General features: G+C 42.7%; 43 protein-coding genes and 1 other RNA gene (1 of these 44 only partly in view). 21 read left to right on the forward strand and 23 right to left on the reverse strand.

Annotated features, from left to right (window positions below; all coding sequences use genetic code 11):
* The 8 genes from J1N09_RS12700 to typA all read right to left on the reverse strand — a co-directional run.
* A protein-coding gene (locus tag J1N09_RS12700) for an O-antigen translocase (protein WP_265200608.1) crosses the window boundary here: on the reverse strand, nucleotides 1–1023 show its 5' portion. 294 nt of this gene lie to the left of the window's left edge; the window shows 1023 of its 1317 coding nt (coding positions 1–1023); its start codon is at nucleotides 1021–1023; its stop codon lies beyond the left edge, outside the window.
* Nucleotides 1024–2124, reverse strand: coding sequence for a DegT/DnrJ/EryC1/StrS family aminotransferase (locus tag J1N09_RS12705; protein WP_265200609.1), 1101 nt, complete (start codon nucleotides 2122–2124; stop codon nucleotides 1024–1026).
* A complete protein-coding gene (locus J1N09_RS12710) occupies nucleotides 2121–2996 on the reverse strand; it encodes a GNAT family N-acetyltransferase (protein ID WP_265200610.1) in 876 nt (291 codons plus the stop codon). Before J1N09_RS12710 ends, J1N09_RS12705 begins: the two co-directional genes overlap by 4 nt.
* 101 nt (nucleotides 2997–3097) lie before the next feature.
* The gene (locus J1N09_RS12715) at nucleotides 3098–4324 is read right to left on the reverse strand and encodes a hypothetical protein (protein WP_265200611.1); all 1227 of its coding nucleotides are present in this window, start codon (nucleotides 4322–4324) and stop codon (nucleotides 3098–3100) included.
* A gap of 264 nt (nucleotides 4325–4588) precedes the next feature.
* Entirely contained in the window at nucleotides 4589–6049 is a 1461-nt protein-coding gene (locus J1N09_RS12720; protein WP_265200612.1) for a hypothetical protein, read from the reverse strand.
* A gap of 125 nt (nucleotides 6050–6174) precedes the next feature.
* Nucleotides 6175–7554: a class I SAM-dependent methyltransferase gene (locus tag J1N09_RS12725; RefSeq protein ID WP_265200613.1), complete on the reverse strand. Its 1380-nt coding sequence runs from the start codon at nucleotides 7552–7554 to the stop codon at nucleotides 6175–6177.
* On the reverse strand, nucleotides 7544–7741 hold the full coding sequence (locus J1N09_RS12730) for a hypothetical protein (RefSeq protein ID WP_265200614.1): 198 nt from the start codon (nucleotides 7739–7741) through the stop codon (nucleotides 7544–7546). The genes J1N09_RS12725 and J1N09_RS12730 overlap by 11 nt, the downstream gene beginning before the upstream one ends.
* A 92-nt stretch (nucleotides 7742–7833) precedes the next feature.
* On the reverse strand, nucleotides 7834–9630 hold the full coding sequence (gene typA, locus J1N09_RS12735) for a translational GTPase TypA (protein WP_265200648.1): 1797 nt from the start codon (nucleotides 9628–9630) through the stop codon (nucleotides 7834–7836).
* Nucleotides 9631–9727: 97 nt separating this feature from the next.
* Between typA and kdsA the strand changes: the two genes are divergently transcribed.
* Nucleotides 9728–10546, forward strand: coding sequence for a 3-deoxy-8-phosphooctulonate synthase (kdsA, locus tag J1N09_RS12740; RefSeq protein WP_265200615.1), 819 nt, complete (start codon nucleotides 9728–9730; stop codon nucleotides 10544–10546).
* Here kdsA and J1N09_RS12745 read toward each other — a convergent pair.
* Nucleotides 10537–10899, reverse strand: coding sequence for a DUF1801 domain-containing protein (locus tag J1N09_RS12745; RefSeq protein WP_265200616.1), 363 nt, complete (start codon nucleotides 10897–10899; stop codon nucleotides 10537–10539). The two genes, kdsA and J1N09_RS12745, sit on opposite strands and share 10 nt — an antisense overlap.
* A 205-nt stretch (nucleotides 10900–11104) precedes the next feature.
* Nucleotides 11105–11524 (reverse strand): CBS domain-containing protein, encoded by a 420-nt coding sequence (locus J1N09_RS12750; protein ID WP_265200617.1) that lies wholly within the window; start codon nucleotides 11522–11524, stop codon nucleotides 11105–11107.
* 194 nt (nucleotides 11525–11718) lie between these two features.
* Between J1N09_RS12750 and J1N09_RS12755 the strand changes: the two genes are divergently transcribed.
* Genes J1N09_RS12755 through J1N09_RS12785 form a run of 7 tightly spaced genes read left to right on the forward strand, consistent with a single transcriptional unit; the run spans nucleotide 11719 to nucleotide 17599 of the window.
* Entirely contained in the window at nucleotides 11719–12327 is a 609-nt protein-coding gene (locus J1N09_RS12755) for a hypothetical protein (RefSeq protein ID WP_265200618.1), read from the forward strand.
* Nucleotides 12327–12617 (forward strand): winged helix-turn-helix domain-containing protein, encoded by a 291-nt coding sequence (locus J1N09_RS12760; protein WP_265200619.1) that lies wholly within the window; start codon nucleotides 12327–12329, stop codon nucleotides 12615–12617. Before J1N09_RS12755 ends, J1N09_RS12760 begins: the two co-directional genes overlap by 1 nt.
* 41 nt (nucleotides 12618–12658) lie before the next feature.
* Nucleotides 12659–13168 (forward strand): Coq4 family protein, encoded by a 510-nt coding sequence (locus J1N09_RS12765; protein ID WP_265200620.1) that lies wholly within the window; start codon nucleotides 12659–12661, stop codon nucleotides 13166–13168.
* A gap of 6 nt (nucleotides 13169–13174) precedes the next feature.
* On the forward strand, nucleotides 13175–14521 hold the full coding sequence (creD, locus tag J1N09_RS12770) for a cell envelope integrity protein CreD (protein WP_265200621.1): 1347 nt from the start codon (nucleotides 13175–13177) through the stop codon (nucleotides 14519–14521).
* Nucleotides 14522–14533: 12 nt separating this feature from the next.
* Nucleotides 14534–14902 carry a DUF2809 domain-containing protein gene (locus J1N09_RS12775; protein ID WP_265200622.1) on the forward strand — a complete coding sequence of 123 codons (369 nt, stop codon included), beginning with the start codon at nucleotides 14534–14536 and terminating at the stop codon, nucleotides 14900–14902.
* On the forward strand, nucleotides 14899–15567 hold the full coding sequence (locus tag J1N09_RS12780) for a DUF1361 domain-containing protein (protein ID WP_265200623.1): 669 nt from the start codon (nucleotides 14899–14901) through the stop codon (nucleotides 15565–15567). The genes J1N09_RS12775 and J1N09_RS12780 overlap by 4 nt, the downstream gene beginning before the upstream one ends.
* Before the next feature lie 55 nt (nucleotides 15568–15622).
* Nucleotides 15623–17599 (forward strand): hypothetical protein, encoded by a 1977-nt coding sequence (locus J1N09_RS12785; RefSeq protein ID WP_265200624.1) that lies wholly within the window; start codon nucleotides 15623–15625, stop codon nucleotides 17597–17599.
* Here the strand turns inward: J1N09_RS12785 and J1N09_RS12790 are convergent.
* The gene (locus J1N09_RS12790; RefSeq protein ID WP_265200649.1) at nucleotides 17596–18807 is read right to left on the reverse strand and encodes an NAD(P)-dependent oxidoreductase; all 1212 of its coding nucleotides are present in this window, start codon (nucleotides 18805–18807) and stop codon (nucleotides 17596–17598) included. The genes J1N09_RS12785 and J1N09_RS12790 overlap by 4 nt on opposite strands.
* 124 nt (nucleotides 18808–18931) lie before the next feature.
* Nucleotides 18932–19057, reverse strand: a complete 126-nt coding sequence (locus J1N09_RS12795) for a hypothetical protein (RefSeq protein ID WP_265200625.1) — start codon at nucleotides 19055–19057, stop codon at nucleotides 18932–18934.
* A 156-nt stretch (nucleotides 19058–19213) separates the two neighbouring features.
* Between J1N09_RS12795 and ssrA the strand changes: the two genes are divergently transcribed.
* Nucleotides 19214–19612: a transfer-messenger RNA gene (gene ssrA / locus J1N09_RS12800) on the forward strand.
* A gap of 410 nt (nucleotides 19613–20022) precedes the next feature.
* On the opposite strand, the gene J1N09_RS12805 is transcribed toward ssrA, so the two are convergent.
* A complete protein-coding gene (locus tag J1N09_RS12805) occupies nucleotides 20023–20706 on the reverse strand; it encodes a DUF4412 domain-containing protein (RefSeq protein WP_265200626.1) in 684 nt (227 codons plus the stop codon).
* Between the two features lie 114 nt (nucleotides 20707–20820).
* Nucleotides 20821–21585, reverse strand: coding sequence for an oxygenase MpaB family protein (locus tag J1N09_RS12810; RefSeq protein WP_265200627.1), 765 nt, complete (start codon nucleotides 21583–21585; stop codon nucleotides 20821–20823).
* Between the two features lie 130 nt (nucleotides 21586–21715).
* Between J1N09_RS12810 and J1N09_RS12815 the strand changes: the two genes are divergently transcribed.
* The gene (locus J1N09_RS12815; protein WP_265200628.1) at nucleotides 21716–21949 is read left to right on the forward strand and encodes a DUF2007 domain-containing protein; all 234 of its coding nucleotides are present in this window, start codon (nucleotides 21716–21718) and stop codon (nucleotides 21947–21949) included.
* 73 nt (nucleotides 21950–22022) lie between these two features.
* On the opposite strand, the gene J1N09_RS12820 is transcribed toward J1N09_RS12815, so the two are convergent.
* Nucleotides 22023–25541, reverse strand: coding sequence for a LysM peptidoglycan-binding domain-containing protein (locus tag J1N09_RS12820; RefSeq protein ID WP_265200629.1), 3519 nt, complete (start codon nucleotides 25539–25541; stop codon nucleotides 22023–22025).
* A gap of 507 nt (nucleotides 25542–26048) precedes the next feature.
* Here J1N09_RS12820 and asnA point away from each other — a divergent pair.
* Nucleotides 26049–27176: an aspartate--ammonia ligase gene (gene asnA, locus J1N09_RS12825; protein ID WP_265200630.1), complete on the forward strand. Its 1128-nt coding sequence runs from the start codon at nucleotides 26049–26051 to the stop codon at nucleotides 27174–27176.
* A 219-nt stretch (nucleotides 27177–27395) separates the two neighbouring features.
* Here the strand turns inward: asnA and J1N09_RS12830 are convergent, their stop codons facing one another.
* From J1N09_RS12830 to J1N09_RS12850, 5 genes are all read right to left on the reverse strand, one after another.
* Entirely contained in the window at nucleotides 27396–27782 is a 387-nt protein-coding gene (locus J1N09_RS12830) for a hypothetical protein (protein WP_265200631.1), read from the reverse strand.
* 123 nt (nucleotides 27783–27905) lie between these two features.
* Nucleotides 27906–28349: a rhodanese-like domain-containing protein gene (locus tag J1N09_RS12835; protein ID WP_265200632.1), complete on the reverse strand. Its 444-nt coding sequence runs from the start codon at nucleotides 28347–28349 to the stop codon at nucleotides 27906–27908.
* A gap of 1 nt (nucleotide 28350) precedes the next feature.
* Entirely contained in the window at nucleotides 28351–28662 is a 312-nt protein-coding gene (locus J1N09_RS12840; protein WP_265200633.1) for a rhodanese-like domain-containing protein, read from the reverse strand.
* Between the two features lie 93 nt (nucleotides 28663–28755).
* The gene (locus J1N09_RS12845; RefSeq protein WP_265200634.1) at nucleotides 28756–29385 is read right to left on the reverse strand and encodes a thioredoxin family protein; all 630 of its coding nucleotides are present in this window, start codon (nucleotides 29383–29385) and stop codon (nucleotides 28756–28758) included.
* A gap of 6 nt (nucleotides 29386–29391) precedes the next feature.
* Nucleotides 29392–29958: a TlpA disulfide reductase family protein gene (locus tag J1N09_RS12850; protein WP_265200635.1), complete on the reverse strand. Its 567-nt coding sequence runs from the start codon at nucleotides 29956–29958 to the stop codon at nucleotides 29392–29394.
* A gap of 164 nt (nucleotides 29959–30122) precedes the next feature.
* Here J1N09_RS12850 and J1N09_RS12855 point away from each other — a divergent pair, with 164 nt between their 5' ends.
* Nucleotides 30123–30575 carry a MarR family winged helix-turn-helix transcriptional regulator gene (locus J1N09_RS12855; protein ID WP_265200636.1) on the forward strand — a complete coding sequence of 151 codons (453 nt, stop codon included), beginning with the start codon at nucleotides 30123–30125 and terminating at the stop codon, nucleotides 30573–30575.
* Between the two features lie 28 nt (nucleotides 30576–30603).
* The gene (locus tag J1N09_RS12860) at nucleotides 30604–31173 is read left to right on the forward strand and encodes a YceI family protein (protein ID WP_265200637.1); all 570 of its coding nucleotides are present in this window, start codon (nucleotides 30604–30606) and stop codon (nucleotides 31171–31173) included.
* Between the two features lie 48 nt (nucleotides 31174–31221).
* Here J1N09_RS12860 and J1N09_RS12865 read toward each other — a convergent pair whose 3' ends face one another.
* A complete protein-coding gene (locus tag J1N09_RS12865; protein ID WP_265200638.1) occupies nucleotides 31222–32412 on the reverse strand; it encodes a DUF1501 domain-containing protein in 1191 nt (396 codons plus the stop codon).
* Between the two features lie 3 nt (nucleotides 32413–32415).
* A complete protein-coding gene (locus tag J1N09_RS12870) occupies nucleotides 32416–33765 on the reverse strand; it encodes a DUF1800 domain-containing protein (RefSeq protein ID WP_265200639.1) in 1350 nt (449 codons plus the stop codon).
* Between the two features lie 233 nt (nucleotides 33766–33998).
* On the opposite strand from J1N09_RS12870, the gene J1N09_RS12875 reads away from it, so the two are divergent.
* The 8 genes from J1N09_RS12875 to J1N09_RS12910 all read left to right on the forward strand — a co-directional run bounded on the left by J1N09_RS12875 (nucleotide 33999) and on the right by J1N09_RS12910 (nucleotide 40637).
* A complete protein-coding gene (locus J1N09_RS12875) occupies nucleotides 33999–35399 on the forward strand; it encodes an anthranilate synthase component I family protein (RefSeq protein ID WP_265200640.1) in 1401 nt (466 codons plus the stop codon).
* Between the two features lie 2 nt (nucleotides 35400–35401).
* The gene (locus J1N09_RS12880) at nucleotides 35402–35968 is read left to right on the forward strand and encodes an anthranilate synthase component II (RefSeq protein ID WP_265200641.1); all 567 of its coding nucleotides are present in this window, start codon (nucleotides 35402–35404) and stop codon (nucleotides 35966–35968) included.
* Complete coding sequence (gene trpD, locus J1N09_RS12885) at nucleotides 35969–36967, forward strand: anthranilate phosphoribosyltransferase (protein ID WP_265200642.1); 999 nt, start codon at nucleotides 35969–35971, stop codon at nucleotides 36965–36967.
* Nucleotides 36964–37746 (forward strand): indole-3-glycerol phosphate synthase TrpC, encoded by a 783-nt coding sequence (trpC, locus tag J1N09_RS12890; RefSeq protein WP_265200643.1) that lies wholly within the window; start codon nucleotides 36964–36966, stop codon nucleotides 37744–37746. Before trpD ends, trpC begins: the two co-directional genes overlap by 4 nt.
* Before the next feature lie 26 nt (nucleotides 37747–37772).
* Nucleotides 37773–38384, forward strand: a complete 612-nt coding sequence (locus J1N09_RS12895; protein WP_265200644.1) for a phosphoribosylanthranilate isomerase — start codon at nucleotides 37773–37775, stop codon at nucleotides 38382–38384.
* Nucleotides 38365–39546, forward strand: coding sequence for a tryptophan synthase subunit beta (gene trpB / locus J1N09_RS12900; RefSeq protein WP_265200645.1), 1182 nt, complete (start codon nucleotides 38365–38367; stop codon nucleotides 39544–39546). Before J1N09_RS12895 ends, trpB begins: the two co-directional genes overlap by 20 nt.
* A 2-nt stretch (nucleotides 39547–39548) precedes the next feature.
* The gene (gene trpA, locus J1N09_RS12905) at nucleotides 39549–40313 is read left to right on the forward strand and encodes a tryptophan synthase subunit alpha (RefSeq protein WP_265200646.1); all 765 of its coding nucleotides are present in this window, start codon (nucleotides 39549–39551) and stop codon (nucleotides 40311–40313) included.
* Nucleotides 40314–40508: 195 nt separating this feature from the next.
* The gene (locus J1N09_RS12910) at nucleotides 40509–40637 is read left to right on the forward strand and encodes a hypothetical protein (RefSeq protein ID WP_265200647.1); all 129 of its coding nucleotides are present in this window, start codon (nucleotides 40509–40511) and stop codon (nucleotides 40635–40637) included.
* Nucleotides 40638–40739: 102 nt separating this feature from the next.
* On the opposite strand, the gene J1N09_RS15545 is transcribed toward J1N09_RS12910, so the two are convergent.
* Nucleotides 40740–40847, reverse strand: coding sequence for a T9SS type A sorting domain-containing protein (locus J1N09_RS15545; RefSeq protein WP_414826851.1), 108 nt, complete (start codon nucleotides 40845–40847; stop codon nucleotides 40740–40742).
* Nucleotides 40848–40859 lie beyond the last annotated feature (12 nt).

Genomic DNA, 40859 nt, shown 5'->3' on the forward strand with positions numbered 1-40859 from the left:
CAAGGGCGCCATTCCATCGAAATCAATAAAAATGTATTCGATAAAAAGAAATCGCATGAAGTAAATGATGAACATCCCCACGGCAAATAAGGGAAGTAAGGTCTTGTAGATTACTCCAACTTCTTTCTTAAAATCATTCTGCGTTTTGATACCCACGAATTTTGGTATCACATACAGTGTGAACAAGGCTGAAGAGAAAACCATATAATTCTTAGACAGGGTTGTCATACCGGTCCAGATACCGGCATCCGACTCCGAAAGTCGGTTTGCAAGTACCGATCGAATATCAATCTCCACCAAATTCATTAGCACTGTGGATGCAACCGACATCACCGTAAATGCCAGTAGTCTTTTGGCAAACGGAGTGGCTAATTTCAATTTGCTGAATTGCACATACTCTCTAAGCACCTTTATGAAGATGAACAACATAACGATCACCTGTAATACTGGGATCACGGCAATCGCGATCAAGGCACCATCCAGGTCGTAATTATAGAGTAAGATGAGCGTTAGAGCCGCTCCCAGCAGGTAGGCTGTGAGTTCGATGGCAGCGAATTTCTTGTACCTGGACAAGCCGTTCACGATCCCATTGAATACCCTTTGAATTGAAATAAAGGGGACGATTACCGACACAAGCTTTATGATATATTCGTATTCCCGAGTGTAAAAGAAGTACTCACTGATCCAGCCCGAACCAAAAAACAAAACCGCAAAGCACAAGGCGCTACCCAGGATGGTAAAGACAAAGGTTGTGGAGAACAATCGTTGAAGTTGCTCCCTGTCTTCTTTGTATTCGGCAACGTATTTAACGACACCATTGAAGGTTCCGAAGGAGGTAAGCGACATCAGGATCTGACCCAAATTTCGCAGGGAGCCGATCTTCGCATATCCGGCTTTCCCGGTAAGCTCGGTAAGCTCACGCTGTAGAAAAAAGGCAACAATCAGACGCACCACAATAACTGTCGCATTCAACGACGTCATCTTCAGCAAAACATTGTTCCGTATAAATCTCGGGATCTTCAATTAGTAATTATTTAATACCTGGACCACCTTGTCGACCTCTCCATCACTCATTACAGGGGAAATAGGGATACTTACTGCTTCCTCATGAATGTGTTCACATACAGGGAATTTCAAGTGACTGTATTCCTTTAATGCGCCCTGTCTGTGTGGTGCAATTGGATAATGAATGAGACAACCGATGCTGTTGGATTTTAAATATTCCATAAATCCAACGCGATCGGACACACGTACCACAAACAGGTGAAAGATATGATCCTTTTTACCCGAATAGGAAGGCATAGTTATTTTCTCATTTTGAATTCCCTCGAGATATTTAAGAGCGATTTCTCTTCTCCGCTCATTATCCTGATCCAGCAATGGCAGTTTACACAACAGGAAAGCAGCCTGAAGTTCATCCAGTCTCGAATTGAAGCCTTTAAGGTCGTTCACGTACTTGGAGGAAGCCCCGTAGTTTCGCAATTTTCGAATTACTTCGGCTAGTTTAGCATCATTGGTTGTAACCGCTCCTCCATCTCCAAGGGCACCGAGATTCTTGGTAGGATAGAAACTAAATCCCGCTGCGTCCCCCAGGTTACCAGCCATTATTCCTTCGGAATTCATCGCACCATGACCTTGTGCCGCGTCTTCGATAACCAACAAGCCATGTTCCCTTGCAAATTCGTTGATCACCTCCATAGGCGCCAGTTCGCCGTAGAGGTGAACCGGCATAATAGCTACTGTCTTTTCCGACAGGTGATTTGTCAGGTCCTCCGTTTTGAAATTATAATTGGACGTATCTGCTTCCACCAGGACCGGAATCATACCCACCTGTTTTATTCCAAGAATAGTAGCGATATAGGTATTCGAAGCCACCAGTACCTCGTCTCCTGCTTTTACTTTTCCCATGAGCTTATAGCCTTCCAGGATTAGACGTAAAGCATCGAGTCCGTTGCCCACACCAACGCAGTGTTTGGTCCCGCAATAATCTGCAAATCGGCCCTCAAAAGCAGTCACCTGGTTTCCCAATATGTAATAACCAACATCGAGAAAATCCTCGAAAACCGACTTGAATTTATCTTCAAATCGTTGGTTGATCTTATGTAAATCCAGGAATTGGATCATCTCAGTTCGATGTTTAATTGCTTATAAGATGCAGTAGGCAGTAAATAGTTGTCTATAGTATGAGCTCTTGCCCCACAGGTTTCCTTCCAGAATATGAGACCGGCACTCAGCGCGGCTCCATTTTCCAGGCTGGACGTATTGAAGTTGAAATAACGCCTTCCTTCGGAAAACTCGTTTATGATGAAGTCGTAGCAAAGATCTAGACTACCGTATTTATTTTTGTCAGCATTGCCCGACACGTATTGAGGATGCACTGTTGTTTTTGTAAGAAATACAGTAGTTCCAGCCACAATGTTGCCATCCGAATTATAAACGTTCACTTGCTTGATATTATCGGGAAACCTTGAAGTGAGTAATTGAATCTCTTCCAGGGTGTGCACGGGCTCGGAGTCGTGTTTCTGCTGAAGATTGGGAATAAGGATCTCGTTCCAGAACCCTTCTATATTATCATCGATAGTAACTCGTAAACCATGACGAACCGCCTTATTGATACCTTCTCTTCGGTTTTTCTGAAAACGGATTTTATGATCGTAATCGAGGACCATTAATATATCTCGTTTAAGCAACTTCCCACCTGCCCTGTGCATCAGGTAATCGATCTCATCGGAAGGAACAAGATGGTACAATCTTGGGATCATTCGGATTTCAATATCCTGAACACCCTGTTCATTTAAATACTTCAATACCTCAGCAAATGCGTCGAATGTATCTTGAAGTTTAGCTTTTTCAGACAATACGAATCCGCCGTAGGTCAACCCCTGATGTGAGTGCACCCTACTACCTTTCTTATTTGCGGGAAGTACTGCGAATAACTTACCTTCCTTAAATACGAGCAGTGAGAAGTCTTCAAACCGATCGCTGTGATATTCCATGAAACCCCGTTGAAAAAGGAATGTTGCATTTTTAGCCTTGGAACAAAACTGGTCCCAGGCTTCTTGGTGAGAATCGTTGTATTGTACTACTTTGTAAATAGTTAGACCTTTTCGAAAGTTACTTTTCCGTCCTCGTCAATACACTTATAAACGCCTTTTGGGGCATTTTCTTCTATGATTATATAACTGCTGTTCTCTTCGAGCTTGTTCAAATATGACTCATTTTCGGCTAAATACGAAAAAAGAATCCTGAAAACATTAACGGGCGATTCAAGTTTGGAATCAAATTCCGGGGCTATTCCGTCCGGCCAGTGAATGGCAAGTTGAGCGCTGTATATGCTATAGATCCAGTCTCTTTCCAAGGATTTTTTCCTGGCCTGCAGGGTGTAATCCATCCCTACATCGCCACCGTGATCTGCCATTATGATAATCAGCGCATTCGGGTCATTGGCCTTAATTATGTCAATTGCTTTAGTAAGGGTGGTGTTGGCGATCTGTAGGCGCTCGATCCACAGTTCCTTTTCCTTTTCAGCACCTAAACTACTTTCTTTCCTCGAAGGAACATGACCTGGCTTGAAGATCTCAACAAAGTAAAATTTCGGTTGAAGGGAATCGAGTTTCATAGTCGTCTCTAGCGGTTCGAAGATCTCTTTTTCCTTGCTATATCCAGTTCCTATAAAGCCCACATCTTCTTTTGTGAAGTTGCTGTAGTCATATCCCATTTTCGGTTTGTTGGCCAGTAAATAAGGGACTTCCGCAATAAAATGCGTCTTATACCCATTGTTCTTTAGTATATCCAGCACAGGGTTACCAGAAACGATAACTTCCCTGCCATTAATGGTCTCTGCGAGATTAAACCCGTAATTGAGGTAGTGATGTTTCATTCCGAAAGTAGCCATATTTGAGGCGAGGGTTGCATTGTAATTGCTTCGGAAACCATCGTACAGCGTAAATCCGTTCTTCTCGAGATAGTTTTTGAAGTCACTATTGTCAATTTCATAGTAACCTCTATCCATCTCCGAAAAGTTCACATACCCATCAGGTTGCAGGTAGTAAATATTGGGTGTCTTTTTAAAAATTGCAGCTTCGATATCATCCGGCTGTTGCATCCAGGCGTCCGAATAGTTCAATTGCTGAAGTACCGTTGGGACTAGTGAAAACAATCCTATAAAGGCCAGAAGTAATTGAAATACAACCAGTTTCTTAAGATGCTTATACAGGAAATAGGCAAAAACTACAGAGACAATCACGATACCAAGCGTAAACCATAAACGGAATTGTGCATACAGAGACAGCTCAATAAAAACTAAGAAAAACAACAAACTCATGAAGGGGAATGTGTATTTTCTAAGTCTCGATAATGCATCAATTTTAAGGATGCGGCGAGTAATGAAGAAGGCAACAACCGGTACGATTAGAAAAAGACAAATGAAAAAACCCAGATGCTTCCACGAATTGATGAGGGAATAATTATTTGAGTAATAGAATATAACCGGGTACAAACCGCAGGCTAACCCCAGAAGGAGGGGTTGGGTTAGTTTGTCATTTTGAATCTTTTCTGTCATCTGAATATTAAAATTCGAAATTGCGTTCTATTGCTTAATGAATACTATTTCGCCTTCATCATTTATATATTGATATATTCCCTCAGGGGCGTCATTCTTTAGAACTACGTAACTCCCATTATCCTGTAAATTTTCTAGATAGGCAGTGTTTTCGGAAAGATAAGAAAACAATACGCGAAACAGGTTAACGGCAGTTCCAATGTACTGGTCCGTTTCAGGAGCATCTCCATTGGGCCAATGGATCGATAACTGACTGCTAAAAATAGAAAAGATCCTGTCCCTATCTTGTGTTTTAGAGTAGATCTGTCTACTGTATTCCATACCAACAAAGCCACCGTGATCTGCCAAAATGATGATCAGTGCGTTCGGGTCGTTCGCTTTGATCTGGGTAACATAATCTACCAGTTGCTCACAGGCATAATCCAGGCTTTCCAGCCACTTTTTCCTTTCCACTTCTATACCTCGTGAATTTGCAGATCGATTTTGAATATGGCCGGGATTGAAGATCTCCATGAAAAAGAACTTTGGTTCGTCCGGATCCTCTTCCATGAATTGCTTTAGATGGGGCATGAGATCTCTCTGAGGTCCGAGACCGGTGCCGATATAACCCACATCATCGAGTGATAGGTTGCTTTTATGATAGCCCATTTCTGGCCTGTTCAGCAATAAGTAGGGCTTTTGCGCAAGGAAATGCGTGATATAGCCATTCTTCTTGAATAGGTCCAATACTGCGTTGCCTGAAATAAGAAGGTTCCGCGCATTGATAGCTTCACTATAACTCCTACCACCGTTATAATAGTGATGCTTCATCATGAAAGTAGCACTATTTGAAGCTAGTGTTGAAGCATAATTACTTCGGAATTCAGGATAATTAACGAAGCTATTGTCTAGTAGAAAGTTCTCAAACTCGCTAATATCGTAGTTGTAGTATCCCTTTTTAAGCTCTGTAAAGTTGACAAAGCCATCTGGTTGGATCACGTAAACATTTGGTTTTTTGACAAATACAGCGTTCTCTATATCGTCCGGTTGTCTCATCCATTCGTTCGAGTAATTGAGCTGGCCATATACCTTCGGAATAACACTGAATACACCAATTACGGCTAAAATCAGTTGTAATACAATCACCTTCCGAAGATATTTATGGAGGAAGAAGGTAAAAACAACAGATATCACAAAGATCAGTACAATTAGTTTCTTCTGAAGACCCGCATAAAGACAAACTTTCAGCAGGAACAGAAAAACAAATATGTTTAGAAACGGCAACACATATTTTCGAACTTTATCGAGCGTTTTTAACCTTGATACCCGATCCAATACAAAGAAAATTACCAAAGGCACACATATAAACATTATGGCAAAATAGGCCACATGTCCCCAGGTATTGACAAGCGAATAGTTATTAGTGAAATAGAAGAAGATCGGATAGGCTCCGGCAGCAATCGCGGCAAACAGAAATAGGTATTTTTCAGAAGTAAATAGGGTCCTCAACCAATTTCCTCGTTTGGATTCTATATTGCTATTTGTGTTTTTTTGAGTCATGAATGAAAAAGGCACAAACCAATAACTAAATTTACTCTTTTGAAGTCTGAAAATCGACAGACCTTCTCAGGGAGCTATTTTCGTTTCAATAAATACAATACCCGCTGAGTACCGGCTATCTGTTCTTTTTGAACTATTTCAAAATACTTCGAAAACCCTTTTTCAAATTCTCCTTCATTATAAAAATCGAAATGATTTATAAATTCCCTTTTCCGAACCAGTAGCGACTCCACCCAGGAATCTTCTCGTTTAGGGAATTCGATGATCAGGTTTATGGAGAACTTGGCGAAGAAGCCTGCAGATTTTTCAAAAGGAACATTTCCAGACAGGGTTAGGTGATGTATCAGGGCCAAAGCCATGGTGACGTCCGGATCATAATCGATCAACCGTTCCACAAGTGAGTTGCGCTCGGTATTGTTGAAACCGATACCCGGTGCAGGTTGCAGCACATCACTTACAAAGGTGAGCATATTTAACTCTTGCTTATCTCGTGCACGCCTGTAATTTTGTTCTACGGCATTGCTGTCGATATCCGTCACTATAACATGAGGAACATCCTTTATTACCGTCCTGGCAAAGGTCCCATCGTTGCCGCCCACATCGATAAGTCGCTGTGGCTTTAGTGGCTTCACCCATCCGCTAATAAGTGCTTTCTTGGCCTGGAAGGATTCCGATTCGTAGTTTGTTTTGTCGTAGTAATCTCCCCATTCGGTAGCTTCGTTAATGCTCAATTTCTTGATGTATCCGAACAAATTCTCCAGTATATTGTTCTGAGATTTTTTGCTCAACCTGGCGATCTTGGTTTCTGCCTTGTAATCATCGCTGTGCTTGCTTTCAAGTTTTGCCAGGAGATGAATATTGGTGTACAGGGTAGAACTAAACCTGGTCTTCGCAGGAAGTAAGGAGGAGATCAATTGAACAGGAATCCCGTCGATATGGGTCTGCATCATCTTGAGAATTTCAGTACCGTGGTACTTAGCGAGTACCAGGGGGCCGAAGAAATGCATGATAAATTGCTTAAACGCCCTCCAGGGAGTACCTTCCTCGTAGAAGTCGAATGACAATGTATCAATAAAAACCGGTTTTCCGTTGTGAAAGGTCACGTTGTAAGCCGAGGCATCTTTCAGCACAAAACCTTTGGAAAGTGCATATTTCTGGATCTGCAATGTTAAGAGTGCGGCGTGTTTGTATTGTTCGAAACACCACTCATACGGGTTCGTAATAAATGGAATGGGGGAAGGTGTGATTACTATTTCTGAATCAGTTACCGAAGTTTCCTCATGGTCGATCAACAATCCCTTCTTCTGAAGAGCTGCAAATACACCTTTTTCCTTTAGTGCGTTATATTGATCGAAATAAATTGGATTAATGACTCTTCTGAGTACTTCTCCATCGTGAATTATGTAGCCAGAGGGATCGCGAAATGAGGCTTCGTGACGTTCCTTATTGGTCATTCTCTTTGGAGTCTTTTTCCTCAATATCGATGGAATCGAAAGAATCGTCCTCCTCCTTCATCATACCAAAGAATGACTTCACCTTATACATCACATTTTTGGAGAACAGCAATACACCAGCCGCCGCAGCGATTACTGCCTGGGCTATCATTGCACCTAATCCCGGATCGAAATAAAGAAAATTCATATTACGTCTTTGCGCAAAATTAACCAAATCAACACAATTTGGTAACAAAAAATGGAAAATTCGAAGATTTTAATATTCTTCAGATAAACGAATTAAAGTTTATTTCTTTTTCTCTCAACTTCTTTAAGAAAGATCTTTCGGAGTCGGAGGTGGTTAGGCGTAACTTCCACATACTCATCTTTCTGAATATATTCAAGTGCCTCTTCCAGTGAAAACTTTACCGCAGGTACAATCCTGGCCTTATCATCTGCTCCTGCCGATCGTACATTGGTTAACTTTTTGGTTTTAGTGACATTCACCGTCATGTCGTCCTGTCGAGAATTCTCGCCAATAACCTGTCCTTCGTAGATATTCTCTCCCGGATCGATAAAGAACCTTCCGCGTTCCTGAAGTTTATCGATAGAGTAAGGAATAGCCGTACCATTTTCCATAGAGACCATGGATCCGTTAAGGCGCTCGGGTATACCTCCTTTTAGTGGTTGATATTCAAGGAACCTGTGGGTCATGATCGCTTCACCGGCGGTTGCCGTAAGTAATTGATTTCGCAAACCTATGATTCCCCTGGATGGAATAATGAACTTACAGATCATGCGTTCGCCCTTACCTTCCATGCTCTGCATTTCACCCTTTCTTAAGGTTACCATATCGATAGCGCGACCGCTCACGTTCTCCGGCAGGTCAATGGTAAGTTCTTCAACCGGTTCGCATTTCACCCCGTTAATTTCTTTTATGATCACCTGTGGCTGCCCGATCTGTAATTCATAACCTTCTCGCCTCATGGTCTCGATCAAAACGGAAAGATGTAATACACCTCTTCCGAATACCATGAATTTATCGGCACTATCTGTGGGTTCCACCCTTAATGCCAGGTTTTTTTCCAATTCTTTTTCAAGGCGTTCCTTAAGATGTCGCGAGGTTACAAACTTTCCATCCTTCCCGAAAAACGGAGAATCGTTGATGGTAAAAAGCATGCTCATGGTGGGTTCATCGATGGCAATGGTGGCAAGACCCTCTGGATTTTCAATATCGGCCACTGTATCCCCGATTTCAAAACCTTCAAGGCCAACCAATGCACAAATATCTCCGGCGTGGACCTCTGATACTTTTATACGGCCCAGGCCTTCGAACGTATGTAGTTCCTTGATCCTCGACTTTGTAACGGTCCGATCTCTCTTAACAAGGGAGATCTGCATATTTTCTTTCAGCACGCCGCGTTGCAGCCGTCCTATCGCAATCCGACCCGTAAAGGATGAATAATCCAGGGAAGTGATTAGCATTTGAGGGCTTCCTTCCCGCATGATGGGTTCAGGTATATGCTCCAGGACCATTTCCAATAAGGGTTCAATAGAATCGGTTGGATGCTGCCAGTCTTCGCTCATCCAATTGTGTTTGGCCGACCCGTACACGGTTGGGAAGTCCAGCTGCCATTCCTCGGCACCCAGTTCGAACATCAGGTCGAAAACAGCTTCATGCACCTCTTCCGGAGTACAATTCTCTTTGTCTACCTTATTGATCACCACGCAGGGTTTAAGCCCCAGGCCGATTGCTTTCTGTAGCACAAACCTGGTTTGCGGCATTGGCCCTTCGAAGGCGTCCACAAGCAACAGTACTCCGTCGGCCATATTCAGCACGCGTTCCACCTCTCCACCGAAATCGGCGTGACCAGGAGTATCGATGATATTGATTTTCGTGTCTTTGTAGACTACTGAAACGTTCTTAGAAGTGATGGTAATTCCGCGCTCCCGTTCAAGATCGTTATTATCTAAAATCAGTTCACCCGTCTTTTCGTTCTCCCGAAACAGACTACAGTGGTGCATGATCTTATCTACCAGCGTTGTCTTTCCGTGATCTACGTGGGCAATAATGGCGATGTTCCTGATGTTCATAATATTTGTTTTTACAAATCATAGGCCTGTCGCCTACGAGCGCGCAAAAGTAGTGTTAATTCGTGGATTTCAATGTATATTTGCCACTTAAAACCGAGTTATGAATCTGGATTCCATTCCAAAGATCAAGCACACCGATTCCAATAACTTCTTCCTAATGGCTGGTCCATGTGCCATTGAAGGCGAAGATATGGCCATGCTTATAGCGGAAAAGGTAGCTGCCATCACGGACCGCCTAAAGATCCCGTATATTTTTAAGGGCAGTTATAAAAAAGCAAATCGCAGTCGCATTGATAGTTTCACAGGTATTGGCGACCAGAAGGCCCTTGAGATACTGAAAAAGGTCTCCGATCATTTTGATCTACCAACGGTTACCGACATCCATGAATCTGACGACGCGAAAGTAGCCGCTCAGTATGTCGATGTATTACAGATCCCCGCTTTCTTAGTAAGACAAACCGATCTTGTAGTAGCTGCGGCCAAGACAGGAAAAGTGATAAACCTTAAAAAAGGTCAATTCATGAGTCCTGAAAGCATGCAACACGCGGTAAAGAAAGTGACGGACAGTGGGAATGATAAAGTAATGGTAACCGATCGAGGAACCATGTTTGGATATCAGGATATGGTAGTAGATTTTAGAGGTATTCCTACCATGAAATCTTTTGCAACCACGGTATTGGATGTTACCCACAGTTTGCAGCAGCCCAATCAATCGGTTGGAGTTACCGGTGGTCGACCCGAGATGATCTCAACCATCGCACGAGCAGGGATCGCGGCTGGAGTTGACGGTCTGTTTATTGAGACTCATTTCGACCCCGCAAATGCAAAGAGTGATGGTGCGAATATGCTAGATCTTGCGAAGCTGGAGGAATTATTAGCTGGGCTCGTGGCGATTCGGAAGACTATCAATCACTTGTAGTATTTTCGATCTCGAACAGAGTAGGCTTCCTTTAGAACATCGATCAATACCTCATCGTCTACATCTTCCAATTTAAAATAACGCAACGACTTCATGTGCTTCCTATTTTCGGAGACTAATTTGTCCCTGTGAACGGTGAGATGAGCACCATGCCAGAATCCCAGATCTACATAGTTCTTAGACTGGTTGAAATAACACAACCCCTGTTTTCCTTCAATGTAGTAGAATGGAAGCCGCCATTTATACAGTAACTCCAGATCCGTAAGCGTTGATTCTATTACCATTTGCAGGTGTAACATAATACTCCTGAAAGGCTCTTTGGCATTGAGAATATATTCTTCCGCAGGTTTCATGATGTAAAAATAAAAAAAGGTTGCCTGGCTTAGGCAACCTTTATAGGAACATAATCGTAGTATTAACTCCCCAATTAAATGACGATTAGTTGTTGTCGTCTTCTCTTAGTATTATGACTAGTATTGAAGACACTTCAAATATCGTCAAGAATGTATTTCGCAACAACAGGAGATTTCCTGTTTCTACACAGGGTTTTTCCTGTTTTTAATATTGGGAAAGCAAATATTTGATAATATCGGTGGTTGTTACAATTCCGGTTAACTTTCCATCGTCTACTACAGGCAAGGCATGAAATTCCTTTACTGCGAAGATCTCTGCTACTTCCTTGATAGTTGTTGCTGAAGTAACACTCACTACATTTCTCGCCATCACCTGTTCTATTGAAAAGAGCGTATAGACGGAAGTATCAACATCGTGGGTATCATCACTGAAAGCATCAGCGAAACTAATTCGAAGCAAGTCGGTATAACTCAGAATTCCAATAATCCGTTTCTCTTTGATAATGGGGACGTGTCTGATCTTTCTTGTTTTGAAGAGATGCTCGGCCATCTCCAGGGTGTCTGAGCTGTTCAAAGTAACAACCTCCCTGGTCATTATCGTGGAAATAGGAGTTCTTGCATCCATTGTATGGTCGTTTTTTGTTCGGTCTTTAATTTATTTCAGATGAAAGTTCAGCAAATCAACATGAAAAAAATATGATATTAGTCAGTGGGAAATTCACCGAATTTCACTAATACAAATTTAGCGAATTTTTAACAGCTAATTACCTTGGAAAAATGAATGGAATAGTTTTACTTTGTTTTCCAAAGTACTTTTTTATGAGTGAACAAGATTATCTGAACGACATAAGTGAGATCAAGAATCTCATGAACCGCTCCTCCCGCTTTATCTCTTTAAGTGGTCTCTCCGGAATCTTTGCCGGCATCTATGCACTGATCGGCGCGGCCGTTGCCTACTGGCTTGTAGCAAACTCGGGGCGTGAATATCTCATCCTGGACGGAAAAGTATTTCGACTTATCATGCTGGACCTCTTCCTTATCGCCTTTTTCAGCGTGATCACTGCTATCTATCTCACTACGCGAAAGGCCAGAAAGAACGGAGAAAAGATCTGGGATACCTCATCAAGAAGACTGATCATAAATTTCCTTATACCACTCCTGGCAGGGGGTGCCTATATTCTAATTATACTGAATCAACAGAAATACGGCCAGACGGGAGCACTCATGCTCATATTCTACGGACTGGCACTTATCAACGCCTCCAAATACAGTATAGGCCATGTGCGTTACCTCGGCATAACCGAGATCATCTTAGGATTGATCGCTGCTATATTCCCGGGCTATGGATTCTGGCTATGGGTAATTGGTTTCGGACTTATGCATATTCTCTACGGAAGTATTATGTTCGCAATGGAAAAGAAACAGTAGTGGGAATTATTGACAACATAAACAAACTATTCGATCATCGAATACGCCTTGGGATCATGTCTATCCTGGTTGTCAATGAGTATGCCGATTTTAACCGACTCAAAGAATTGCTGGAAGTTACAGACGGCAACCTGGCGAGTCACCTCAAAGCTCTCGAAAAGGAAAAATACATACTGGTAGAAAAACAATTCATCGGGAGAAAACCAAACACGCGATATTCGGCTACTAAACTGGGCAAGACCGAATTCAGAAAACACATTGAAGCCCTTGAAAAACTATTGAAGAAATAATTTTTTTGTCTATATACTTTGTATTTCAAAGTACTTTTAATATGAATATCCGAAAGAAAATAATCGTCCGACTTTTTGAACTCTCCGAGCAGTTTTACACCCGGCATTTCAAAAAACACAAACAGCCGTGGAATCTTACGAGAACCATTTTAACGAGCTATCCTGAGAATTCCTTCGGAAATCACATAGGGTTGTTCCTTCAAGAAAACAACTTCGAGCTCATCCCCAAAGTAGAAAGACACGATGCCTATCATGTATTAACCGGTTACGGCACAAATGTTGAAGATGAAATTGCACTGCAGTACCTCTGCCTCGGCAATGGGAAACGCAGTCCGTACCTCTTTGGTGTCATTGTTCTTGGCACCCTACTCCTACCCGATTATTTACGCTATTACCGGCGATCATTTCGTCGTGGGAAGCAAGCATATGCTTTTCATCACTGGGATTTTCAGAAACTTCTGAAAACTCCCCTCGATGAGTTGCGACTGGCCGTCTTTCCGAAGGAATACATAGAACAACTCAGTAAATCAATTCAAGTATCACTTAAATAAAACCACATGGAACAAAAAAGATCAAAATTCGGAAACTGGATGCGCAACTCAATCACCGCTCGTATGCTGGTGGTGGGATTCCTTCTCATCGTGCTACTCATTCCTTTGGAATTTGTAAAAGTTCTAATCTCGGAACGCGGCTACCGTCAGCAGGAAGTAATACGCGAGATCAATGGTAAATGGGGTAATGAAGTACTCATTTCGGGCCCCATTATAATGATCCCATACGAAACTACCAAAGAGCATTTAGTATACGACAGCGACTCTAAGGTCACTCGTAAAACCACAAAGACCGAAGTGAAAACCGCCTATTTACTTCCCGATACACTGCTAATCGATTCAGAAGTAGAATCCCTTGATCGTAACTATGGCATTTACGAATCGGTGGTGTATACCAGCGACATGAATTTCAAAGGAAATTTTCCAGCCATTGACTTCAGTGATCTTCAAATAAAGAAAGAGGACATATTATGGGACAGGATCACGCTTCAAATTCACACTTCCAACCTTAAAGGAATTCGGAACAGCGTAGCTGTCAACCTGGGAGAAGAAACGCTGAGTATGACCCCAAAATACGATGAAGGCTACCTGAATATCATTCAAAGTAAGGTGCTGACAAATGATTATTCAGATATCACCGGGCCGATTGATTTTAATTTCAGGATAAAAATAAATGGTAGTGAGAGTTTGAAATTTGTTCCACTCGGTAAAGAGACTTCGGTTTCCATGGATTCGAACTGGCATGCACCTAGTTTCGATGGTAGCCCGCTACCGGATCAAGAAACAAAGGAAATTAATAATGATGGGTTTCACGCCGACTGGCATGCGTTTCAGATCAACAGGCAGTTTCAGCAAAAATTCCTGGAAAAATTACCCAACTTCAGGTCTTTCGGTTTCGGGACCAACTTTATCATTCCCGTAGACGAATACCAAAAAAGTGAGCGAACCGCCAAGTATGGTTTTATGGTGATCGGACTCACTTTACTGGTCTTCCTGCTCATACAACTAGCTTCGAGGATCTACATCCATCCCTTCCAGTACGTGATGATCGGCCTGGCCCTTGTGATGTTCTACACCTTGCTTATTTCAATTTCTGAACACAGTACCTTCCTGAAGGCCTATGCCATAGCCGGAGGTTCAGTACTTGCTTTGATCACTGTCTACTCAAGGGCGATCCTCCGCGGATTCAAATTTCCGTTGCTGGTATGCGCTTCGCTGGCTTCATTATATGGTTTTATTTACGTGATCATTCAATTGGAGAATTATGCATTACTAGTTGGAAGCATTGGTCTTTTCATCATCCTGGCCGTCGTAATGTTTGCTTCCAGGAAGATCGATTGGGGAAATGATTAATTCTGAAAAATCATGAAAGTATCTTTTAATAAACGCTATTTCACACCCTTTTTGTTGGTTTTGGTGGCCGAAATAGCCATTGCTATCTTCTACTTTCATCGGTTTGTGAGAGGGTTCCTGGGCGATGTACTGGTGATTCCATTGCTGTACTATCTGCTCAGGTCCATCTCATCTATTCGCCAGAGGCCTGCTCTGGTTTTTGTGATCGCATTTGCATTTCTAATTGAAGTGCTTCAGTTAAACGATCTAACAAAACTACTACCAACTGATAATTCTCTTTTACAAATTGCTATGGGCAACACCTTTGACTGGCTCGACCTCGTCGCATACCTCATGGGTGGTTTAGCAATCTATTTCATTGAAAATTCGACTCGAAAATGAATCATCTAAAAACATATTTTTTCAATCGTTTTAACACCTTCTCAACGTTGACATTGACCTCACTCGGAGCTCTGATGTTACTCATGCTGAGGGTCAAACTAACACATTCCTTTTTCCTGTTGTTCATGGTCTGGAACTTGTTCCTGGCGTTCATACCTTTTGCTATTTCTTCTTTCCTTAAATACAGGCCCGCCCGTGTAAGTAGATGGGTGCTGCTTTGCTGGGGTGCAGCTTGGCTTGTGTTTCTGCCAAATGCCCCATACATGCTCACAGATCTGATCCATCTCATTAGTGACGAATCCATAATTTGGTTCGACCTGGTCCTTATTCTGGGTTTCGCCATTAATGGATTATTGTTTTACTATTTGAGTGTACGCGATATGACTGAGATGATCAAACAAGTTGGCACGCCTTATTGGATACGAGGAATACTCCTTTTCCTACCTGTCTTGATCTCCATTGGGGTTTATATCGGAAGATTTCAAAGGTGGAATTCATGGGATATATTGACCGAACCATTTGGGCCAATTCGAGATATACTTTCACTTATACGCTATCCCATACATCACAGTTTGGAGTGGCTGTTCATAATAGGCTTTTCGCTGTTTTTGCATATGGGCAACCTGGCTGTAAAAAGGCTAGAATTTCTAAAGAAATTGAACTGAAATTTTCAGAACACAAGGAAATCAGCTAAATTTCGGTCTAAAATTTCCTCTTACCATGCGCCATACTGTTTCCGGCATATTATTGCTTAGCCTTCTTTTTATCTCGTTCAATCTACTAGCTCAAGATCGCCAAAAACGAGAATTCGGAATTGTGGATGTTCGCGACCACAATGTAACTTCCTATTCGCAGGATCCTGAAGCAGCTGGGGTAGTATTATTTGAAAAAGGACGAAATTACTGGAGGTTAATTGACAATAAATATATCCGACTCATCAAGGAAGTGCACGTGCGTATGAAGGTTTTCGACGCATCACGTTTTGAGCATGCTACCGTATTCATCCCCTATTATCGTGGAAAAGATGCTGATGAGGTCATCAATAAATTCAAGGCGATCACTTTTAATGGTGAAATAAAGAATTTTGTTGGTGAGAGTGCAATGTTCGATACGGAAGAATCGTCGAACTGGTCTGTGAGGCGATTCACATTTCCAAACGTAAAAGACGGCAGTATACTCGAATACTCTTACCAGATCGAAAGTCCGTTCTTCTTTAATTTTGGCGGATGGAACTTCCAGGGTGACCTACCTAAGATGTATACTGAATTCACTTCAGAAATACCCGGAAACTACGTATATAACCGCTCACTTATTGGAACTGAAACTCTAGACATAAACGATGTCTCTCTTAAGAAGGATTGTTTCTTTTTACCGGGTCATAAAATAAACGCAGACTGCGAAGTTGCCGTCTACGCTATGGAGGATGTCCCGGCATTTAAGGAGGAATCCTATATGCTGTCTAAGAAAAATTATTTGTCGGCGGTAAAATACGAATTAGCTCAGTACACAGATTTTTACGGCATCAAACACAATTATGCCCAGGATTGGGACGATGCAGATAAAGAAATGCGCACTGACAAGGAATTAGGACGGCAATTAAAACTCAACTACTACTTCAAAAGCGAACTTCCCGAAAGTATTCAAACGATGCCTGATGAACTGAAGAAGACGAAAGCCATATACTCGTTTATCCAATCTCACTACAATTGGAACGGTAAGTCACCTTTCTTTGGTAATGTGAATGTAAAAAAAGCTTTTGAAGCAAAAACCGGTAATGTTTCCGAGATAAACCTGGCTCTGATAAACTGTATGGAGGTAGCGAATATAGATACAAAACTTGTTGTCCTGTCCACAAGGGAAAACGGTTTGCCACGGCAGAATTATCCGGTAATAACCGATTTTAATTATGCGGTAGCACTTATAAAGGTTAATGGACAGGAGTATTTACTCGATGCTACAGACAAATTAATTCCTTTTGGGATGCTCCCGGAGCGAGCTCTGAATATAGAGGGTCGCGTACTCGATTTTAAAGAGGGAAGTTATTGGTATCCTCTGAAGCCCCAAGAAAAGAACGTCCATTATGTAAATGCTCAGATCAAGCTTCAGGAAGACGGAACTTTTACGGGAAAAGCAAGCGAGATCAACACGGGCTACCTTGCAGTAGCACATCGAAATTCGATAGCCAAATTAGCTACCAAAGAATACCTTTTGGAAAAACTCAACAACAATCCCCTTGTTGAGATCAGCAATCATGAGATAGTAGACGGAGAAGCGATAGAAAAGCCGCTAAAGGAGAATTATGAAGTACGGATCGAAACCGAACAAGTTGGAGATAACTTGTATTTTAATCCGTTTGTCCTCAACAACTTCTTTATGGAAAACCCATTCAAATTGGACAAGCGCCAATACCCGGTGGAATTTGCCTACAACAGGACAAATACCTACATACTGTCGGTGGAATTGGGTCCCAATGTGGAAATCGTTGAACTTCCGAAAAACAGGGCATTTCAACTTGCGGGAAATGCAGGGGAATGCACTGTAATATACAATGCGGGCGATGGAAAAATCAACTTACGATACAGTTTGAAATTGAACGATCACCGATTCGAACCGGAGTTGTATAACGATATCAAAAATTTCTTCGGAAGTATTTCCAACGTACTTAGTAACGAGGCTATTCTATTGAAACAGATCTAGTTCCCCCCATACACATAATCCTGTAAATAGGAGTAGCGCTCAGTAAGCGTCCCGTTCTCGGTTGTCATCCTGGCGCGATGCAGGATTCCATCCTTATCCCCGTTGAAAAACGCAGGGATCACCCATTTAAGGAACATCTCTCCAAAACCGAAACTCGCATCTCTAGGCAACTCACACGGCAGGTTATCAACTGCCATAACCGTAATCGCACCGGGAGCATCGAAGGCTGTTTCTTCTTCTGAAACCGGATCGTATCCATAGTAGGGATCGGCAATGGTGGAGGAACGTATGGTACTGGCTACAGGACCGTCTATATCACAGGAGATATCCGCCACCAGGTTGATCTTAAAGTCAGGGTTTTTCGCATCCTCTCTTGTAAAAAGATAAGGGGCACCATCTCCATAGAAATGGCCCGCGATAAACATATCACTTACTTTGGCGTAGCGCATGAAGTCGCTTTCGTGTCCCGAGGGATCGTCGTAGAATTCGTATTTATCCATCGGTTTACCGTCGATCCTCCTATTGTACTCGGTAACATCTATGAGACAATAGACCGGTTCATCGAAGGTTAGAGAAAGGTAATCCGCATCGGTGACCTGCCTGATCTTCATATGGTCCAGGATCTCGTTAGCTCCTCTCGCTACTTTCCCGGTTCCGGAGAGTATGATCCGAAGATTCTTGGGGACTTGAATTTTGTCCAGTTCGGATTTCAGTTCCTGAAGATCATGTAGTGTTTCTACTTTCGGTAAATCGAATAGTTTATCTCGCATCCCCAGCGCTCTAAAAGCATTGTATGCTCCTACCAATCCTGCATAAAAACCAAAACCAATGAGTCGCGCACCATTCGGGCGGGTAATGAGTTCATGATCGAACAGTTCGATCTTTTTATCTAGCACGGTATGAAGCAGGGATCGATTGTAGGGTTGTTTTTTGATAGTATGACTGAAGAAGAAGTATTTTTTCTTCGGAATAAGTGCTGCTTCCTTCACTTCCTTAACCCCAAGCATAACATCCGCCTCTGAAACATCGTCACTCACCTCCACACCCACGGCACGGTAGTCATCATCTTTGAAAACGCGAATATCCGAAGATTCCACGACGATCCGGGCATCCGGATGTTCTTTCATGACTTCCTGGCACATTTCGGGTGACAAGACAACGCGTTTATCGGGTGGTGTTTTGGTTTCTTTGATAAGAGCGAAGGTTATGGCCATTTCGGAATACTTTTTGTGTTATTTTGAAGGATGCAAAGATACGGCAAAAAAGCTATCTTTGCAGGCCCTTTTAGTGTGAGAGTGGTTGTGTTAGGTAGAATTGTGACATTCACTTTCTTCACGGCAGATGAGATTCCTGCTTACGCAGGAATTTGTTTCGGGCAGGGATAGCAGCGGCATCCTTTTTGTCTCCCTGAGCGCCCGCCTGAACGGAACGGGCAGGCAGTCGAAGGGTATCAGACAAAAAGATACAGCGGATAGCCCGGTCCACTGAATCCGCCGGAGGCGGAGAAGGAGGAGCCCGCATAATGATAAAGAATGTTCTTTGAAAAAACCTCTTCTTCGGAAGAGATTCCTGCCTTCACTTCGACGAGCTCAGTGTTGCAAGCAGGAATAATTTGGGGCCGACTGGTTTTGACAGCGGGTCAAATTGTACGGTAAGCATGCCGAGCGCTGGAATACAGCTCGTAAATCTCATATTTCATCCTTTTTAAACGGCGAGAATAACTACGCCCTAGCTGCATAATCCGAATTATAGTAGGATGTGCCTCGGCCCGCAAGGCGGGCAAGCAGGAAGTCACTCGAAGGCCTTGGTTTACGGCAATCGATAAAGTGGCTTCGTAAAAGTAAACCTAGATCCCGCAGGGCTTTGATGCGGTTTCGAAACTCAATTGAAGCTAAGCGGTGCGTGGGCGGTTTTCGGCCAACAATCCGACGAAAATTCAAACGAAGACTAAGCATGTAGAAAGCGGTATGGTTGCTCGTTTGGACGAGGGTTCGAATCCCTCCGGCTCCACTCAAAAAGCCACCTCCGGGTGGCTTTTTTCGTTACGCCTTCGGGATTCGAAGGCCGACGCGACAAGCTGGCACCTCGCTAAAAATGTCCACTGGACATTTTATTTACGCTCGGTCCTCTCCGGCTCCACAATCAAGCAGAAATCTCTGCTACGGATTCAATAAGAAAAATGCCTGGAAGCTCGCTTTCGAGGCATTTTTTGTTTGAAGACGTTTTGTTGTGAAACAACAATAAGATTTCTATTTGCAGCATGGGAACAATTAGGGATCACCGCAGGTAATCCCTCGTTTGAGTTACATTTTTTGTTATGACATTGGTTTGTGCAACAAACCATGGATTCTATTTACAGGACTGGAAACACAGGGATCACCGCAGGTAATCCCTCGATCAAGCTGAAGAATCAGAGCAGGTAACTACTGTCCACCCCCAAACGCAGAAGGATCAAACTCCTTTTCTTCATAATCTTCCGGTATGTCGAATTCACTGTCAGATACCTTTTTCGTATCAATGGTAGTAGCTGTCATGATCATGGTCATACCCATATTCTCGATCATTATTTTTAAAGGCATACCGTTTATTTCTTCCAGGAAAAAAGCACCGGCATTCAGATCTTTAGACCCACCGGTCCTTTCGATCTTGAACTTATCCGTAACCCACAGATACTGTGTGCTCTCCTCTCCGTTTTCTGCCTGAGTTACTACTTTGTACTTCTGGCATTCATATCCGGAAATGGCTATAATTTCATCCTCCTTTGTTATGGTAGGGGTTGGCGTTTCTTCTTCCTCGTCATTATCCGGAAAGGTATAAGCGGTCTGCTCCTCATGCTTCACCATCCAGGCTTTCTCCATTTCACCATCAACAATGATATCTCCCATCATTGCTGCCGTCATTCCACCATTCATTTTGAATTTTAGCTTTTTGCCTTTAAAAACGTATTCATAGTTGTTCGGCATAAAGGCAGCCATTTGATCGGCTCCTTCACCGGCTAATTCAATGGTATAAACAACCCTGCCTTCAAAAGATTTCTGAGCCCTTGATGTAGTACTAAACATCATTAGTGCTACCAGGAGAAGCACCATATTTTTTAAACGAATCATAATTGAATTTTAAATTTTGAACAGGAAAGTTAGGTAATTTCAAGAGATAACAGAGGCTTTAGGTTTTGAAATTTAGCATCAAAACTAATACAAAGTATCAATGATAATCACATATCACTCATTAACAACATTTAGTGCATTGATCTGCTCCCGGTATTCCTTAGGCAGAAGTAGCGTTTTCACAACATTGTCGAGTCTTACAAGGCGGCTTATTTTATATAGCGGAACCCCTGGAGCCAACCATTGGATATTGCTAAAACCCATATAATTCTTCACGATAACAGGAACAACCAGCTTCTGGGCCTCGATCAACAGACTGTAACGAGTATTTCCCAGCTGTTTCCTGTATTGATTGAACAGATCAATTGTATACTCACTTTTCGTGAGGTCATTTTCTAAGTGAGCAGCGCGTACAGGGAGCCATTTCTTATAGTCTCGAGGGAGCTCTTTCAAACCCATACGATCGCCCACCCTAACAAAGACATTATAAACTTCTTCTTTTTCGGTATCGTTTAGCTTTTTCTCCAGTAGCTCATAAGCGGCTATCGAATAATGGATTAACATGAACAATACATCTCGATAAGCCCAATCGGGTATACTATATCCGCGACTTTTTTCTACCCCTTTATGGATTTTGCTAATTGTTTCTATAGCCTCATTTGCTGCTTCCGTAGTTGAAAACACAATAGACCTTGCATAGCGTACGGTGGAGAATAGCCTGCCTATAGGATCGGAAGGAAGCCTACCGGTAAAATAGAGCCAATCCACCGCTTTATTAAGAGCAAACTCAGCCGCTGCCCCGGCGAAAATAAAAAGAATAGTATCGCTTTTCCCCCAGATCTTTCTTACTATGGAATCACTGTTAACAAAGTACTGCATACAGAATCAGTCTATTACAAATTTACACCTTCAACCTCGATTAATCCCTATGATAAAGGTCATTAAATAGCCACTATTATTCCGTATCTTTAAGTATTAAGATTAGACAATAACAAAAAATCATAGGAATATGAAAGGTGGAGAATTTATTGACGTATACTCAGGATCGGAAGTTCGGGTGATTATGCTGAAAGGGTTACTGGAAGAAATCGGTATTGAAGGAATTGTTCAGAACGAATTTCAGTCTGGAATAACTGCCGGTTTTGGCGGTGGAACCATCAGCACAGTAAAACTCAAGGTTCATGAAGACGATCTGGAGAAAGCCAAACCAGTAGTTGAAGATTTTATTGAGAATCAGCATTAAAAAATGCCTTAGCGAACAATTTAATGCGAGCTAAGGCATTGACTAACAGTTTAATAACTGAAATCTATTTGGTCTAGTAGTATTTCTTAGTTAATAAGTCACCTTCTTCATCGTACACGAGCCACTCACCTTTTTTCTTGAAGTTATTATACTCGCCTTCCGTTTTTAGCACACCGTTTTCGTGATAGAATTTCCAGAATCCGTGGATCTTTCCCTGGTCGTAGTTACCATCCGACTTTAACTGTCCGTTGTCATGGTAAAACTTCCATGGTCCGTTTTGCTGTCCATTCTCGAATGCACCCATGGATTCGAGCGTTCCGTCCTCATAATAGTTCTTCCATTCACCAGATTTCTGACCGTCTGAATAGCCTCCTATTTCTCTAATCTGACCATTCTTGTAATAGTACTCCCAGGTACCGATCTTCTTGCGTTCTTCATCGTAGATCCCCATATCGCGTAACTGACCGTCCCTGTAATATCCTCTGGCTATTTTAGGCTCGAAAGGTTTTGATTCTTCCACGGCCAAAGTGGGAGTCACCGTTTCTTTCTTCGGACTAATCTTCAATTTCTGGCCTACAGCAAGCTTATCTGAACTCAAATTGTTCCACTTCCTGATATCACTTACTTTAACACCGTACTCACTAGCGATCTTACCCAGGTACTCTCCTCTACCCACTTTGTGGTAAATGGTTTCTGTTATGGCTTCCGACTTAACGGTTGATTCGCTTTCAATTTTTGCCAACTCGGAAGCTTTTTGAGCCTTAGCAGCTGCAGCTTCTTCCAATGCCTTTTGATTTTCAACTTCTGCCAAACGTGCTGCTTCCTTCTCCGCAGCCTTCGCCTTCGCTTTTTCAGCTTCGATCTCGGTTAATCTTGCGATCTCTTTTTTGGCTGCTTCTTCCAAAGCTTTTTGCTTTGTTACCTCGGAGGCCAGACGTTCTGTTTCCAGTCGCTCTGCTTCTTTTCGAGCTGCTTCTTCAACTGCCTTTTGTTTCTCAATTTCGGCAAGACGCGCTGCTTCCTTCTTCGCCGCTTCCTCGAGTGCCTTTTGCTTTTCTGCTTCAGCTATGCGGGCGGCTTCATTCTTCGCAGCTTCTTCTGCGGCTCTTTGCTTTTCTATTTCTGCTAATCTTTCCGCTTCTTTCAGAGCTGCCGCCTCTTCCTTAAGCATCTGTTCTTTCCTGGCAATTTCCTTTCTTACTTCTTCCTGAATTGCCGCATCACGTTCTGCTGCTGCAAGTCTTTCTGCTTCCAGGCGAGCTGCCTCCTTCTTTGCTGCTGCTTCAAGTGCCTTTTGCTTCTCTGCTTCAGCAATTCGTGCTGCCTCTTTGCGAGCTGCTTCAAGTTTCTCAGCTTCTCGTTTGGCTTCTTCCTCAAGGGCTTTCTGACGTTCCGCTTCGGCCAGTCTGGTTGCTTCTTTGCGAGCTGCCTCTAACCTTTCGGTTTCTTTTTTAGCAGCTTCTTGCAATGCTTTTTGTTTCTCAACTTCCGCAATTCTTGCAGCCTCCTTTCGGGCGGATTCCAGTCTTTCAGCTTCGCGTTTGGCTGCTTCTTCCATGGCTTTTTGACGTTCAAGTTCCGCCAGTCGTGCAGCTTCCCTGCGCGCAGCCTCAAGCTTCTCTGCCTCTCGTTTTGCAGCCTCTTCAAGAGCTTTTTGCTTTTCTACCTCAGCAATTCGCTGTGCCTCTTTACGAGCGGCTTCAACTCTTGCAGCTTCTTTCCTTGCAGCTTCTTCAAGAGCCTTTTGTTTTTCAATTTCAGCGAGTCGCATCGCTTCCTTTCTGGCAGCTTCTATTCGCTCTGCTTCTCGTTTGGCTGCTTCTTCCAGTGCCTTTTGCTTTTCTACCTCGGCTATTCTTTGTGCTTCTTTACGGGCCGCTTCAATCCGTTCTGCTTCGCGTTTCGAAGCCTCTTCCAATGCTTTCTGTTTTTCAAGTTCTGCTATGCGCAGCGCTTCTTTGCGCGCAGCCTCAACCCTTTCTGCTTCTTTTATCGCAGCCTCTTCCAATGCCTTCTCACGCTCTAATGCAGCCATGAGCTCTGCTTCTTTTTTGGCGGTTTCCAACTTCTCAGCTTCCCTTCGGGCGGCTTCCTCAAGTGCCTTTTCACGCTCAATTTCGGCCAGTCGGAGCGCTTCCTTACGTGCGGCCTCAATTTTTTCTGCCTCTCTTTTAGCAGCTTCCTCGAGTAATCGTTGTTTTTCTGTTTCAGCTTGTCTTTCTGCTTCCTTTAGCGCCAATTCCTTGCGTGCAGCCACTTCAAGGGCTGCCTCTTTTAACGCTGCTTCTCTCTGGGCCTGCTCTTTCAAAACAACTTCTTTGGCAGCAGCTTCCTGCAATGCGAGTTCTTTCACGGCAGTCTCCTGAATTGCTTTTTCCTTCAACTCCGTCTCCATTCGAGCGGTTTCTCTAAGCTCAATTTCTTTTTTAGCTGCTTCTTTTAATGCTAATTCCTTAGCAGCTGCTTCTTTCAATGCTGCCTCTCTGCGAACTGCTTCTTCGGCCGCAGCTCTTTTTAATTCGGCCTCTTTCAATGCTGCTTCCTTCAGGGCCAATTCATTTCTGGCAGCTTCGAGTCGGGCTTCTTCTTTTAACTGCGCCTCCCTTTTTGCTTTTTCTTCCAGGGCCAATTCCTTAGCTGCAGCCTCAATCATTGCAGCCTCCCGCGAAGCGGCTTCTTTTCTGGCTGCCTCTTTAAGTTCGGCTTCCTTCTTAGCAGCCTCCCTCAAAGCAACCTCTTTAAGAGCAGCTTCCTGCAAAGCTGCTTCTTTCATAGCCATTTCCTTGGCAGCAGCTTCTTTCAATGCGGCTTCTTTGAGCGCTGCTTCCTTTAGTTCCGCATCTTTCTTATTCTTTTCCTCTTCCGCAATTGCTTTTTGTTCAGCAACTTTATTCGCTGCGTCATTGTTCAAATCGATAATGGCCTCAAGTTTCTTCACGCGGAAAGAACTTTCGTCTAATTGCTTTTTAAGGTAATTGGCATAGGCTGCCTCGTTCATTAGTTCTTTTTCCTTCTGACTTAATTTCTGAACGAGTTCCTCTTTATTCTCAGGGAGTGTTTCGGTGGCCGAAGGAGTTTCTTCTTCTACTACTACTGTGACATCAGTGGTTGTTCCCGGACTAGTTTGAGCGAATTCAGATCGGTCCATAGGTGTTACCTGCGCAATACCAACTCCACGTCTTCTTGTGGGCTGTTTACGTGCCTGAGCGGTTATCATGTCGGACATATATAATACCTCACCCGGCTTTTCACCTTCAGAACCATATCCAACCCGCTCCAGTTCGCCGTTAGGGAGAAAATACTTCCACTCACCTGTTTTCTGGCCTCTTATATAGGTTCCGATGGACTGTAGTTTTCCATTCGTATGGTAATATTTCCATTCTCCGGATTTCCTGCCTTCCGAGTATCTTCCTATGTCACTCAAGCGTCCGTTTTCGTGATAAAACTTCCACAAACCGGACTCTTTTTCACCGGAAAATGAACCGGTATAATGGATATTACCATTGGGATATTGCCGCCCAACATAACTCATTTGGGCTTGTACTTCCATTGAAAGAAGCGCAATTAATAAAACGAGTAATAGTTTTTTCATATCTGATGGGTATACAATTCAACAATCATCTAATTCCCTTATTAGGAAATAGATACATTGCACATATAGGTAAGAAATGGAGAGTTGGGACGATGGTAGATCAATTATAACCTTCTGCGATTCAGTATTACCTGATATGTGCGTATTTCAACAAATTTCGCACACCGATAGAAGGTGGAGAAGCCATCGGAATTTGAAAAATACAAAAATTAGGTGTCACCGCGCCTACGGGATAGCCAAAATTTGACTTAGAAACAGAAAATTAAGTGTATACACTAATAGTTAATATTGAGTCCTTCAGAAGGTAATTCGGAAACAAAAAAAGCTAAGAGAATCGCCATTTCGACTGAAAAACCCAACTAAAACAAGAGTAGGAATATTTTAAGAGCTTCATGATAATTATCAGATTTTTTCTTCGCCGGAAGGGCTACATTTGAGTCTGAAGTCACTGTAAATGTGGCACTTCGGAAGATCAATCGAAACAGTAAAAATTTAAAATTTTAGTTCATGGATGTAAAACAATCAGACTTAGCAGGTCCCGGCATCAGCACTTACGAAGAAGTTAGTAAAGTTCTACCGAATGACTACAAACCATTGCTCTCTCCCCTGAAACGTATGGAAGCTCTTTACCTGGTGAAAGAGTACATCGAAAAAGGACTAGCAGAGGAATTAAATCTTCAAATGGTTCAGGTTCCTTTAATTGTGAGTAAGGACAGTGGTGTAAATGACTACCTGGACAGAGACGGATCGCGCACACCTGTTGAATTTCCCGCTGGTTTAGGGCTTCCTAAGCGTATGGAGGCACAGATCGTGCAGGCAGCTACAAAATGGAAACGAATGGCACTGGCTCAATTTGAATGCGAAGTAGGGCAAGGTATTAACACCGATATGCGAGCCGTTCGCAAAGATTATTTCCTCGATCACGACCATTCCGCCTATGTTGATCAATGGGATTGGGAAAAAACGATTGCCGAAAGCGACAGAACGCTTGAATACCTCAAAGACGCAGTGCGAAAAATCTGGAAAGTGATTCGAGGTGCCGGCATTATGATCAAGGAAAAATTCCCTGAACTCAATGATCCCCGTTATCCGGACTTCCCCGAAGAACTCGAATTCTTCCACGCTGAGGAAATACTGGACATGTATCCTGACCTTCCCAGAAAACAACGCGAAACGCGCTTAATCCAGGAGCACCCGGCCGTATTTATCATTGGAATTGGATCCGTATTAAAAGATGGTTATCCTCACGAAATGAGAGCGGCAGATTATGACGACTGGATTACTCCAACCGTTATGAAAAATGGTGAGCAATACTACGGTCTGAACGGTGATATCCTTGTATGGAATCCTGTGACGAAGAGAAGACACGAGTTATCGTCCATGGGAATTCGCGTTACTAAGGAAAGCATGAAAGCGCAATTGGAATTGTCGGGCCAATCCGATTTCCTTGAACTTCCTTACCACCAGGCCATCCTGAACGATGAAATCCCTCTAAGTATTGGCGGAGGTATAGGACAGGCGCGTACTTATATGTACTTACTTCGAACAGCACACCTGGGAGAAGTAACTGTTTCTATCTGGCCGGACAAGCTTAAGGAAATCTGTGCCGAGAAGAACATTGAAGTACTAGAATAGTACAGACTTCAGTACAGAATATAAATCAGGTTTCAGGCGATTATTTCTTTGCCTGGAACCTGAATAATTCTACACCTATACTGACAAGAATAATGGAGATAGCCAACATTTTAGCGGGTTGAGACAGCGGGGATAATAAAAAGTGACTTCCCAGTGCTCCAATAGCCACGGATACCAAAAGAATCTTTACTGAGTGAAAAAATAATCGTACCATCACTGTTAAGCGCTAATTACTGCAGGTAGTCCAACTTCAGACAAACTGCTATATTTAAATAAAAGGTTTCGGTAAAAACGAATATCCTGCGGGCTTCTCTCCAGACATCCTTTTAGGGTCTCCTCCAAATTCGAATAAGAAATCGTAAGAGCAACAGCATTGTTCAGGCTGTATAAATTATCCTCTTCCTGCATTCTTGGATTTTCAGAATTCCACAAGGTTAAAGTAGATGCCTCGTCATTGATGGTCACCTCTACCGACTTGAAAAAATGTCTCAGTAATTCTTTTTGAAAATAATACAATCGATGATCCTCGTGAGAGTGAGAATCCGCGCAGCTCCTAGTGATGAGTTTACGCATTTCATCGTGCACGTTAAACACTTGATTCTTCATAGCAATACAATTAATTCACCTAAAAGTACGCCTTAAAGAATCCTATTATTGTTAAGAAAACATTGTTTAGGATGATTTTAACAGCTTGTAAATCATACTGTTAAAATATTAAGAGGGAATTTCTTACTTAACCACTTCCCGGCCCGAATCTTGCCAGGCCACTATCCCGCCGTCCAGGTCATAGACCCTGGTAAATCCCATTTCTTCCATCATGGCAGCCGTATCGGCGCTTCTTCGGCCACTTCGGCAAAAAACGTAAACGGGATTATCTTTATCAAGTACTTTGAGCTGCTCTTTGAAATCGTCTGCGTAGAAATCGAAGTGAATCGATCCGGCAATCGTACCCTCCGCAACCTCCTCTGGTGTTCGGACATCGACCACTTGAACGTCACCTACTGCATTGATATGTTTTTCGAAGTCTTCGGAATTCAATAGGGAGACCACTTCCTGGGTCGTCACTGCTTCTGAAACCTCTTCTGCTTGTGTTTTTTTCGACTCAGACTCTTTACAGCTCATCATTCCGAAGAAAAGAATGATCAGCAAACTCATGTACTTGATTGTTTTCATGTTATACGGCTTTATCACCCTGCCATTGTTCAAATCCACCCAGCAGGTTGTATGTTTTACTGAAACCTATGGAATTTAAGATCATACAGGCTTGTTTACTTCTTCCCCCACTCCTGCAATAAATATAGTAACTCTTGGATTTATCCAGCTCGTTAGCTTTCTGCATAAAGCTTCCTGCATCCTGGATATTGATATGAAGCGCATCGGGAATGTAGCCCTGTTCAATTTCGAAGGGCGTTCTTACATCCACTATTACGGCGTCCGGATCGTTCTCCATCATCTCTGTCCATTGCTGTTGCGATAGGTCTTGCATAGATTATTTTTGGGCAAAATTAAGCTTTTTGAGACAAGAAATAAAAACCGGCTCTTTGAAGTAAGAACCGGTCTATATTTTTTGGGCTAAAATTTATTGCTTCACCGAGCAACCGATGGCTTTGGTTTCTTTTACAGTAACCTCTTTCCCATCGAGCAATTCATAAATCGCGTTCGCCAGGAAACGATCTTTAACAGCGGCACCGTTACGCACATTGTCGTCTATCGCACCAATATATCGAACTACCCGGCCTGCATCTGTTTTTTCCAGCAGGTAGACATGAGGTGTCTTAGTTGCACCATATTCGGCATAGACTGTGTTGGTTTTGTCGTACAGGTAAGGAAAGGTAAATCCTTTATCCTTGGCTTTTTTCTGCATTAATTCGTAAGTGTCGTCCGGCTGTACTTCAGGATTATTCGGATTTATCGCTATTACAGGATATCCTTTGCCTTTAAATTCAGCATCCAGGGCGATGATCCTGTCTTCGCTGGCCACGGCGTAGGGACAGGTGTTACAGGTAAAGATCACAATGAACCCTTTGGCTTCAGGATAGTCGTCGTAACTAACCATGTTACCATCGGTGTTCAACAGGTTGATCGCAGCGGCCATATCACCAATTCCATAACCGTCATCTTCCGAATCGCCTGCGGTTGAAAACCCGACAAAGGCGAATGACGCCATAATCAGGAGACTGAGTACAAATACTAATTTTTTATTTTTCATGATTTTCTATAATAGGGATTTAACTTCGTTTTCTAGTTCTTCATAAGTGAACGATCTTTCGAAAAAGGCTCGTTCATTTTGATTGTAAATAAGGGTAGCCGGAATAGCGCCCTGCCATTTAGTACTTACCTTTGGTATCCAGTCGTTGGCATTATCATCGTCCAATAATACCACTTCCGATTGGATCTTGTTTTTTTCAATAAACGGGACCACCTGTGTACCCAAACGGTCGGGAAAGTCGAGACTTACGAAGATGACCTTCACTTTATCTTTCGCATACTCGGAAGCGATTTTTTCGAAATAGGGCATTTCTTTCACGCAGGGTTTGCACCAGGTGGCCCAGAAATTCACAACGTATGTAGTATCGGTTTTTTTCTGAAGCAATGCCTCGTCCAGGGCTGGAAAATTGTAAGCGGTAATTCCGTATTCCACTCTTGTTATAGGTAATACATCCTCCGTGTCTTCCTGGAGAACCTCGGATGATTCGTTGCTTTGTTCAGCTACCTCCTTCTTGGAGGTGTCGTCACAAGAAATTAGCAGTAAAAGCGCGAAAGCGCAGTATATAACTTTCATTCTTTAAAAATATTTATTGTAGCAATGATTAGGAAACGATTTAACATAAGATTAAACGTATTCAGAAATAATAATTGATCCGCTACTGATAAATTTTTGTTAACAGACGATTCAACTTCAGAAAAATAATTACATTTGTACATACAAATATTGTAATTACATCAATGGATATTGAAACGGCAATAAAAACTATTCACAAAATGGCGATCAGCACCAAGACCGTCATCAATGTGATGTATACCTCTCGTTACATCGAAGAGGCGGTAAATACTGTTTTAAAGCCGTACGACCTTACGATACCACAATATAATGTGCTTAGGATCTTGCGCGGTCAAAAAGGAAAGCCAGCCAATCTTTCAACCATACAGGAACGAATGGTAGACAGAAACAGTAATACCACCCGGCTGGTAGATAAACTGATACGCAAAGGTTGGGTGAAACGATCGGTCTGCGAAACAAATCGCAGAAAGGTGGAGATCATCATTACCCAACGAGGACTTGATGTGTTAAAAGAACTAGATCCCATTACCGAAGACAATAACTCAATGATACTTAAAAATCTTTCAGAAGATCAATTGGTTCTGTTGAACCAGCTTCTGGACACACTAAGAACTTAATTAAATTCATAAACCAAAAATTAAAAAAATGAAAAAAGTTGTAAACTCAGCATTAATACTTGTAATAGCTTTAGGCGCTATGGCATTTACCACTCCTGTGAAAAAGAAAGTTAATGTTTCCAAAAGCACAATTAACTGGAAAGGCGAAAAAGTACTAGGTACACACCATGGCACTTTGAAATTTAAGGAGGGATGGATCGAAATGGACGATAACGGGATTAGCGGCGGAAAATTCGTTGTAGACATGACCAGCCTGGTTGTAACCGATCTTGAAGGAGGGTCTAAAGGTAAACTGGAAGGCCACTTGAAGAGCGATGATTTTTTTGGTGTTAATGACCATCCAACTGCTACCCTTATGATCACTTCAGCATCTAAAATTGATAGTGGGTACAAGGTTAAAGGTGATATCACCATAAAAGGAACCACAGAACCAGTTAGTTTTATGCTTATGGACAATGGTGACAATACGCATTCTGCAAAACTGGTGATCGATCGTACCAAATTCGGTATTCGATACGGAAGTGGAAGCTTCTTCGATGATCTTGGCGACAAGACCATCAACGATGAATTCGAACTGGAAGCAAAGATTGTTTTATAAATTACAATTGCTATGAAAAATTAGGGCCTGCATTTCGCAGGCCTTTTTTTATACAATATTAAGTGGTGCATGTGCTTCGTTCAGCAAAGTAGTGCTAGGAACATCCAGCCAGTTATCCATGATATTCGCGTAGATCCTTCGGAAATCGATCTCATAGATAAGATCTCCGTTCTTGTCCAGCCTTGTAAGGTCGGGAGCCTGGTTATAGAGACCAGGACGCTTCAGGTTCTTACCAATTACAAAGACGTTATTTGCAGCACCGTGGTCGGTTCCCATGGCGGCATTTTGCGATACTCGCCTTCCAAATTCAGAAAAAGTAAGAATCAGCGTATCCTTAAAGGTTCCGTTTGCTTTCAGGTCCTTGACAAGAGTACCCACTCCTTCAGCATAGGTTTTAAGCAGGGATTCGTGCTTCCCTGATTGACCCGCATGAGTGTCGAACCCGTTCAACGAAGCAAAATACACTTTGGTGTCCAGGCGGCTATTGATGAATTCCGCCAGGGTTTTCATTTGTTTACCGAATTCTGAAGTACCGTAATCGAAAGCCGACTTGGTCACTTTCGTTTTTTCATAGATATAATTCGCCGTTTGTTTTGCATCTATCATGGTTTGGTAGAGATATCCCATATTGTGCTCACTTAAATGGGCATCCTGCTGATAAGACAACAGGGTGTCGAAATACGGGTCCCCGGCAACTTTCTTCAACATGGCGGCATCCTTTGCAACGGTACCATTACCAAATTTGCCCTTCATTATTAAAGACAAAGCATTTCCTACTTCAATAGCGTCGTACGGATTCTCACCATATAGATCCAAATAACGACCTACCCATCCTTCGTGTAACACTTCGTTAGCCGCACTGGCCGTATGCCAGATATCAGTGGACCTGAAGTGTGATCTGTTTGGATTTGGATAACCTACGTTGTTCACGATCGTTAGTTCACCTTTGTCGAACAGTTCCTTTAATGGCGCGAGATTAGTATGGAAACCTAGTTCCGTGTTCAGCTTTATAATATGCCTCTTCTTGATCGCGATCATCGGCCGTTCCCGGTAATAGATATCGTTGCGATAAGGAACTACGGTATTGAGTCCGTCATTACCTCCTGCTAACTGAATGATCACTAAACGCTTGATTCCCTCTGGAACACTAAGCTGTGCGTCCATAGCCTTCAAAAACCCAGGCACTAAAAACAAGCTACTGGCCAAGGCCGAATTTTTTATAAAATCTCTTCTTTTCATAGCTTACGTCAATTGAAATTCAGGCAGCGACATCAACTGCATACTAATTTCTCTTTTGGAGAATCCGTCTACCTCTTTAAACATTTGGGCTGTTCCACCTTTTAATTCGGGTGCGCAGATGGCTTCAGCCAACCCTTCAAATTCCAGCCCACCGTATTCGTTACTGAATGAGCTCCAATCGCTGGAAACCTTTAATCGATCACCAAAAGTTCTTCCTTGCGCTGCTTTATACTGAAATGATTCGGAAGGTATCATACCGTTCCCAAGGAAAACCGAAGCCAGTTTCATACGTATCATCAGGGTATGACTGTTGATCCAGGAACGACCTCCAGGCCATCCCGCCACGTTAGGCGGCTCCAGTAGAGACTGTCCGAGCAACCGCTGAACAAACAACTGCTGCCTGTGATCCTCGAATTCGAAAGGCACAACCCTGTAGATCGAACTCAGAAGATCTATTGGTGATTTGATCTTATTCCCTACGTTATCGGCATCGTAGAACCAATCCGACATAAACAGAAAACGCATTAAGTTTTTTATATCGTGATCCTTGTGGAATACTTCCGCCATCTCCTCTACGTGATCGGGATTCACATTGGTATTTACGAAATACCGATAGAGTTTAGTACAAATAAATGTAGCACAGGCTTTCTGTTTACAGATGATATTCACGATATCATCACCATCAAGTTCACCTTTCCAACCCATAAAGTTTTTTGTACTGAAGTCGTGTCGACGTTCATTCAGTATAAAAGAACCATCCATTCGGGAGCCCCAACCTGTAAAAGCGCGAGCGGCTTCCTTAATATCATCCTCCGTATAATTTCCTTCACCTAAAGTGAAGAGCTCGAGGAGTTCCCGGGCGTAGTTCTCATTGGGGTTGCCTTTCTTGTTCCTGTTCGTGTTGAGATATTTCATCATGGAAGGGGCCTTACCTATCTCCTTGGTAAAATCTCTGAAATCACCCAGTGCATGCTCCCTCAGCATATTTCTATACTGAACAGAGTAATAAAGCACCTGGTCCCTTACCACAAAGTGATTGGACCAGAATAGGGTCATTCGTTCGTTAAGCGCTTCTTTGGAAGTGGAAATTCGTTCTAGCCAGGCAGCATTGTACTCAAGATGTTTACTCGCATTTTTCCTGATGAGCTTCCTGAATTCTTTCAGCTTCCCCTGGAAATCACCGGCGAAGAACTCGTCGAATTCGGATAGATCAACGGTGAGTGGGGTGACATTTTCAGAACCTTCCATTAGCTTATCTACCACTTCTTCTCTGGTGAATGAAGTAAGTTTTTTTGCTTCGGAAGGACGTATTCCAAAAGCTGCTCTTCGGTATAAATGGTAAATATTTTTCAACTCCATACCTAAGTATGACTAAAAATTATGCCAAACGTTTATTTGGTTAAAAATGCGACCTAAAATTTTTGCGTGTTTCGAGGCAATTCATATCTTTGAACTCACATGAAAGCAATAAATTTAAACAACTGGTGGTGGAAAAACTTACGTCAATCGTCGTGAGCGGAGCACTATGAGTTATCAATATACGGGCTTGTCTATCACGACAAGCCTTTTTTTATGCTAAACTACTAATGAAATATAACTTAACAACACATTTCGAAAGACTACTGGCGGACACCTTAACTCCGGTTTCTGTCTACCTTCGTTTGCGTGACAAGTACCCCAATAGCTTGCTGCTTGAAAGTAGTGATTATAGGGCTAACGACAATACCTTTAGTTTTATTTGTTGTAATCCCATAGCGTCAATTTCTATTTCTGAAGAGAAAGTAGTGCAGCACTTTCCCGATGGAAAAAGCGAATCAACCAAGATTGATCCCGATATGAATATCCCTGAGGTCCTTGAAGAATTTGCGGCTTCTTTCCGAAGTAATACAGATACAGCATTTAACTTTCCTACTAATGGGCTCTTCGGATATATGAGTTACGATGCGGTTCGTTACTTTGAAGATATAGAAGTGAACAAAAGCAAGTCGCAGCTCGAGATTCCGGACGTTTATTACGCCGTCTATCAGAACGTTATCGCCATCAACCACTTCAACAATGAAGCTTATATATTTTCTCATTGTTTTAATTCCGAATCTAATATACCGGAGATCACCCGTGTATTGCAATCGAAGAATTTCGCCGAATATCCTTTCAGGCGAAAAGGAAATGTAAGCACGAATATTAAAGATGAAGCCTTCATGGACCTGGTATCGAAGTGCAAGGAACATTGTGCCCGTGGAGATGTGTTTCAGATAGTACCCTCAAAACGTTTTTCCCAGGAATTCAGCGGTGATGATTTCAACGTGTACAGAGCGCTTCGCAGCATCAACCCTTCCCCTTACCTTTTCTATTTCGACTACGGCAATTATAAGATCTTCGGAAGTTCTCCGGAGGCACAATTGGTGGTTCAGAAGGACCGGGCGGAGATTCATCCAATTGCCGGAACTTTCAAGCGAACAGGGAATGACGAGCAGGATGCCGAACTGGCTCGTAAACTTTCCGAAGATGAAAAAGAGAATAGCGAACATGTGATGCTGGTCGACCTTGCGAGAAACGATCTCAGCAGGCACGGAAGTGATGTACAGGTGGAAACCTACCGGGAGGTTCAGTTCTTTTCACACGTGATCCACCTGGTGAGCAAGGTCACGGCGAAGAAAAATCCCAACACCAAGACCATGCAAATTGTAGCCGATACTTTCCCGGCGGGAACGCTAAGCGGAGCTCCAAAACACCGGGCGATGCAACTACTGGAAGAATACGAGAATGTGAATAGGGAGTTCTACGGTGGGGCCATCGGATTTATGGATTTTGAAGGGAACTTCAATCACGCCATCATCATTCGGTCATTTGTGAGCAAGAACCACACCCTGCATTACCAGGCCGGGGCGGGAATTGTTTCCGACAGTAAGGAAGAGAGCGAATTGCAGGAGGTTTACAATAAACTTGGAGCGTTAACCAAAGCCATGGAAATGGCAGAAACCGTTTGAGAATGAAAGTATTGGTAATAGACAATTATGATAGTTTCGTGTACAACCTGGTACACTACCTGGAGGATCTCAATGTAGACGTTACCGTAGTTAGAAACGACAGGTTCTTACTGGAAGAAGTCGAGAAGTACGATAAAATACTATTGTCCCCCGGACCCGGTATTCCGGACGAAGCCGGACTGCTGAAAGATGTTATCAGAGCCTATGCAGGACGAAAGCCAATTCTTGGGGTTTGTCTCGGACAGCAGGCCATAGGAGAAGTATTTGGTGGCAGTATCACCAACCTAGATGAAGTTTTCCACGGTGTTGCCACCAAAGCAAATATCCTGGTGGATAACGAACCACTATTTTCGGGTTTACAAAAAGAGATCGAGGTAGGAAGATATCATTCCTGGGTGGTGGAAAGAGAAGGTTTTCCGGATGTTCTCGAAATTACTTCTTTAGACGAGAACGGACAGATCATGTCTTTGCGGCACCGCGAATTCGATATTCGGGCCGTTCAATTTCACCCGGAAAGCGTTTTAACACCCGAAGGAAAAACAATGATCAAAAACTGGATAGAAAGCTAAATGAAAAAGGTGCTCAACAGGTTGATAAACCACGAACAATTGGATAGAGAGGAAGCCAGGAATATTCTAGTTTCCATTTCTGAAGGAGCTTATAATTCTAGTCAGATCTCCGCCTTTCTAACCGTTTACATGATGCGAAGCATAGGTTTGGAGGAACTGGAAGGGTTCCGGGATGCCTTGTTGGAGCTATGCATACCGGTGGATGTTTCGGATCTTAATACTATAGATCTCTGCGGAACGGGTGGCGATGGCAAGAATACATTTAATATATCAACCCTCGCATCCTTTGTAACTGCCGGTGCCGGGGTCCTTGTAACCAAACACGGGAATTACGGTGTTTCGTCTATTAGCGGGAGTAGTAATGTTATGGAACAACTGGGAATCCGGTTTAGTAGTGATTCCGAGTTTCTGAGACGCTGCCTTGAAGAAGCCGGCATCTGTATTCTACATGCACCACTCTTCCACCCTGCTATGAAGAACGTAGCACCCATAAGGCGCGAACTAGGCGTTAAGACCTTCTTTAATATGTTGGGGCCTATGGTAAACCCGGCTTTTCCAAAGAACCAGCTAGTTGGTGTTTTTAGCCTGGAGTTGGCTCGAATGTATGGGTATTTGTACCAAAAAACCGATAAGAACTACGCCGTGTTACACGCCATCGATGGCTATGACGAGATCTCTCTTACGGGCTCTACCAAGGTGATCTCGAATAGCAGTGACATGATCCTGAAGCCTTCGGATTTTCAGGTGTCGCAAATCACACAGGAAGAAATACACGGGGGTGATACCATTGAGGAATCAGCTAAGATCTTTACAAAGATCTTAAGTGGTAAAGGCACTTCAGCTCAAAATAATGTGGTATGCGCCAACGCTGGTATGGCAATATCCGTGGTTGAAAAATGTTCCCCTTTGGAAGGATTTGAAAAAGCCATGGCTTCCTTACAGGACGGACTCGCTTTAAAATCACTTCAGAAATTACAGGAATTAAGCAGCGAAGCATGACAATATTAGATAAAATAATCGCCTACAAGCGCAAGGAGGTGGAAGCTCGAAAAAAAGCATTTCCAATTTCCATTCTGAAACAATCCGAGCTATTCAAAAGGTCAGCGTTCTCTATGTCGGAAGCACTAAGGAATAGCAAGAATGGAATCATTGCGGAACACAAAAGACGCTCCCCTAGTAAGTCGGTGATCAATGAGAAGGTTAGTCTACCTGAAGTGGCTAGTGGCTACGAAAAAGCAGGAGTGGCGGCCATGTCGGTATTAACGGATACTTCCTTTTTTGGAGGATCTTTGGACGATTTGTTGGTTGCGAGAGATTTCGTTAGCACTCCTCTTTTGCGAAAAGAATTTATTATAGATACTTACCAGCTATACGAAGCTAAAGCTTATGGAGCCGACGCGGTTCTTTTAATTGCGGCTGCTTTGAACAATAGCGAATTAAGTGAGTTCGCCAAGGTTGCCACGGATCTTGGACTAGAGGTCTTATTGGAGGTGCATAACGAAGAAGAACTAGAGCGATCGAACATCGATAAGGTGAGCATGATAGGTGTTAACAACCGTAATCTAAAGACATTTGAAGTTAGCACAGAGAACAGTAAACGCTTATCAGGGTTGATACCGAAACGGTTTGTGAAAGTTTCGGAAAGTGGGATCAGTTCGATAGAGGCGATTTCAGAATTAAGAAACTATGGATACCAGGGATTTTTGGTAGGAGAGCATTTTATGCGTCATAATGACCCCGGTAAAGCAGCAAAGCAATTTATTCAGCATCTGCTATGAGCATTCCGAAGGTTAAAATATGTGGTATGAAGCACAACATATCGGAAGTTGCCGATCTGTTGCCTCACTACCTAGGTTTTATTTTCTATCCCGGGAGTCCGAGAAACTTTTTGGGTGAGATACCTAATTTACCGGACAGCATTAATAAAGTTGGGGTGTTTGTAAATACCGATATAGAACATCTCGTTCAGCTTGTTTCTGTCTACGATCTCGATACCGTACAACTGCATGGGGAGGAAACTACAGAGTATTGTGAACAGCTGGGTAAAAGCCTAGAAGACGATGGCCTTGGAGATATCTCGCTTTGGAAGGTCTTTCATATTAAAGACGAATTCAATTTCAACCTATTAAAATCCTACGAACCCTTTGTAGAAGCTTTCTTATTTGACACAAAAGGTAAAACCAAGGGTGGAACAGGTGAAGTGTTTAACTGGAATGCGTTAGAAGCATATCCTTCAGAAAAACCATTTATGCTAAGCGGAGGCATTGGTCTGGAAGAAATAAATGAGATTAAAAAGATGCTGTCAACCGATCTACCAATATTGGGTGTAGATGTGAACAGCAGGTTCGAGATCGAGCCGGGAAGAAAAGATATTATCAAACTTAAAAAGTTTATTGATGAGCTATCATGTAAATGAAAAAGGATATTATGGAGAATTCGGGGGCGCTTATATCCCTGAAATGCTCTATCCGAATGTAGAAGAATTGCGACAAAATTACCTGGAAATCACTTCGGAAGCGTCTTTCAAAGAAGAATTTTCTTCATTACTGAAGGATTATGTGGGCCGGCCCACCCCATTATATTTCGCGGAGCGACTTTCAGAAAAATACAACACAAAAATATACCTAAAACGGGAAGATCTATGCCACACTGGTGCTCATAAGGTGAACAATACTATTGGTCAGATTCTCCTGGCGAAAAAATTAGGTAAGAATAGGATCATAGCCGAAACCGGAGCCGGACAGCATGGGGTAGCCACCGCTACCGTTTGTGCGCTCATGGGTATTGAATGTATTGTTTATATGGGCGAGATCGATATCGAACGTCAGGCTCCAAATGTTGCCCGAATGAAGATGCTCGGCGCAACAGTGATACCTGCCCTTAGTGGGAGCAGGACGCTGAAAGATGCAACAAATGAAGCGATCAGGGACTGGATCAACAATCCAACGAATACTCACTACATAATCGGAAGTGTGGTGGGGCCACATCCCTACCCCGATATGGTTGCGAGATTTCAGAGTGTAATTTCAGAAGAAATAAAAGAACAGCTGCACGAAAAAGAAGGTCGCGAGGAACCGGATTATGTGGTGGCTTGTGTAGGTGGAGGAAGTAATGCGGCTGGGGCTTATTATCACTTTCTAGATAATGAAGAGGTAGGTATAATCGCAGTTGAAGCTGCAGGAAAAGGTATTCATACCGGGGAGAGTGCGGCAACCTCTGTACTTGGTAAGGCCGGAATAATTCACGGGAGTAAGACGCTACTTATGCAAACCGGGGATGGACAAATAACCGAACCTTATTCCATATCTGCTGGCCTGGACTATCCGGGGGTAGGACCTATGCACGCACACCTTTATACTAGTGGTCGAGGTGAATTCATATCAATCACAGATGAGGACGCAATGCTCGCAGGCCTTGAGCTTAGCAAACTTGAAGGTATTATACCGGCGATAGAAACCAGCCATGCTTTTGCGATATTTAAAGATCGGCCTTTTAAAAATGAAGACGTAGTAGTAGTTAATCTGAGTGGTAGGGGCGACAAGGACCTGGGAACCTATATTGATTATTTTAATCTTTGATCATGAACCGAATTACAAAAAAGCTAAGCGAAGATAAAAAGCTGCTGTCTATTTATTTTACAGCCGGATATCCACAACTGGAAGATACAGTAGAAATATTGGAGTCCCTCGAAGAGAATGGCGTGGACATGGTCGAGATAGGATTACCATTTAGCGATCCATTGGCCGATGGGCCTACAATTCAGGAGAGTTCTACAGCTGCTTTAAAAAATGGAATGAATACAGATTTGTTGTTCGAACAGCTTACGAATATTCGAGAACGAGTTTCCATACCATTAATTATCATGGGCTATTTCAACCCTGTACTACAATACGGCGTAGAAGCCTTTTGCGCTAAATGCGAAGAAATTGGAATCGACGGTTTAATTCTGCCAGATTTACCCCTTGCGGAATACCAGGAACATTACGCATCCATCTTCAAGCGATACAACTTGATAAATGTATTTCTTATCACTCCTCAAACTTCGGATGAACGTATTATGGAGATCGATGAAAACAGTGAAGGTTTCATCTATATGGTGAGCAGCGCAAGCACAACTGGAAAGACTAGTGGTTTTGGACAAGAACAAAAGGATTATTTCGCCAGGATCGCGAATATGAATTTGTCGAATCCTCAAATAGTTGGTTTCGGAATTAACAATGTTGAAACCTTTAAATCTGCCACCGAATTCGCTAGTGGTGCCATCATTGGTAGTGCGTTTATTAAAATGTTAACATCTGAAGGAATCCAGGGGATTCAGACGTTTATTAAATCCATACTGAAGTAGTATTTATTGTTCTTCATTCGCAATAGTTAGGTCGATATTATACCGTTTTAACAAGCTGGAACTATTCTAAATAACGTATTGGTAATCGGGCTGAATCCGTAGTCACGGAATTACATTAACCTAACAATAACAAGGCCTTGGCTAATTTTATGACTTGTTGGGTGTACCTTTGAGTAAACTTTAAAAAAGGTAATTATGGAAAGAATGTTTGAGCGCAGAATTGCGCAGACGAATCCGACAAATCCAACGGCTAATATTCATATAGTGACGAACAAGGTCGACTATTTTGAGAAAGCAATTTGGAAACAGCAAGTAAAGAGATAATTACTCTAGACAACATAAAGACGCAAATCAAATAATTAAAATAAAAAAACCCCTTCCAATTTGGAAGGGGTTTTCTTTTGGTTGGTTATATAATCTCTAGGATTATTCTTTGATCAAACGCTTGACCGTTGTAGCGGCTTCGCTGTTGATCTGAACCATATACACTCCGGAGGCAAGTGCTGAGACGTCGATAGACAGCTCACTTCCCATATTTCGAAGGTC

Origin of the sequence: Aureitalea sp. L0-47 (assembly GCF_026126405.1) — a bacterium.
Taxonomy (GTDB): domain Bacteria; phylum Bacteroidota; class Bacteroidia; order Flavobacteriales; family Flavobacteriaceae; genus Pukyongia.

Coding starts and splice junctions, on each gene's coding strand:
- J1N09_RS12745 (WP_265200616.1), bottom strand. CDS start 10,899: ATGAAACCTGCGGAAGAATATATTCTCAATGCCAAAGAGCCTTTCAGG.
- kdsA (WP_265200615.1), top strand. CDS start 9,728: ATGAATCTGGATTCCATTCCAAAGATCAAGCACACCGATTCCAATAAC.
- J1N09_RS12850 (WP_265200635.1), bottom strand. CDS start 29,958: ATGAAAGTTATATACTGCGCTTTCGCGCTTTTACTGCTAATTTCTTGT.
- J1N09_RS12805 (WP_265200626.1), bottom strand. CDS start 20,706: ATGATTCGTTTAAAAAATATGGTGCTTCTCCTGGTAGCACTAATGATG.
- J1N09_RS15545 (WP_414826851.1), bottom strand. CDS start 40,847: ATGGGAAGTGAGCTGTCTATCGACGTCTCAGCACTTGCCTCCGGAGTG.
- J1N09_RS12855 (WP_265200636.1), top strand. CDS start 30,123: ATGGATATTGAAACGGCAATAAAAACTATTCACAAAATGGCGATCAGC.
- J1N09_RS12705 (WP_265200609.1), bottom strand. CDS start 2,124: ATGATCCAATTCCTGGATTTACATAAGATCAACCAACGATTTGAAGAT.
- creD (WP_265200621.1), top strand. CDS start 13,175: ATGGAACAAAAAAGATCAAAATTCGGAAACTGGATGCGCAACTCAATC.
- J1N09_RS12880 (WP_265200641.1), top strand. CDS start 35,402: ATGAAAGTATTGGTAATAGACAATTATGATAGTTTCGTGTACAACCTG.
- J1N09_RS12830 (WP_265200631.1), bottom strand. CDS start 27,782: ATGAAGAATCAAGTGTTTAACGTGCACGATGAAATGCGTAAACTCATC.
- J1N09_RS12725 (WP_265200613.1), bottom strand. CDS start 7,554: ATGACCAATAAGGAACGTCACGAAGCCTCATTTCGCGATCCCTCTGGC.
- J1N09_RS12765 (WP_265200620.1), top strand. CDS start 12,659: ATGAATATCCGAAAGAAAATAATCGTCCGACTTTTTGAACTCTCCGAG.
- J1N09_RS12835 (WP_265200632.1), bottom strand. CDS start 28,349: ATGAAAACAATCAAGTACATGAGTTTGCTGATCATTCTTTTCTTCGGA.
- J1N09_RS12780 (WP_265200623.1), top strand. CDS start 14,899: ATGAATCATCTAAAAACATATTTTTTCAATCGTTTTAACACCTTCTCA.
- asnA (WP_265200630.1), top strand. CDS start 26,049: ATGGATGTAAAACAATCAGACTTAGCAGGTCCCGGCATCAGCACTTAC.
- J1N09_RS12865 (WP_265200638.1), bottom strand. CDS start 32,412: ATGAAAAGAAGAGATTTTATAAAAAATTCGGCCTTGGCCAGTAGCTTG.
- J1N09_RS12730 (WP_265200614.1), bottom strand. CDS start 7,741: ATGAATTTTCTTTATTTCGATCCGGGATTAGGTGCAATGATAGCCCAG.
- J1N09_RS12815 (WP_265200628.1), top strand. CDS start 21,716: ATGAAAGGTGGAGAATTTATTGACGTATACTCAGGATCGGAAGTTCGG.
- J1N09_RS12845 (WP_265200634.1), bottom strand. CDS start 29,385: ATGAAAAATAAAAAATTAGTATTTGTACTCAGTCTCCTGATTATGGCG.
- J1N09_RS12895 (WP_265200644.1), top strand. CDS start 37,773: ATGAAGCACAACATATCGGAAGTTGCCGATCTGTTGCCTCACTACCTA.
- J1N09_RS12775 (WP_265200622.1), top strand. CDS start 14,534: ATGAAAGTATCTTTTAATAAACGCTATTTCACACCCTTTTTGTTGGTT.
- J1N09_RS12710 (WP_265200610.1), bottom strand. CDS start 2,996: ATGGAATATCACAGCGATCGGTTTGAAGACTTCTCACTGCTCGTATTT.
- J1N09_RS12910 (WP_265200647.1), top strand. CDS start 40,509: ATGGAAAGAATGTTTGAGCGCAGAATTGCGCAGACGAATCCGACAAAT.
- trpA (WP_265200646.1), top strand. CDS start 39,549: ATGAACCGAATTACAAAAAAGCTAAGCGAAGATAAAAAGCTGCTGTCT.
- trpB (WP_265200645.1), top strand. CDS start 38,365: ATGAGCTATCATGTAAATGAAAAAGGATATTATGGAGAATTCGGGGGC.
- trpC (WP_265200643.1), top strand. CDS start 36,964: ATGACAATATTAGATAAAATAATCGCCTACAAGCGCAAGGAGGTGGAA.
- J1N09_RS12750 (WP_265200617.1), bottom strand. CDS start 11,524: ATGGATGCAAGAACTCCTATTTCCACGATAATGACCAGGGAGGTTGTT.
- J1N09_RS12840 (WP_265200633.1), bottom strand. CDS start 28,662: ATGCAAGACCTATCGCAACAGCAATGGACAGAGATGATGGAGAACGAT.
- J1N09_RS12860 (WP_265200637.1), top strand. CDS start 30,604: ATGAAAAAAGTTGTAAACTCAGCATTAATACTTGTAATAGCTTTAGGC.
- J1N09_RS12785 (WP_265200624.1), top strand. CDS start 15,623: ATGCGCCATACTGTTTCCGGCATATTATTGCTTAGCCTTCTTTTTATC.
- J1N09_RS12715 (WP_265200611.1), bottom strand. CDS start 4,324: ATGAGTTTGTTGTTTTTCTTAGTTTTTATTGAGCTGTCTCTGTATGCA.
- J1N09_RS12820 (WP_265200629.1), bottom strand. CDS start 25,541: ATGAAAAAACTATTACTCGTTTTATTAATTGCGCTTCTTTCAATGGAA.
- trpD (WP_265200642.1), top strand. CDS start 35,969: ATGAAAAAGGTGCTCAACAGGTTGATAAACCACGAACAATTGGATAGA.
- J1N09_RS12755 (WP_265200618.1), top strand. CDS start 11,719: ATGAGTGAACAAGATTATCTGAACGACATAAGTGAGATCAAGAATCTC.
- J1N09_RS12810 (WP_265200627.1), bottom strand. CDS start 21,585: ATGCAGTACTTTGTTAACAGTGATTCCATAGTAAGAAAGATCTGGGGG.
- J1N09_RS12875 (WP_265200640.1), top strand. CDS start 33,999: ATGAAATATAACTTAACAACACATTTCGAAAGACTACTGGCGGACACC.